Genomic DNA, 57,074 nt, shown 5'->3' on the forward strand with positions numbered 1-57,074 from the left:
CTCGAAGGCGGCGGATCTGGCGTCCTCGATCATGCCGCGCCACGGCGAGGTGGAGCGTGCCTCCAGCTTCCCGTCCGGTCCCGGCGGGAACATCCCGATCATGCGGATGTAGCCGCCGGCCGGGATGGCCTTGATCCCGTACTCCGTGTCGCCCTTCTTCCGCGACCAGATGGTCGGGCCGAAGCCGACCATGTACTGGGGTACGCGGATACCGAAGAGCTTCGCGGTCGACAGGTGGCCCAGCTCGTGCCAGGCGATGGAGAACAGCAGGCCGAAGGCGAAGACCGCGATGCCGAGAATAGTCAGCAGGATCGTCGTCATGCTCATGCGCGCGCCTCCGCGGTGGCCTTGGCCGAGAGTTCCCGGGCCCGGGTCCGTGCCCAGGCCTCCGCTTCAAGGACGTCCGCGACCGTGAGGGAAGTTCCCGTCGCGGGCGTTCCGTGTTCTTCCACCACTGCCGTGACCGTGTCCATGATGCCGTTGAACGCCAGACGCCCGTCCAGGAACGCGTCCACGCACTCCTCGTTCGCCGCGTTGAACACCGCCGGGGCGGTGCCGCCGAGCGTACCCACGTGCCGTGCGAGTCCGACGGACGGGAAGGCCTCCGTGTCGAGCGGGAAGAACTCCCACGTGGAGGCCTTCGTCCAGTCGAAGGCGGGGGCCGCGTCGGGAACGCGCTGCGGCCAGCCGAGGCCGATGGCGATCGGTCCACGCATGTCGGGCGGGGTTGCCTGAGCGAGGGTGGAGCCGTCGGTGAACTCCACCATGGAGTGGACGTACGACTGGGGGTGGACCACGACCTCGATCCGGTCGAAGGGGATGTCGTAGAGGAGGTGCGCCTCGATGACCTCAAGACCCTTGTTGACCAGGGTGGCCGAATTGACCGTGATGACCGGGCCCATGGCCCAGGTCGGGTGGTTGAGAGCCTGCTCCCGCGTGACGTCCGCGAGCTCGCTCCTGGTACGTCCCCGGAACGGGCCGCCGGACGCGGTGACGACCAGCTTGCGCACATCGGCGCGCTTGCCGGCCGCGAGTGCCTGGAAGAGCGCGGCGTGCTCGGAGTCGACCGGAATGATCTGGCCGGGGGTGGCGAGCGCCTTGACCAGCGGGCCGCCGACGATCAGCGATTCCTTGTTGGCGAGCGCCAGGGTGCGGCCCGCCTTCAGCGCGGCCAGGGTGGGGGCGAGACCGATCGAGCCGGTGATCCCGTTCAGCACGGTGTGGCATTCGCTGCCGGCCAGCTCCGTCGCGGCGTCGGGTCCGGCGAGGATCTCGGGGGGCTGCTCCCCTGCTCCGTACTCCTTGCGCAGCGCCTCGCGCAGGGCCGGCACCGCCTCGGGGGAGGCGACGGCCACCGTGCGCACCTTCAGCAGGCGCGCCTGCTCGGCAAGGAGGGCGACCCGGCCGCCCGCCGCGGAGAGCGCGGTGACACGGAAGCGGTCGGGGTTGCGCAGCACCAGGTCGATGGCCTGGGTGCCGATGGACCCGGTGGAGCCGAGGATGACGAGATCCCGGCGGCCTTCCACGGCATCGAAGACAAGGTGCGGGTCGGCGAGGGGGGCGGGGCTGTCGCTCATGCCCCCCATTGTTGCCGCATCGGCTGTGCTCATGGACAGCGCGCCCCTCGCGCCGCGTCGTGGCTGCTCGCTCATCGAGCCCTCAGACCTTCGCCGCACGGAACTTGGCCCACTGGGAGGCCATGACCTCGGGCGGCACTCCGCCGACGTCCTTGGTCGAGGTGATCTCCGCCCGGAAGGCGAGGGTCGTGGAGCCGGAACGGACGACGGTGAGGTACTCGTACAGCTTCTCCTTCCCCTTCACGTCGAGGATGGTGAAGCGGTACGCCTTCGACTCGTCGGCCTCGGCGGCGAAGGCGGGCGCCTTGACGGGTTCAGCCTTGAGGTACTTCGCCGCCGCGACGGCCCGCTCCTCGGTGAATCCGCCGGCGCAGTCCTGGCCGGCCTTGTCGAGGGCCTTCATGACGGTGGCCGCGCCGCCGTTCGCGTAGCTGCGCAGGGTGACGTCGACGGTGAGGCCGAGCATCTCGTCCGGGACGTCTACCTTGCGCTGGACCTGGGCGGCCGGGTCCGGGTCGCCGACCTCGCCGGCGAGGCTGACGAGCGGCTGACAGCCGGCCGGGGCGGCGGTGTACGCATCACCGAGCGGGCCGTCCAGGACGTACTCGGACGCGGTGTACTTGCCGACCTTCTCGCCGTCCGTGAAGGACGCGGCCGTCAGCTGAGCCTCATCGGGCGCGCCCGGCGCGGAGGGCTTGGCCGAGGCCTTGCCGTCCTTGTCCGCGCCGGCGGAGCTGCCGGAACCGCCCGCACTGTCCTCGTCACCGCCGCAGGCGGATACGCCCAGAGCCATCGTGGCCGCGATCCCGATGACCGCCAAGCGGCGCCACCGCCCGCGCAGGTTCGTCGCCCCGTACATGTCTGTCTCCATTCCTCGGTCCCCGGTCCACCGGCTCAGAAATGCGTGGCCACGCCGAACTTCCTGCGGAGCCGGGCCATGTCGTGCAGGTCCGCTGCGCCGAGGTCCTTGTGGCTGCGGGTCTCCTCGCCCAGCAGGGCATCGACACCCCGGCCACCGGCGATCACCGCATCCGCACCGGCCCCGCGCACCACGGACAGCACATCGGCGGCGGACATCATGGCGCGGAGCCTATCGGTCCCGCACCGCCCCGTGTCCGGAGATTCAGCGGCCGGCCCGCTGTCCGGCCAGGAGCTGTGCGAACTCGGCGAAGGCCTCGTGGAACCGGGGGAACGTCTTGCGTACGCAGCCGGGGTCGTCGTACGTGATGCCGGGTGTCCGCAGGCCGGTGACGGCGAACGACATGACGATGCGGTGGTCGCCGTGGGTGGCGATCTCCGTGGGCCGGGGTGTACCCGGCCGGATCTCGATCCAGTCCGGTCCGGTGGCGACCGTGATGCCCATCCGGCGGAGGTTCTCGGCGCACGCCTCCAGCCGGTCGCACTCCTTGACCCGGGTGTTGCCGACGTCCTCGATGCGGACCGGTCCCGAGGCGAAGGGGGCGAGGCCGGCCAGCGTCGGCATGGTGTCGGAGATGTCACGCATGTTGACCGTGATGCCGGTCAGGCGGCCGGTGGACCGGACCGTCGTGGCATCGGCCGTCGTGCGCACCTCCGCACCCATGCGGCGCAGGACGTCGACGAACCGCAGATCCCCCTGGAGGGCGCCCTGTCCGAGGCCGGGAACGGTGACCTCACCGCCCGTGAGGGCCGCGGCCGCGAAGAAGTAACTGGCGGTGGAGGCATCGGGCTCGATGGCGTAGGTGGTGGCCCGGTAGCCGCCGGGCGGCACCGTGAAGACCGTGTTGCCGGGGCCGCCGCGGGTGACCTCGACGCCGAAGCTGCGCATCATCGCCAGAGTGATCTCGATGTACGGCGCCGACACCAGATCGGTGACGGTGATCGTGAGCCCTTGCGAGGTCAGCGGCCCGAGCATCAGCAGCGCGGTGAGGTACTGACTGGACTGCCCGGCGTCCAGGGTCAGTTCGCCGCCCTTGATGCCGGCGGCCTCGATGCGCAGCGGGTGGTGGCCCTCGGCGGCCTCGTGGTGGAGGTCGACGCCGAGCGTGCGCAGCGCCTCGGTGAGCGGGGCGAGCGGGCGGCGGCGCATCTGGGCGGAGGCGTCGAAGCGGAAGCTGCCGCGGGCGCCGGCCGCCGCGAGGGTGGGCAGGAACCGGGCGGTGGTCGCGCCGTCCCGGCAGTAGACGTCGGCGTCGGTCGCCCCGGGCCCGGCCGGGCGGCCCGTGATCTGCCAGGCCTCCGCCTCCCGCTTCACCTCGTATCCGAGGGCGGTGAGCCCTTCGGCGAAGCCTTCGGTGTCGTCCGAGCTCAGTGGACGTACGAGGGTGCTGGTGCCGTTCGCGGCGGCGGCCAGGAAGAGGGCGCGCGCGGTGACGGACTTGGAACCGGGGACATGGATGACGGTCACGGGCGCCCATCCTGCCGTGCCGTGCGCACGGCGGCGGGGCGCGTCCATCGAGTGGACGCGCCCCGCCGGTCGGGCGTCGGAAACTCAGCGGATCGGCCGGTGGGCGTTCTCCCGGACCGAGGGGCCGGGGGTGGCGTCGGCGATCCACGGGCCGTCGCCGCTCGGGTCGATGATGCCCTCCTCCAGCCAGGTGTACGTGCCGGACAGGACGCCGTCGACCACCCGCCGGTCGAGGTCGTCGGTGTTGGACCAGAGCCGGGTGAAGAGCTCCTCGACCCGGATCCGGGACTGGCGGCAGAAGGTGTCGGCGAGCTGGTACGCCTCGCGGCCGTGGTCGCCCTCGGTGCGCAGCAGTTCGGCCCGGACGCAGGCGGCGCTCATGGCGAAGAGTTCCGCGCCGATGTCGACGATCCTGCCGAGGAAGCCCTGCTTGGTCTCCATCCGGCCCTGCCAGCGGGACATGGCGTAGAAGGTGGAGCGGGCCAGTTTGCGGGAGGCCCGCTCGACGTAGCGGAGGTGCCCGGACAGGTCGGCGTGGCCGGACGGGTGGAAGTCCCCGTAGGTGCCCGGGAGCTGTCCCGGTCCGGCGACGAGTTTCGGCAGCCACTTGGCGTAGAACCCGGCCGCGTTCGCACCCGCCCTGGCCTTGGCGGAGAGCGGCTTGTCGGGGTCGATGATGTCGCCCGCGACCTTGAGGTGTGCGTCGACCGCCTCGCGGGCGATGAGCAGGTGCATGATCTCCGTCGAGCCCTCGAAGATCCGGTTGATCCGCATGTCCCTGAGCATCTGCTCGGCGGGGACGGCCCGTTCGCCGCGGGCGGCGAGGGAGTCCGCGGTCTCGAAGCCCCGGCCGCCGCGGATCTGGACCAGTTCGTCGGCCATCAGGCAGCCCATCTCGGAGCCGTACAGCTTGGCGAGCGCGGCTTCGATCCGGATGTCGTTGCGGTCCTCGTCCGCCATCTGCGAGGAGAGGTCGACGACGGCTTCGAGGGCGAAGGTGGTCGCTGCGATGAAAGAGATCTTCGCGCCGACGGCCTCGTGCCGGGCGACCGGCCTGCCCCACTGCTCACGGACCGCCGACCATTCGCGGGCGATCTTCAGACACCATTTCCCGGAGCCGACACACATGGCGGGCAGTGAGAGCCGGCCGGTGTTGAGGGTGGTCAGCGCGATCTTGAGCCCGGCACCCTCCGGTCCGATACGGTTCGCGGCCGGCACGCGCACCTGGTGGAAGCGGGTGACGCCGTTCTCCAGACCGCGCAGGCCCATGAAGGCGTTGCGGTGCTCCACGGTGATGCCCGGGGCGTCGGCCTCGACCACGAAGGCCGTGATGCCGCCCTTGTGCCCTTCCGACTTCGGTACGCGCGCCATGACGACCAGGAGGTCCGCGACGACCCCGTTGGTCGTCCACAGCTTCACTCCGTCGAGGATGTAGTCGTCCCCGTCCCGAACGGCCGAGGTGGCGAGCCGGGCCGGGTCGGAGCCCACGTCCGGTTCGGTGAGGAGGAACGCCGAGATGTCGGTACGGGCCAGCCGGGGCAGGAAGGTGTCCTTCTGCTCCTGGCTGCCGAAGATCTTCAGGGGCTGCGGAACGCCGATGGACTGGTGGGCGGAGAGCAGGGCGCCGATCGCGGGGCTGGCGGAGCCGACCAGGGCGAGGGCCTTGTTGTAGTAGACCTGTGTCAGCCCGAGGCCGCCGTACTTCACGTCGATCTTCATGCCCAGCGCGCCGAGTTCCTTGAGGCCGTTGACGACCTCGTCGGGGATCCTCGCCTCGCGCTCGATGAGGGCGCCGTCGATCCGGGTCTCGCAGAAGTCGCGCAGCCGGGCGAGGAACTCCTCGCCCCGCCGGACGTCCTCGGCGGCGGGCAGCGGATGCGGGTGGATCAGGTCGAGCCGGAAGCGGCCCAGGAAGAGTTCCTTGGCGAAACTGGGTTTGCGCCAGTCCTGCTCGCGCGCGTCCTCGGCCACCTGTCGCGCTTCGCGTTCGGTGACCTTGGGCGGGTGCGGTTGTGCGGACGGACGTTGTGCGGATGGTGCGGACATGAGGAGCTCACCTCGCCGCTTCGTCGGGTGGGTGGTCCCGACAGGCCCGCGGGCGGCGGGGGCCGTCCGCTCTTGCGTACCTATCGGTTCTACTCGTCCGTATGTACCCGATTCCCGGCCCTGCCACCATCCTCAGGGCGCCGATCGGGTCGGTTGCCACTCCACTGCCCGCCGGGGCGTGCGGCATGCCGGAAACCCAGGCATCTCCGGAGCCCGAGCTGCGGTACGCCACAGCGCCCGGCGCCGCGTACCGGCCCCGTCAAGGGCAGGAGCCCTCGTCCACCTGCAGTTTCACGGTCGCGGGATTGTGGAACGGCTCGCCCGCACGGGGCTCCTGCGTACAGACCCAGCCGGCGATATCCCCGGATTCAGCGCTGCCGGTCGGGGCTGCGGTCCCGGTTGACAGCTTGATGTCAGCAGCCGGATAGCCCATGTCCAAGATCGCCTCTTCGGCGGTCCGGACATCTTTTCCTGCCAGGTCGGGCATCCTGGGCACGGCGTTGTGGCCTGTCCACGTCTTGAGGCAGCGCTCGGAATTGAGAACCACACCGAAATCTACGGACTGCGGAGGACCCCCCTTCCTTTGAAGGCACACCTTCCAGCGGCTCGGCGCGCTCTTGTTCACATTCCGACCCAGGCCGGTCACATCCCTGAGGCTGTAACCCTTTCCGGCGGCTATGGCCGCCGTTATCGCGGCCTCCAACCCTTTTCCGGACTGTTCACTCATGACCTGCTCGGCAGACACCTGGCCGGAGGTACCGCTCTGGCCACCGCATCCCGATACTGCAGAAGCACCGACCATTGCAGCTGCCACTACAAGCACATACCGAATAGATGACTTCACGCAAGACCTCCAACAACGATGGAGGGGAGGGCAACTCCCCTCCCCTCCATCGCCGAATCGCTTAGGCTATTCCAACCGTGTAAAGGCTGCAAAGGTTCGTGAGGATGAGATACCCGTCGTATTCGCCCACGCAGGCCCGGAAATCTACGCGCTCGCCCTCGGCGACATCAAGGTCCACATCCCGCGTCGTCCCCTTTCCATTGGGGTTCCAGTACGTGTAGAGACCATCACCCCAGTTGACCTGAGCAACGGCAGAATGTCCGTCCGCGTAGTCGTCCGTGATGAGAAGGTGTTCACCGTAATCTCTGAATGTCGCAGTGGCGCCGTCCCCGTACGCATAGACCTCACCGGACGTGGCGAACGCGTTCGAACCGCACAGGCCGATCGCGACAGCCGCAGGAACAACGAGCGAGCGAAGAAGCTTACGCACAGACATACACCTTTCAATCGCCTATAAATCTTGACGTTTATCGCAGCAAACCGCCAGAGCCCTCGACCCGCGTCACAAACCTCCGCTGAACTTCAGGCAGATCCGCACGTCATGACGATATTCCCAGAGTGATCAACCTGTAAAGGTGTCATCCACATCTTTACATCCGCCCAGACGCACCCGGCGCCCGGCACCCGGCCTTTGGAGTAGACCCCTGCACCGCGACATTCAATTGCTTTGAAGCTGGATTGCCCAACCCTCTGCACGGTCAGGCAATTCGTCCGCAGTCACCCCGTTCTGCGGTTGGGCAATTCAACGCACACGGGACGACCACATCCCGGAAGGTAAGTACATTTACTCAATTTCGGCGCCGCTTGGACTTTTGACCGTATTGGACATGCAACTCCCCTATATATAACGGTTGGACCGGGAGACCATCCACACCGTGGCTTCACACACCTGGGGGGACCTCCCGTAGGGGCACAGCCCCACCGTGCGCCGGGCGCACGCAGAAACGGCCCGAACCCCCGCACAGCGGGTTCGGGCCGTTCTCCTGCCACCCGACGCCTGCCCTCTCGCTGTCCGGGCGGAGTGCGGGCGGCGTGCGGGCGGCGTGCGGGCGGCAGGGCTTACAGAGCGAGGCCTGTGAGGACCAGGACGCGCTCGTAGGTGTAGTCGTCCATCGCGTAACGAACACCCTCACGCCCCACGCCGGACTGCTTGGCGCCGCCGTAGGGCATCTGGTCGGCGCGGTACGAGGGGACGTCGCCGATGATCACGCCGCCGACCTCCAGGGCGCGGTGGGCGCGGAAGGCGGTCTGCAGGTCGTGGGTGAACACGCCTGCCTGGAGGCCGTACTTGGAGGAGTTCACCGAGGCGAAGGCCGCGGCCTCGCCGTCCACCTTCTGCACCGAGAGGACCGGTCCGAAGACCTCCTCGTGGGAGAGGGTGACACCGTCGGGGAGCTCGGCGAGGACGGTCGGCGCGTACGTGGCCCCGTCGCGCTTGCCGCCGGCGAGCAGCTGGGCACCGGCCTGCACGGCCTCGTCGACCCAGGACTCGACGCGCTTGGCGGCGTTCTCGTCGACGAGCGGGCCGACGTCGGTGGCGGCGTCGGACGGGTCGCCGGTGACCTGGGCCTCCACGGCCGCGACGATCTTCGGCAGGAGCCGGTCGTAGACCGCGGCGTCCGCGATGACGCGCTGCACCGAGATGCAGGACTGGCCGCCCTGGTAGTTGGAGAAGGTCGCAATACGGGTCGCGGCCCAGTCCAGGTCCTTCTCGGAGGCGTAGTCGCCGAGGACGACCGCGGCGCCGTTGCCGCCGAGTTCCAGGGTGCAGTGCTTGCGCGGCACCGAGTCCATGATCGAGTAGCCGACCGGGGCGGACCCGGTGAACGAGATCACGGGCAGGCGCTCGTCCTGGACGAGGGCGGGCATGCGGTCGTTGGGGACCGTCAGCACCGACCAGGATCCGGCGGGCAGGTCGGTCTCGGCCAGCAGCTCGCCCAGGATCAGCGAGGAGATCGGGGTGGCCGGGGCGGGCTTCAGGATGATCGGGGCGCCCACGGCGATGGCCGGGGCGACCTTGTGGGCACTCAGGTTCAGCGGGAAGTTGAACGGGGCGATGCCGAGGACCGTGCCGCGCGGGAAGCGGCGGGTCAGACCGAGACGGCCGGTGCCGCCGGCGTCGGTGTCCAGGCGCTGGGCGTCACCGCTGTTGAAGCGGCGGGCCTCCTCGGAGGCGAACCGGAACACGGAGACGGCCCGGCCGACCTCGCCGCGCGCCCACTTGATCGGCTTGCCGTTCTCGGCGGAGATCACCTGGGCGATCTCCTCGGTGCGCTCCGTCAGGCGCCGTGCCACGTGATCGAGGGCGGCGGCGCGGACGTGGGCCGGGGTCGCGGCGAACTCGTCGCGTACGGCGTGTGCGGCGGCGACGGCCTCCTCGACCTGGGCCTCGGTGGGCACGCTGACGGTGCCGACGAGACGCCCGTCCCAGGAGTTGGTGACGTCGAAGCTTTCCTCGCCGGTGGCCTCTCGGCCGGCCAGCCAGAAGGCGTGGGTGGAGGTCATGGAGGTTCCGGCCCTTCGATGTCGTGGGGTGTTCCGTCCCCACCGTAGGGCCGCGGCGTCCGCCCGGCGTTTGTCCGGGGTGGAGCACAGGCGGGGCGTGGTACGCCGGTTTGTCGCAGCCGAGAGACGTCGCAGCCGAGAGAAACGGGTTACGACGCCGTCGGCGGGTTCGCGACCTTGAGAGCCAGCCACAGCTCCATCCGTACGTCCGGATCGTCCAGCGAACGGCCCAGGATCTCCTCCACGCGCCGCATGCGGTAGCGCAGGGTGTGCCGGTGAACGCCCAGGTCCGCGGCGGCAGCATCCCACTGGCCGTGGTGGGAGAGCCAGGCCCGCAGGGAGGCGACGAGGTCGCCGCGGCCCTTGGCGTCGTGCTCGTACAGGGCACGGAGCATGCCGTCGGCGAAGGCCCTGACCGCATCGTCCGCGAGCAGCGGCAGTACGGATCCGGCCGCCAGCTCCTCGTGCTCCACCAGGGCCCTGCCGCGCCGGCGGGCGACCGAGAGTGCCTGTTCGGCCTGCTTGTACGCGGCCGAGACGGCGATCGGTCCCGCCGGGGCGGAGAGGCCGATGACCACCTGACCGTCCTCCGTGGACGGTTCGCGCGGGGGCGCGGCCTCCTGGGCCTCGGCGTAGGCGGCGCAGGCGGCGACCGCGGCGCCGCCGTCGGCGGCGAGCACGACGAGGCGCTCTCCCTCGGGCACCACCAGCAGCGCCTCCCCGGACCGGGCGGCGGCCGTCTCCATGGCTTCGGTCAGCTGCGCCGTGGTCGACGGTTCGGCGGTCTCGGCGATGAGCAGCCGGAAGGGTGCGTCGAGCAGCCCGCCGTACAGATCCCCGGCGACGCCGCGCGCGTGGTCGGGCTGGCCGGCCAGGAGCATGCGCAGCACCGCGGCGCCGAGCCGTTGTTCGGCGCCCTGGAGCGAGCGGGAGCGGGCGGTGGTGAGGGTGAGCAGGGCGACCGCCGAGTGCACCGCGTAACGCTCCGCCGTACCGAGAGCCGCCCCGGTGCCCACGGCCAGTGCGCCGCGGACCCGCCGCCCTGTGCCCAGGGACTGGAGCTCGACGCGGTCGTCGGTGTCGCCGACGACGACGCTGGCCGGCGCCGGGCGCTCCCGCAGGCGCTCCACGTCGGGGGTGAGCCGGGCGGCGCGGCGGGCCGCCCAGTCGGGGGCGGCGGCCACGACGGCCCCGGAGGCGTCGTACAGCGCGGCCCAGCCGTCGACGTGCGCGGCGAGCCGGATGAGGAGTTCGGCGGGGCCGTCCCCGGCGAGGGCCGCCCTGGTCAGTTCCCGCTGCGCCTCGAAGCCCGCGGTGACGGCCCGGTACTGATCGGCGGCGATCTCCGAGGAGACGGCCTTGGCGATGGCGAGGAACGGGGTGCGGCGCGGCACTTCGAGCAGGGGCAGCCCGGCTTCCTCGGCGGCGTCGACCAGTGGCTGCGGTACGTCGTCGTAGGTGACCCCGACGGCGAAGCCCAGCCCGACGACTCCGGCCCCGGCCAGCCGTCGTACGTACCGCCGCATCGCTTCCGGATTCTCCGCGTCGAGGTTCGTCGCGGTGACCAGGAGCAGCTCACCGCCCTCCATGTAGGGGACGGGGTCGGCCAGCTCACTGGCATGCGCCCAGCGCACCGGCGTATCGAGCCGGTCCGCCCCCGCACGCACCGTGAGTTTGAGCGCCGAGTGCTGGACGAGCGAGGCGAGCGTGGGGGGCATGGGGATCGGGGGACCTTTGAGGAGGGGGCGATTTCGCCGTCCCGTATGAACGGCTCCCGGCGATTCTGCCAGGGTGGCAGAGTCCCCGTCACCGCCGTACAGGCCTCGGTGCCCTCCGTCAGCCGCCCAGCCGCACCAGGAGCGGGGAGGCGTGTTCGCCGTCGACCGTGGTGAGGGAGAGCACCGCGTGGCCGGCAGGCAGCTCGTACGCCAGTCCGGAGGCGGACCATCGCTCCCGCTCCACCTGGCGCACGGTCACCGCATCCGTGGTGACGGCCTTGCCGGTGGCCATCTTCCGCAGGGCGTGCAGCGCGCGGGTGAGCGGCTGGTCGGCGAAGACACCGTGCTGGGCGACCTCACGGACCTCCACCCACTCCTTGCCCCATGCCTCGGCGAAGCGTTTGCCGTCCCAGGTGGTGACGCCGGGGAAGACCATGGTGCAGCCGACCGCGCCGAGCAGTGCCGTGTGCAGCTCCTCGGGTACGTCGTCCAGGGTGCGCAGGGCGAGCACCGCCCCGGCGTTGACGGAGCGCAGCCTGCGGATACCCCGGACGCTTTCGGCGGTGACCGTGTGGGTCGCGTCGTCCAGGACCAGGCAGACGAAGAGCGAACGGTCGGCGCGGGCCGCGGTGATCGCGTTGAACTGCGCGAGGACGATCCGGGCCAGCACCCGGGACGCCTCGGCGTGGGCGCGTTCCGGCAGATCGATGCGCACCCGCAGCGGGTGCTGTTCCAGGGAGCGCAGCGAGAACGGGCGGGCGTCGCTTCCGGTGGCGAAGAACCCGGCGAAGGCCGGCCGGTCGAGCACGGCGATCCGGTCGGCGAGGACGGCGGCAGGATCACCGGCGCCGCTCGCCTGACGCTGCCGGGCATCCAGCTCCCGCAGCATCGTGCGGTGCCCGGCCGATTCCAGGGCTTCACGCAGGCTGCCCAGCGCGGCCGCGGAGCCTTCGAGGAGTTCGCGGAGCTCGGGTACGCCGGGAAAGGTGCCGTGAACGGCACGGTACGGGCCGAGCAGCTGGCCGAGCGCGGTCGCCGCGCGCCGGGTGTCCAGTGCGGGAAGGTCTCCGGCCAGGCCCTCCGCGAGGGCGGCGGCCGCCTCGTCGGGGTCGGTCGTTCCGCCGTACAGGTCGAAGTCGTGCATGGACGCGGGGTCGCCGATCTTGACGACGACGTCGTAGGCCCCGTCCGGGCCGAGCCGGTCACCGGCCCCGCCGACGGCGAGCACCGCCGCCTGACCGGTGAGCGCCCGCAGGGCGAGGGATTCGACGACGGGCCGCACCAGCCGTTCCGTCTTGCCCGTGCCGGGCGGTCCGACGACCAGCAGCGAGGTGCCGAGCGACGCGGGTTCCAACGCCATGCCCGAGCCGCGGCGGGCATAGGGATTGCGTGGGTCGTCGGTGCAGTCGCCGATGCGGACCTGGCCGGTGAGCGGGTCGTGCACGGCGGTGCGCCGTGGCAGGTCCCGGCGGCCGGAGGGGTGGAGGTAAGCGTCGGCGCCCTTGCGCAGCACCGTCTCGGTGAACGAGGCACGCAGGTCGGGGCGGGTCCGCGCGGTGCCCCACGCATGGCGCAGCCGTACGCAGTCGATGTCGTTCAGCCGGTCGCCGCGCACGGCGGCGGTGAGTGCCTCCGCGGCGTCCGTGCTCCCGGCGGCCCGCATCTCGGGCCAGTGGGCGAGGTCGGGACCGGACTGCGCGGGAGCGGTCCGGGGCTGCCGCGGACCGGGTTCACCGCGCCCCAGGAGGGGGCCGAGCTCTGCCGACCACTGGCCGATCCTCGCGAAGGGCCACACGATCGCGGTGCCGATCAGGGCGTAGAGCACGATCGAGACGAAAAGCGCCACGTACTGGTTGCCACCCCCTTGCAGCCAGCTGGTCGGAACCGCGGGCAGGATGACATCGGCGAGCGGTACCCACCGGGTCCAGACGAGCCAGATGGCGAGTGCCGCGCCGGACGCCGAGACCACCAGCCTGGCCCGGCCCAGCCGGGGGCCGGCGAAGTAGCGGAACACATGGGCCCAGCCGCCGATCCGGGCGGCCCAGCAGCCCAGGCCGAGGACCAGAACCTGGAGGTAGAGCGCGTTGGAGTTGCGTACCAGCGGCGGCGCGTCCGGCCTGAGGATGTGGTACGGCCACCACTCGGGACCTGTGATGATCTCGATCGGCCAGAACGCATAGGGCACCACGCGCTCCGAGAGCAGCAGCCACAGCAGGAGCCACAGCGCCATAGTGGCCAACGGACCCACCAGCGAGGGGCGCGGCGGGCGCTCGGCGGGCCGTGGCACGTACGCGTACCGCCAGATGCCCGGCCCGGCCGCGGGGCGGGGCGCGTTCAGCCACTCGGCCGTGTGCGACCGGGCATCCGGCGGCCGGTGCCCCCCGGGGGAGGCCACGGGCCGCTGCGGGACGGAGGGCGGCGCAGCGGGCGGCGGGATCGTGGGAGGGAACGCCGGCGGGGCGACGGGCGGAGGGCCGGGCGGCAGCGCGGGGGGCGGGCCTGCCGGGTGCGGCACGGAGCTCCCGGTCCGGCCGCCGGGCGGCTGCCCGCCCCGCGTGCCCCGGGTGCCGTGCGTGCCTTCGTTGTCCATGAACCGTTGCCCCCTGACCAGCCAGGTCCGACCGCTGCACCGGCCAATCTAGTGCGCGAACACGGTGAGTTCAGCCAGGCGCCCGGATAGTGACGGGCCAGGGGCCGCAACGTCTCCGCCGCACCTCGTGTCCGTCTTCTGTCCGTCTTCTGTCCGTCGCGGACAAGGACACGCCCGCCACCACTCCCGATCGGAGCATGCCGGACCCCTGCCCCCGCCCCTAGCCTGCAGAAAGAGAAGCGTCCTAAACACCCCCCAGGAGCCCCGCATGACCGCAATTCCGCAGGAGCGCCGCGTCGTCACTGCCATTCCCGGCCCGAAGTCCGTGGAGCTGCAGGCCCGCCGGCTTGCGACGGTCGCCGCAGGTGTGGGCTCCACCCTGCCGGTGTTCACCGCCCGCGCGGGCGGCGGGATCATCGAGGACGTGGACGGGAACCGTCTGATCGACTTCGGTTCCGGCATCGCCGTGACGTCCGTCGGCGCCTCCGCCGAGGCCGTCGTGCGCCGCGCCTCCGCCCAGCTGGCCGACTTCACCCACACCTGTTTCATGGTCACGCCGTACGAGGGGTACGTCGAGGTCTGCGAGCAGCTCGCCGAGCTCACGCCGGGCGACCACGCGAAGAAGTCCGCGCTGTTCAACTCGGGCGCCGAGGCCGTCGAGAACGCGGTGAAGATCGCCCGCGCCCACACCAAGCGCACCGCCGTCGTCGTCTTCGACCACGGCTACCACGGCCGGACCAACCTGACGATGGCGCTGACGGCGAAGAACATGCCGTACAAGCAGGGTTTCGGTCCGTTCGCGCCCGAGGTCTACCGGGTGCCGGTCGCGTACGGCTACCGCTGGCCGACCGGTGCCGAGAACGCCGGCGCCGAGGCCTCCGCCCAGGCCATCGACCAGATCACCAAGCAGATCGGCGCGGACAACGTCGCCGCGATCATCATCGAGCCTGTTCTCGGCGAGGGCGGCTTCATCGAGCCGGCGAAGGGCTTCCTGCCGGCGATCGCGCAGTTCGCCAAGGACAACGGCATCGTCTTCGTCGCCGACGAGATCCAGTCCGGTTTCTGCCGCACCGGTCAGTGGTTCGCCTGCGAGGACGAGGGCATCGTCCCGGACCTGATCACGACCGCCAAGGGCATCGCGGGCGGCCTTCCGCTCTCCGCCGTGACCGGCCGCGCCGAGATCATGGACGCGGCGCACGCCGGCGGCCTCGGCGGTACATACGGCGGGAACCCGGTCGCCTGCGCGGGTGCGCTCGGCGCCATCGAGACGATGCGCGAGCTGGACCTGAACGGGAAGGCGAAGCGCATCGAGGAGGTCATGAAGGGGCGGCTCGCCGAGATGCAGTCGAAGCTGCCCAACGGTGACCTCATCGGTGACATCCGCGGCCGCGGCGCGATGATCGCGATCGAGCTGGTGAAGGCGGGCACGAAGGACCCGAACCCGGAGGTCGCCGCGCAGCTCGCGAAGGCCTGCCACGCCGAGGGCGTTCTCGTCCTCACCTGCGGCACGTACGGAAACGTCCTGCGCTTCCTGCCGCCGCTGGTCATCGGCGAGGACCTGCTGAACGAGGGCCTCGACGTCATCGAGCAGGCGTTCGCCGGGGTCTGATCCGGTCCGCGTGGTTGCGGGGCAGGCACGCACGGCGTTTTCTCCGGGCTTGCCCGGTGCCCGCGTGAGGGCCTGTGAAGAAGGTGTGCGGGGGCGATGGCGGGATACCGTTCGACCTGTCGGTCCCCCCATCGCCTGACGTACGGTTTCCGCAGATGAGAGAAACACCCCGCCCGCAGGAAACTGCGGGCGATACCGGGTCGGAGCTTCCCCAGCGCCGTCCTGGTTGTGCCTTCGCGCACACCACTGGGGCCTCCGGCCCCGGAACTCCTCACCGATCGGATGGCCGCTCGCCCCACACCCCCCGGGGCGCGCGGCAAACCGATCCGACCGTCCGTCCCGGAACACCCCCCCCTGTTCCGGGACGGACGGCTCTTTTCGTTTCGGTGGTGTCGGGCCTGCTGGCCCTGTTCGCGCTCACCACCTGGCAGATCGCGGCCGACGGCCCGCTGCGCCGGCTGGACGAGCGCGTCGGCCGGGCCCTCGTCGGACACGGCCCGCAGCGGCTCACCGAATTCCTCGCCGATCTCGGCAACATGCAGGTCGCGCTCCCGGTCCTCGGCTGCGCGGTCGCCTGGACCCTGGTGCGCGGGGAGCGCCGGGCTCCCCTCGCGGCCGCCCTGGCCATGATCGCGGTGCCGCTGCTCGTCGTACCGCTCAAGGACTGGATCGCCCGTCCGGGGCCGCTGACCGATGCCACCGGCTACTACCCGTCGGGCCATGCGGCGACGGCCGCGGTGGCGTACGGCGCCACGGCTCTCCTGCTGAGCCCGTACGTGCGGCGCGCATGGATGATGCCCGTCGCCGCCGTCCTGATGGCGGTGGCGACGGGCATCGGTCTGGTGCTCCGCGGCTACCACTGGCCGCTGGATGTGATCGGCAGCTGGTGTCTGTGCGGAGTGATGCTGGTGGCGCTGCGGTTGCTCAGCCGCCGAAGTAGGCGTCGAAGTTCTTCGAGAACTCCCAGTTGTTGAAGCGGTCCCAGTTGACGGACCACGTCATCAGCCCGCGCAGACCCGACCACGTCCCGTGCGTGGCGTACGAGCCGCAGTCGGTCTTCTTCGTCAGGCAGTTCAGCGCCTTGGTGACCTCGGCCGGCGAGGTGTGTCCGTTGCCCGCCTGGGTGGAGGCCGGCAGGCCGATGGAGACCTGGTCGGGGCGGAGGCCGGGGAAGACCTTCGTCTGGTCGCCCGCGACGGGGAACCCGGTCAGCAGCATGTCGGTCATCGCGATGTGGAAGTCGGCGCCGCCCATCGAGTGGTACTGGTTGTCCAGACCCATGATGGAACCCGAGTTGTAGTCCTGGACGTGCAGCAGGGTGAGGTCGTCGCGCAGCGCGTGGATCACCGGCAGGTAGGCCCCGGCGCGCGGGTCCTGGCCGCCCCACGGCCCGGAGCCGTAGTACTGGTAGCCGAGCTGCACGAAGAAGGTCTCGGGGGCCATGGTGAGGACGAACTTCGCGCCGTACTTGGCCTTGAGGGTCTTCACCGCGGAGATCAGATTGACGATCACCGGCGTGGTGGGGCTGCGGAAGTCGGTGTCGCCGGTGTTCAGCGAGAGCGAGTGGCCCTCGAAGTCGATGTCCAGGCCGTCGAGACCGTACTCGTCGATGATCTTGCTGACCGAGGAGACGAAGGTGTCACGGGCTGCGGTGGTGGCGAGCTGCACCTGGCCGTTCTGGCCGCCGATGGAGATCAGCACCTTCTTGCCGGCGGCCTGCTTGGCCTTGATGGCCGCCTTGAACTCGGCCACGGACTCGACGTTCGGGCACTCGGTGACCGGGCAGAGCGAGAAGCGGATGTCGCCGGAGGTAACGGAGGTCGGCTCGCCGAAGGCGAGGTCGATGACGTCCCAGGAATCGGGCACGTCCGCCATCCGCGTGTAGCCGGAGCCGTTGGCGAAGCTGGAGTGCAGATAGCCGACGAGCGCGTGGGCCGGCAGGTCCGCGCCACCTCCTCCCCCGCTGCTGCCGGTGGTCGTGGTGGCGGAGACGGCGGCGGACTTCGCGGACTCGCCCGCGGAGTTGGTGGCGCTGACCTGGAAGCTGTACGCGGTCGAGGCGGACAGGCCCGTCACGGTCGCCGAGGTGCCGGTGGCGGAGAGGACCTTCGTACCGCCCCGGTAGACGTTGTAGCCGGTGGCGCCCGTGGCGGCGGTCCAGGACAGCGGGACCGAGGAGGCGGTCGGCGTGCCGGCCTTGAGGCCGGCGGGGACCGCGGGGAGCGCGACCGGGTCGCCGCCGGGGCCGACGAGGGTGAGGTCGTCGGCGTAGTACGCGGGAGTGCCGTACCAGCCGTGCGTGTACACGGTGACCGAGGTGGTGGACGCACCCGTCTTGAACGTGGTGGTGAGCTGCTTCCAGTCCCCGGCGGACTGCGTCCACGTGGACACGTCCGTCGTGCCGGTGCCGTCCGCACCCAGGTAGACGTAACTGCCCTGCACCCAGGCGCTCAGCGTGTAGGTGGAATCGGGCTTGACCGTCACGGCCTGGGAGCACTTGGCGTTGTCGCTGCCTGCCGGGGTCGCCTTCAGCGCCGAGGTGCCGCCGTGTACGGGCGTGCTGACGGCGGCTCCGCTGCCGCCCGTACAGTTCCAGCCGGTCAGACCGGCCTCGAAGGTGCCGTTGCGCGCCAGATCGGCGTCGGCCGCGGCGGCGCCCGGTGCCGTGGCGGCCAGCCCGCCGACAGCCAGAAGGGCCACCGAGAAGGCGGCCAGAAGTCCGGTCATGCGGGCGGGGGGTCCCGTGCGTTCCACAACGGCCTCCGTGCAGGGGGGAATTGGGTGTGGCGCACAACATGGTCCAGACCAATCATGTTGTCAAGACCTCTGGCACCCCACCCCTCCCCTGTTCGCCTATTCCCTGCTTCCCGCCGCGGCTTCGTGCATCGCGAGTTCCAGCAGCGTGGCGTCGGTGAGTGTGCCGGATCCGTCCGGCGGGATCAGCCAGCGCACCCCGCCGACGGCGGCCCGCCCCGGGTGGGGAACCACGATCCAGGTGCCCGGGCCCGCACCCCGTACCCCTGTGCCCACCCAGCGGGCGACCGTGCCCGGCGGCACGAAGAAGCCCATGCGGGCGTCGCCGAAGTCGGAGAGGACCGGCCCCGGCCGGTCGATGAGGCGGGTGAGCACGTCGAGCGTCGGATAGCCCAGCTCCCCCGGGAGAATCAGCACGTCCCAGCGCCGGCCGGCGGGAAGGAGCGCGATCCCTCGCGGATTGCGCTCCCATTCCCGCCGGCAGGCGCCGGGATCCGGTGCCACCGATGCGAGCCACTCGACTGCTGCCTTGACCCCCGCGCCCGTCATGGCCGGCCTCCATTCCGTGTCTCACCGGCAGGAGTTGCCGGTGTGTACACCCGGGAGAGAGGGGTCGGGCCGATCCATTACGCGGGTTCGGCTACCAATCGGTAGTGAGCTGGGTCACGAGGCGACGCCCCCTGGCTCAGCTGTCGAAGCCGAGGCCCACGCGGTCCATCGTCCGCAGCCACAGATTGCGGTGGCCGCCGTTGTCGTCCGCCCTGGCCAGCGACCGCTTCGTCAGCTCGATCCCGGCCCAGGCGAGGGGCTCCGGCGGGAACGGCATCGGCTTCGTCCGCACCATCTCCAGGGCGGTCCGCTCGGTGGGACGGCCCGCGAGAAGGTCGAGCATGACGTCGGCTCCGAACCGGGTGGCCCCGACGCCGAGTCCGGTGAATCCGGCGGCGTAGGCGACCCGGCCCTGATGGGCCGTTCCGAAGAATGCGGAGAAACGGGAACAGGTGTCGATCGCACCGCCCCAGGCATGACTGAATCGCACGCCCGCCAATTGCGGAAAGCACTCGAAGAACTGCCCGGCGAGCTTCAGAAAGGTTTCCGGCCGCTGGTCGAGATCGGCGCTGAGCCGGCCTCCGTACGGATAGATCGCGTCGTATCCGCCCCAGAGGATCCGATTGTCCGCGGAAAGCCGGAAGTAGTGGAACTGATTGGCGCTGTCACCCAGCCCCTGCCGGTTCTTCCAGCCGATGGCGGCGAGCTGGTCCTCGGTCAGCGGCTCGGTCATCAGCGCGTAGTCGTAGACCGGGACGGTGTACGGGCGGACCCGCTTCACGAGCGACGGGAAGATGTTCGTCCCCAGCGCGACACGGCGGGCAAGGACCTTGCCGTACGGCGTCCGGACCGCCATTCCGGTTCCGGTTCTGGCCAGTTCCAGCCCGCGGGTGTGCTCGTAGATCCGCACCCCGAGGTCGAGACAGGCCTGCTTCAGCCCCCAGACCAGCTTGGCCGGATGCAGCATCGCGACGCCGCGTCGGTCCCAGAGACCGCCCAGGAACGTCGGTGAGTCGACTTGGGCACGCAGCTCGTCCCGGTCGAGGAACTCGACCCCGCCGAAGCCGTGCTGTTCGCTCTCCTGGTGCCATTCCCGCAGCTCTTCGAGCTGGTGGGGCTGGGTGGCGACATCGATCTCGCCGGTGCGCTCGAACTCGCAGTCGATGGAGTAGCGGGCCACGGCCGCCTCGATGGCGTCGAGGTTGCGCGCGCCCAGCTCCTCCAGCTTCTTGATCTCGTCCGGCCAGCGCTCCAGTCCGTTGGGCAGGCCGTGGGTGAGGGAGGCGGCACAGAATCCGCCGTTGCGGCCCGAGGCGGCCCAGCCCGTCTCGTGCCCCTCGATCAGGACGACATCGCGTTCCGGTTCGCGCTCCTTGGCGAGCAGCGCGGTCCACAGTCCGCTGTAGCCGCCGCCGATGACGAGGAGATCGCAGTGCTCGTCGCCGGTGAGCGCGGGAAGCGCGTCCGGCCTACCGGGGTCGTCCAGCCAGAACGACACCGGCTTCGCGTCGGCGAGCGATTGGGCAGCAGTACGCATGGCAGCTGGGGCCATGGTTTCCAACTCCTTCGGGACTTTCAGGGTCGTGCGTTCTTCCGCCGGTTCGCGATCAGCTGGCCGACGAGGACCACCAGTACCGCAATGATGAACATCGCTGTACCGATGACGTTGATCTGCACGGGCGTGCCGCGCTGTGCCGAGCCCCAGACGAACATGGGGAAGGTCACGGTGGAGCCCGCGTTGAAATTGGTGATGATGAAATCGTCGAAGGAGAGCGCGAAGGCGAGCAGCGCTCCCGCGGCGATTCCGGGGGCGGCGATCGGCAGGGTCACCCGCACGAAGGTCTGCACCGGTCCGGCGTACAGATCGCGGGCCGCCTCCTCCAGCCTCGGATCCATCGACATGACACGCGCCTTGACGGCCGTCACGACGAAGCTGAGGCAGAACATGATGTGCGCGATGAGGATCGTCCAGAAGCCGAGCTGCGCGCCCATGTTGAGGAACAGCGTGAGCAGCGACGCGGCCATGACGACCTCGGGCATCGCCATCGGCAGGAAGATCAGCGAGTTGATCGCACCGCGCGCCCGGAAGCGGTAGCGGACCAGGGCGAACGCGATCATCGTGCCGAGCACGGTCGCACCGACCGTGGCCCAGACGGCGATCTGGAGGGAGAGCGAGAGCGAGCCGCACATGTCGGCGACGCCGCAGGGGTCCTTCCAGGCGTCCAGTGAGAAGCGCTGCCAGGAGTAGTTGAAGCGCCCGTTGGGCTTGTTGAAGGAGAACACCATCACGACGATGTTCGGCAGGATCATGTAGGCGAGGGTCAGCAGACCCGCGATGACGATCAGATGGCGTCGCAGCCAGCGCAGTACGGGCATCAGACCAGGTCCTCCGTCCCGGAGCGGCGGATGTAGACGGTGACCATGACCAGGACGACCGCCATGAGGATGAAGGAGAGCGCGGCCGCCGTCGGGTAGTCGAGGACGCGCAGGAACTGGCTCTGGATGACGCTGCCGACCATCTTGGTGTCGGTGGAGCCCAGGAGTTCCGCGTTGACGTAGTCACCGCTGGCCGGGATGAAGGTCAGCAGCGTCCCGGAGACGACACCCGGCATGGAGAGCGGGAACGTCACCTTGCGGAAGGTGGTGGCGGGCGTGGCGTACAGGTCCCCGGCCGCCTCGTGCAGCCGGCCGTCGATCCGCTCCAGGGAGGTGTAGAGCGGAAGGATCATGAACGGCAGGAAGTTGTACGTGAGACCGCAGACCACCGCCATCGGGGTGGCCAGCACGCGGTTGTTCTCGGTCCAGCCGAGCCAGCTGGTGACGTCCAGGACGTGCAGCGTGTTCAGTGCGTCGACGACCGCGCCGCCGTCCGCGAGGATCGTCTTCCAGGCGAGCGTACGGATCAGGAAGCTGGTGAAGAACGGGGCGATGACCAGCACCAGCACCAGGTTGCGCCAGCGGCCGGCCTTGAACGCGATGAGGTAGGCGAGCGGGTAGCCCAGCAGCAGGCACAGGATCGTCGCGGTGCCCGCGTACAGCAGGGACCGGATGAACTGCGGGTAGTAGTCGGTCAGCGCGTCCCAGTACGTCTGGAAGTGCCAGGTGACCTCGAACCCCTTCTCCAGGGATCCCGTCTGTACGGAGGTCGAGGCCTGGTAGACCAGCGGCAGCGCGAAGAAGACGACGAGCCACAGGATGCCGGGGAGCAGCAGCCAGTACGGCACGAGGCGCCTGCGGGTGGAGGGCTTGCGCACTTCCGGCTCGGTGGCGGGGGCCGGTGGCGCCTCCTTGGTGAGGCTCACGCCGCGTCCTCCACCGTCTCCACGCCGGCGTCGATGTCCTGGGCGGCGTCCAGGCCGAAGGTGTGCGCCGGGTTCCAGTGCAGGACGACCTCGGCACCGGCGGTGAGCCGGGTGTCCCGCTCGATGTTCTGCTCATAGACCTGGAGAGATTTACCGGCCGGGCTCTCCACCACGTACTGGGTGGAGACCCCGATGAAGCTGGAGTCGACGATCCGGCCGGTGACCCGGTTGCGGCCCTCCGCTATCGCGTCCGCGTCGTCGGCGTGGGCGAGCGATATCTTCTCCGGGCGGATACCGAGCAGCAGCCTGCCGCCGTTCGCGGTCGGTGCCGGACAGCGGTCGGTGGGCAGCCGCAGCTTCCCGCCGCCTGCCGATACGACGATGTCAGTGCCGGTGGAGACGACCTCGCCCTCGATGAGGTTCGAGGTGCCGAGGAAGTTCGCGACGAAGGTCGTCCGCGGGTTCTCGTACAGATCGGCCGGGGCGCCGAGCTGCTCGACCCGGCCCCCGTTCATCACCGCGACGGTGTCGGCCATGGTCATGGCCTCCTCCTGGTCGTGGGTGACGTGGATGAACGTGATGCCGACCTCGGTCTGGATGCGCTTGAGTTCGAGCTGCATCTGGCGGCGCAGCTTGAGGTCGAGGGCGCCGAGCGGCTCGTCGAGCAGCAGGACCTGCGGGTGGTTGATCAGGGCGCGGGCGACGGCGACGCGCTGCTGCTGGCCGCCGGAGAGCTGATGGGGCTTGCGTTTGGCGAAGTCGCCGAGCTGGACGAGCTCCAGCATGTCGTCGACCTGCTTCTTCACCGATTTGATGCCGCGCCGGCGCAGACCGAAGGCGACGTTCTCGGTGATGTCGAGGTGCGGGAAGAGCGCATAGCTCTGGAAGACCGTGTTGACGGGCCGCTTGTACGGGGGCAGGCCGGTGATGTCGCGGCCGCCGAGGGTGACGGTGCCGGTGGTGGCCTCCTCCAGGCCCGCGATCATCCGCAGGGTGGTGGTCTTGCCGCAGCCGGACGCGCCGAGCAGCGCGAAGAAGGAGCCCTGCGGGACGGTCAGATCGAGCGGCCGGACGGCGGCGAAGGAGCCGTACGTCTTGCTGATCCCGGTGAGGCGGACGTCGCCGCCTGTCTGCTGCTGTGTCATGGATCGCAGTCCCAGTGGTGTCAGAGGGAGATCAGGGGGAGATCAGAGGGGAGGTGCGTGGGGTCAGGCGCCGATGAGTTTGGCGAACTTCTCCTCGTACGCCGTCTCTTCCTCGGAGGTGAGGGAGCGGAAGGCGTGCGACCTTGCGGCCATCGCCTTGTCCGGGAGGATCAGCGTGTTCGCGGCCATCGCCTTGTCGATCCTGGCGAGCTCCTCGCGGACCCCGTCGACCGGGCAGACGTAGTTGATGTACGCGGCGAGCTGGGCGGCGACCGGGGGCTCGTAGTAGTAGTCCATGAGCTTCTCGGCGTTGGTCTTGTGCCGCGCCTTGGCCGGGACCAGCATGTTGTCGCTGGAGGTGATGTATCCGGCGGCCGGGATGGCGAACTTGATGTCCGGGTTTCCGGCCTGGAGCTGGATGATGTCGCCGGCCCAGGCGACGCAGGCGGCGATGTCGCCCTTGTCGAGGTCGGCGGTGTAGTCGTTGCCGGTGAAGCGGCGTATCTGGTTCTTGTCGACGCCCTTCTGCATCCGGCCTATCGCCGCGTCGTAGTCGGCGTCCGTGAACTTGCCCGGGTCCTTGCCCATGTCGAGCAGGGTCATGCCGACGGAGTCGCGCATCTCGGAGAGGAAGCCCACCCGGCCCTTGAGCGTGGGGTCGTCGAGCAGCTGCGTGACGGAGTCGACCTTGCGGCCGTCGGTCGCCTTGGAGTTGTAGGCGATGACGGTCGGGATGCCGGTCCAGGGGTACGAGTAGGCGCGGCCGGGGTCCCAGTCGGGGGTGCGGAACTGGGCCGAGAGATTGGCGAACGCGTGCGGCAGGTTGGCCGGGTCGAGCTTCTGGGCCCAGCCGAGCCGGATGATGCGGGCGGCCAGCCAGTCGGTGACGATGATCAGGTCGCGGCCGGTGTCCTGGCCGGCCGCGAGCTGCGGTTTGATCTTCCCGAAGAACTCGACGTTGTCGTTGATGTCCTCGGTGTACTTGACCTTGATCCCGGTGCGCTCGGTGAACGCGTCCAGGGTGGGCCGGTGCTTCTCGTCCTCGCTGACGTCCATGTACTCGGTCCAGTTGGAGAAGTTGACCTGCTTCTCCTTGGCCGAGTGGTCGTCCGAGGCGGCTGCCGCGTCGCCCTCACGTTTGGCGGGCGGGATACCGCACGCGCTGAGCGTGCCCAGCCCGCCGATCGCGAGCGCGCCGAGGCCTGAGGCGCGCAGCATCGATCGGCGGGTGAGGGCTCCCCTGCCGTTGGTCAGACTCCGGCGCATCGCGGCCAGCTGGGCCGCGGAGAGGCGCTCGGGCTCGTACTGCTCCATACGCGTTGCCCTTTCGGGTGGGTATGCGGCCGGACCGGCCGGGTTATCGGTCCCCGAAGATCGTGCGGTGCCAGTCCTTCCGGGCGACCGCGGTGTTGTCGTACATGACGTGCTTGACCTGCGTGTACTCCTCGAAGGAGTACGCCGACATGTCCTTGCCGAAGCCGCTGGCCTTGTACCCGCCGTGCGGCATCTCGCTGATGATCGGAATGTGGTCGTTGATCCACACGCAGCCCGCCTTGATCTCGCGGGTGGCGCGATTGGCCCGGTACAGGTGGCGCGTCCAGGCGGAGGCGGCGAGTCCATAGGGGGTGTCGTTGGCGAGGGCGATGCCCTCGTCGTCGGTGTCGAAGGGCAGCACGACCAGGACGGGGCCGAAGATCTCGGCCTGGACGATCTCGCTGTCCTGGGCGGCCCCGGCGACCAGGGTCGGCCGGTAGTAGGCGCCGTCCGCCAGTTCGCCGCCCGGGGCCTCACCGCCGGTGACGACGGTGGCGTAGGCGCGGGCGCGCTCGACGAAGGCGGCGACCCGGTCGCGCTGGGCGTGGCTGATCAGCGGGCCCAGGTCGGTCTTCGGGTCGAACGGGTCGCCGAGCCGGACGGTCTCCATCAGCGCGGCGACGCCCTGGACGAAGGCGTCGTAGAGCGGGCGCTGGACGTAGGCGCGGGTGGCGGCGGTGCAGTCCTGGCCGGTGTTGATGAGGGAGCCGGCGACGGCTCCGTTGACCGCGGCCTCCAGGTCGGCGTCGTCGAAGACGACGAACGGGGCCTTGCCACCGAGTTCGAGGTGGAGGCGCTTGACGGTGGAGGTGGCGATCTCCGCGACCCGCTTGCCGACGGCGGTGGACCCGGTGAAGGAGGTCATCACGACGTCCGGGTGGCCGACGAGGTGCTCGCCCGCATCCCTGCCCGCGCCGGTGACGATGTTGATCACGCCGTCCGGGATGCCCGCCTCGGTGGCCGCCTGCGCGAACATCAGCGAGGTCAGCGGGGTGATCTCGGCGGGCTTGAGCACGATGGTGTTACCGGCCGCGATGGCCGGCAGGACCTTCCATGCGGCCATCTGGAGCGGGTAGTTCCAGGGGGCGATGGAGCCGACGACACCGATCGCCTCACGCCGTACGTACGAGGTGTGGTCGCCGTCGTACTCGCCTGCGGACTTTCCCTCCAGGTGGCGGGCGGCGCCGGCGAAGAAGGAGGTGTTGTCGACCGTGCCGGGGACGTCGAACTCGGTGGAGAGCTTGACCGGCTTGCCGCACTGGAGGGACTCCGCGTACGCGAAGTCGTCCGCCTGCTCGGCAAGGACGGCGGCGAAGCGGTGCATGGCCTCGGAACGCTCGGCCGGGGTCGCCCCCGACCAGCCGGGGAACGCCTCGCGCGCCGCGGCTACCGCCGCGTCGACATCGGCGGTGCCGGCGAGCTCGTATGTGTAGACCGTTTCGCCGGTGGCCGGATTCACCACGTCGTGCCTGCGTCCTGATGTGCCGGACCGCAGCCTTCCGCCGATGTACTGCGCGCCGTCCGCAAAGCGGTCCTGCACCTGGAAGCTGTTGCCCATCACGCTCTCCTCCGCCGCTGCCCCGCAGACCGGGGGCGGCGTAGCTTCTGCTCGATTTGACTGCCGATCCTGACAGAGGAGATCGAGCCCAACAAGTGATTCCGTTGTTGCCTTTTGGTTACGCGACGGAATCTGTCGACCATGTGTCGCGTCGGTACGGAATTCCCCGTACGTAGTGTCAGTGGCGGATGCCAGACTCGCGTGTCATGGAACACATCGGGGATGTCCGGGATGTCGGCGGACTCGTGTCACGAGCCGGTCAGGGCAAGAGGGTGAAGTACCTGCTGTTCTGGGGGCACCGGCCGCGCCCGGACGGTCGGATCGGTGCGAGCTGCCTCAGTCAGTGGTGGCCGTCGCCGTTCACGGTGGACGGCATGACGTACGCGTCGGCCGAGCACTGGATGATGGCCGGCAAGGCGAGGCTGTTCGGTGACGCGGAGGCCGCGGAACGGGCCGTGGCGGCGAAGAGCCCGGCCGAGGCGAAGAAGGTGGGCCGGCTGGTCCGCGACTTCGACGGGACCGTCTGGGAGCGCGAGCGGTACGGGCTGGTGGTGGCGGGCAGCGTGCACAAGTTCGGCCAGAACCCGGAGCTGGGCGGGTTCCTGCTGGGCACGGGCGACCGGGTGCTGGTCGAGGCGAGCCCGATGGACCGGATCTGGGGCATCGGGCTCGCGGCGGACGATCCGCGCGCCGAGGACCCGGCGACGTGGCGGGGCCTGAATCTGCTGGGGTTCGCGCTGATGGAGGCGCGGGCCACGCTGCGGGACGGCGCGGATGGCATATGAAAGGGGCCCGCGGGGCGGTGGGGGCTTCTCCCCACCGCCCCGCGGGCCCGGCTTCCCGGCTGCCGGCCGGGAAGCGCCCGGGACCGGGGACGTCACCGCGCGTCGATGACCGACGCCCTCATCACGCCTCGTCGGCGATCGGGGACCTCATCGCGCGTCGTCGACGATCGGGGACCTCATCGTGCGTCGTCGACGACCAGAGACGTCCCGTAGGTGTCGTCGTAGGAGGTGTCGTCGTCGAACTCGTCCGCGTGCGTGGCGAAGAGCCAGATGAGGCCTCCGATGATGATGACGCCGATGGCTATCCCGACCGACCCCAGGATGACCCCGGCCAGCGCCTGGCCGGCGTTGTCCGCCTCCCCGCGCGCGGCCCGCTTGCGGCCGATGATGCCGAAGATCAGCGCGAGCACGCCCAGGATGAGACTGGGGATGCCGTAGACGCAGAAGAGGCAGACGGCCAGGATCCCCAGCACCATCGCCGCCGTGCCCATGCCGTTGGCGGGCCCGGCCCCCCACGCGGGCTGGCCGCCGTAACCGGGGTAGCCCGGGTACTGCTGGACCGGCGGTGCCGGGTAGCCGTACTGCGACTGCTGCGGGCCCGGGTAGCCGTACTGCCCCGCGGGCGGCGGCGCCGGCTGACCGGGGCCGTTCGGTCCGACCGGCGGTGGCGGCGCCGAACCCGGGCCCTGCCAGGGGCCGGTCGGCTGTGCCTGGTCGGGTGGGCCGAATCCGGCCGTGGGTATCGGGCCCGTCCCGGGGCCCGGCATCGACGTGACCGTCTGCTGGTCGTGCACGGGCGGCGGACCGGGATTTCCGGTGCCACCGTCCTGCTGCGGGCGGGAATCCCCGGCGTTCTTCTCCAGCGGCACCTTGTTGCCCGGCGGAGCCCAGGGATCGCGCGGCACGGACCCGTCAGCGGGCCGTTCTGAGCTGTCTGACATGGGCCTCCCCCATCGTGATGCCCGTCATGCTACGGGCCGCGTCGTCCTACGATGACTCCCGTCCCCTGCCCGGTCCCCCGACGCCCGGGCCCTGCGCCACCTCATGCCCCCGGAGGATCCGATGACCGATCTGCACCCCTTCATCGCGGGGCTGCCCAAGGCCGAGCTCCATGTCCACCATGTCGGCTCGGCCTCGCCCCGCATCGTCGCCGAACTGGCCGCGCACCACCCCGACTCCAAGGTCCCCACCGCCCCCGAGGCGCTGGCCGACTACTTCTCCTTCACCGACTTCGGCCACTTCATCGACGTGTACCTCTCGGTCGTGGACCTGATCCGCACCCCGGAGGACGTCCGGCTGCTGACGTTCGAGGTCGCCCGCGACATGGCACGCCAGAACATCCGGTACGCGGAACTGACCGTCACCCCCTTCTCCTCCACCCGCCGCGGCATCCCCGAGCAGGCGTTCATGGAGGCCATCGAGGATGCCCGCAAGGCCGCCGAGTCCGAGCTCGGGGTCGTCCTGCGCTGGTGCTTCGACATTCCGGGCGAGGCCGGCCTGGAGGCCGCCGAGGAGACCACCCGGCTCGCCGTGGACCTGAGGCCGGAGGGACTCGTCTCCTTCGGTCTCGGCGGCCCCGAGATCGGAGTGGAGCGGCCGCAGTTCAAGCCCTACTTCGACCGGGCGATCGCCGAGGGCCTGCACTCCGTGCCGCACGCCGGAGAGACCACGGGACCGCAGACGATCTGGGACGCGCTGACCTCGCTGCGGGCCGAGCGCATCGGCCACGGCACCAGTTCGGTGCGCGACCCCAGGCTGCTGGACCATCTCGCCGAGCACCGCATCGCGCTGGAGGTGTGCCCCACCTCCAACATCGCGACCCGAGCGGTCGCGGACATCGAGCAGCACCCGGTCAGGGAGATGGTGGAGGCCGGTGTCCTGGTCACCATCAACAGCGATGACCCGCCCATGTTCGGTACGGACCTCAACAGCGAGTACGGGGTGGCTGCCCGTCTCCTCGGCCTCGACGAGCGGGGTCTTGCCGCGCTCGCGAAGAACGCCGTCGAGGCGTCCTTCCTCGACGCGGCCGGCAAGCGAACCCTGTCCGCCGAGATCGACACGTACACGACGGACTGGCTGGAGCACACGGGTCGGTGACCACTCGGTGGTGACAATGGCCCCATGGCCACTGTCACCCCTGTCACCGCCGTCGCGCACCGCGGCGATCCGTACCGTGTACGGGAGAACACCCTCCCCTCGATCCGCTCCGCCCTCGAACGGGGGGCGGACGCGGTCGAGATCGATGTCCGGGTCACCCGTGACGGCGTGCCGGTCCTGCTGCACGACGCCACGCTGGAGCGGCTGTGGGGTCATGACCTGCGGCTGGACCGGCTCACCCATCAGGAGCTGACCGAGCTGACCGCGGGTGCGGTGCCGACCCTGCGCGAGGCCCTTCTCGCCGCCGGGGCGCACCGCCTCATGATCGACCTGCCCGGCTCCACCGACGCGTCCGTACGAAAGACCGTCGGCGTGGTCCGGGAGTGCGGGGCCGGTGAGCGCGCCTACTACTGCGCGGGGCCCGAGGCGATGCTGCGGGTGCGGGCCGCCGACCCGTCCGCCGAGATCGCGATGACCTGGACGACGCTCGCACCGCCCCGGGCAGCACTGCTGGAAGCCGTACGGCCCCGCTGGCTGAACTACCGGTTCGGGCTGGTGAGCCGGGAGCTGACGGACCGCAACCACCGGGACGGGCTGCTGGTGTCGGCGTGGACCGCGGACACCGGCCGGACGATGCGCCGGCTGATCCGGCAGGGCGTGGACTCCATCACCACCAACCGGATCGACGTTCTGCACAAAGTGATCGTCAACTCTGCCACCGGCGACGGATCTTGACCGGTCCGGCATCATGGACGGGACCTCATCGCCCCGATGCCGGGCCTGCGCCAAGGAGCCAGACGTGACCGCCCCCCGCAGCAATTCCCTTTCTGCCCGCGTCCGTTCCGACGTCGCCCACAACGCCCGGGTCTGGAACTACTGGCTCGGCGGCACGGACTGCTTCCCGGTGGACCGGGCCGTCGGCGACCAGGTCACCGGCATGTATCCGAGCATCGGTGAAGTGGCGCGGGCCGACCGGGCGTTCCTGGGGCGGGCGGTGCGGTATCTGGCCGGTGACGCGGGCATCGGCCAGTTCCTGGACATAGGCACCGGTCTGCCGACTGCCGACAACACCCATGAGGTGGCCCAGCACACCGCGCCCGACGCCCGCGTGGTCTACGTCGACAACGACCCGATCGTCCTGGCCCACGCCCGTTCGCTGCTGACCAGTTCGCCGGAAGGAGCGACCGAGTACATCGAAGCGGACGCCCGGCACCCGGAACAGATCCTGCGGGCCGCGCAGCCGACCCTCGACCTGGAGCGCCCGGTCGCGGTCATGCTGCTGGGCATCCTGAACTTCGTCCTCGACACGGACGAGGCACTGCGCATCGTCCGCACACTGATGGACGCGGTCCCCTCCGGCAGCTATCTGGTCCTCACCCACCCCACGCTGGAACTGGGCGGCGAGGGCAACGAGGCGGCGATGCGGTTCTGGAACGAGAACGCCACGCCCCCGATCACCGCCCGTGGCCGCTTCGAGTTCGCCGCGTTCCTGGCGGGGCTCGACGTCGTGGAGCCCGGCATCGTCTCGTGCGCGCACTGGCGTGCCGCGCCCGGCCGGGCCGGGGCCGCGGTCGCCCAGTTCGGCGCCGTGGCACGCAAGCGCTGACCGCGCCGCCCCATGCGCATACGAGGGCCGGCCGCTCCCGTACACCGGCCGGCCGCCTTCGGTGCCCCGTCGGCCGACTGGCTCAGACCGCCGGAGCGGCTTCCTGGGCGGGCACCGGCTGCGGCGTCCGGTCCATGGCCTCCAGCCGCTTGATCATGCGGTGCACGATCAGGAGCGGAATCACCCCGAAGACGCCGAACGACATGTCGATGACCGACCACCAGAAGGGGATGCCGCGGATCGGTCCGCAGATCAGCGCGAGCGGGATGATCCCGGCGCAGGCGATCATCCCGAACTCGATGACCCAGATGTTGCGGACCGGATCGCGGTAGGGACCGTAGAAGGCGACCGCGATCACGAGGTGGGCGAAGGCCAGCCAGTCGGTGCCGTAGAGCACGAACGGGTAATCGGTGTCGGCCGTGTCGAGCCCGGTGCGGACGCGGGTGATCCACTCCATCAGAGCCGGGAGGTGTTCGGGGACGGGCGAGGCCGAGGAGCTCAGCAGATCCTCGGCCCAGCGCAGTTCATGGACGAGCGGGAAGGCGGTCAGCCCGCTCAGTGCCAGACAGACGATGAAGACGATCAACCACACGCGTATACGCCTCTGCAGGCCGCGTCGCTCGCTCATGTCCGCAGCGTACGCCCGGGTTTACCGTCCCTTTACGCCGCCCCTGGCAGGGCTTCACAGACCGACGATGGAGTTCCACTTCTTGGCGAACTCCGTGCGCTCCTCGGACGTGATGTCCCGGGCGATCGCGAGCCGCTTGCGCATGGCGTCGTCGGGGAAGATCAGCGGGTCCTCGGCGAGCGCGGCGGTCTCCTCGTCCTTGGAGGAGGCGAGCACCTCGCGTGCGGCCGGCACCGGGCAGACGTAGTTGACCCAGGTGGCGAGTTCGGCGGCGACCTCGGGCTCGTAGTAGTAGTCGACGAGCTTCTCCGCATTGCGCTTGTGGCGGGCGAGGTTGGGGATCATGAGCGATTCCGCCCAGAGCTCGGCCCCCTCCTCCGGCACCAGGAACTCGATCTCGGGATTGTCCGCCTGGAGCTGGATGACGTCGCCCGAGTAGGCCTGGCAGGCGAGCACGTCACCGGTGGAGAGGTCCTTGATGTAGTCGTTGCCCGTGAAGCGGCGGATGTGCTTCGACTTCACCAGTTTCTCCACCTGGTCGCAGATCTCGTAGAAGTCGTCGCGCTTCCAGCGGGTGATGTCGACTCCGTTGCCCTGCATCAGCAGCGCGAACGACTCGTCGAGCCCCGACAGCAGCGTCACCTTGCCGCGCAGATCGTCCGCCCACAGATCGCTCGTGTGCTTGATCTCCCGGCCCAGCTTCTTGCGGTTGTACGCGATACCCGTGATCCCGGACTGCCAGGGCACGCTGTGCGTCCGGCCCTTGTCGAAGGCGGGTGAGCGCAGTTGCGGGTCGAGGTACTTCGCCACGTTGGGCTGTTTCGCCCGGTCCATCTCCTGGACCCAGCCGAGCCGGACGAACCGCGCGGCCATCCAGTCACTCATGACGATCAGGTCCCGGCCGGTCTGCTGGTGGTTCATCAGTGCGGGGCTGATCTTGCCGAAGAACTCGTCGTTGTCGTTGATCTCCTCGGTGTACGTGACGGAGATCCCGGTCCGCTTGCCGAACGCGTCGAGGGTGGGCCGCTTCGACTCGTCCTCGTCGTCGGTGTCGATGTAGAGCGGCCAGTTGGCGAAGTGCAGGGAGTGATCGCCTGCGGAGTAGTCGCGTCCGGCACGGTCACCCGGCTCCACATAGGCGGCGGGGACTCCGCAGCCGGCCAGCGTGACGCCGGCCGCTCCCGCCCCGAAGGCGCGCAGCAGGGACCGGCGGGACATGGGGTGGTTCGGGATCGCTCGCACCTGCGCAGGATGCCCGTCGCCGGGTGCGCCGGGCAATGGACCATCCGTCCAGCGGGGCCCGCCCGGTGCGCACACCCTGTCGAGGGCGGGCGGGGGCCGGGAGGTACGGAAACGGCCCCCGGAACCACGGATTCGGCCCCCGGGCACTCGCACAGTGCGCCCGGGGGCCGAGTCCGTACCGCTGAGGTGAAAGCTCAGCCGTCGAGCGAGGTCATGACGTGCTTGATGCGGGTGTAGTCCTCGAAGCCGTAGGCGGAGAGGTCCTTGCCGTAGCCGGACTTCTTGAATCCGCCGTGCGGCATCTCGGCGACGAGCGGGATGTGGGTGTTGATCCACACACAGCCGAAGTCGAGGTTCTTGGACATCCGCATGGCGCGGGCGTGGTCCTTGGTCCACACCGAGGAGGCCAGCGCGTACTCGACGCCGTTCGCCCACTCAAGGGCCTGGGCCTCGTCCGTGAAGGACTGGACGGTGATGACCGGGCCGAAGACCTCGTTCTGGATGATCTCGTCGTCCTGCTTGAGCCCGGAGACGACGGTCGGGGCGTAGAAGTAACCCTTGTCGCCGACCCGGTGGCCGCCGGACTCGACCTTGGCGTGGGCGGGGAGCCGCTCGATGAAGCCGCTGACCTGGGCGAGCTGGTTGGCGTTGTTGAGCGGGCCGTAGAGCACGTCCTCGTCGTCCGGCTGCCCGGTCTTCGTGTCGGCGGCGGCCTTGGCCAGCGCGGTGACGAACTCGTCGTGGATCGACTCGTGGACGAGCACGCGGGTCGCGGCCGTGCAGTCCTGTCCGGCGTTGAAGTAGCCGGCGACCGAGATGTCCTCGACGGCCTTGGCGATGTCGGTGTCCTCGAAGACGACGACGGGCGCCTTGCCGCCGAGCTCCAGATGGACCCGCTTGACGTCCTTGGCGGCGGACTCGGCGACCTGCATGCCGGCCCGGACCGAACCGGTGATGGAGGCCATCGCCGGGGTCCGGTGCTCGACCATCGCACGGCCGGTGTCCCGGTCGCCGCAGATGACGTTGAAGACGCCCTTGGGCAGGATCTGCCCGATGATCTCGGCGATCAGCACGGTGGACGCCGGGGTGGTGTCGGACGGCTTGATGACGACGGTGTTGCCCGCGGCGAGGGCAGGGGCGAACTTCCATACGGCCATCATCATCGGGTAGTTCCACGGCGCGACCTGCGCACAGACACCGACCGGCTCGCGGCGGACGATGGAGGTCAGGCCCTCCATGTACTCGCCGGCCGAGCGGCCCTCCAGCAGCCGGGCGGCACCCGCGAAGAAGCGGATCTGGTCCACCATCGGCGGGATCTCTTCGGTACGGGTGAGCCCGAGCGGCTTGCCGGTGTTCTCGGACTCGGCCGCGATGAGGTCCTCGGCGCGCTCCTCGAAGGCGTCCGCGATCTTCAGCAGGGCGCGCTGGCGCTCGGCGGGCGTGGCGTCGCGCCACGCGGGGAAGGCGGCTGCGGCGGCGTCCATGGCGGCATCGACATCGGCCTCGCCGGACAGCGGAGAGGTCGCGTAGACCTCCTCCGTCACCGGGTTGACCACGTCGATGGTCCGCCCGTCGGCGGCGTCCCGGAACTCTCCGTTGATGTAGTTGCGCAGACGGCGCACCTCGGTGGTCACAACCACCCCTCCTGTCGACACGTCCAATGGGTGAGACGCCCAGCCTAGTCGCATGGGTAACGGTTTCGACATACCCACCCGCCGCCAACTTCGGATTCAGTGAGATACGAGCCCCTCGACAACGAATTTCATCGATTGAGGGTTGCGAGACAGACGAGTCCCGGTGCAGAGTGGCTCCGTGGCCAGTCGCAGCGCAGACTCCAGGACAGGGAACGGATCGTCCCCAGCGGTCGATGCCGTGTCCCTCGCAATCATCGAGCAGCTCCAGGAGGACGGGCGCCGCCCGTACGCCGCGATCGGCAAGGCCGTGGGCCTCTCCGAGGCGGCCGTGCGACAGCGCGTACAGAAGCTGCTCGACCAGGGCGTGATGCAGATCGTCGCCGTCACCGACCCGCTCACCGTGGGATTCCGGAGACAGGCCATGGTCGGGATCAATGTCGAGGGCGACCTCGACCCCGTCGCGGAGGCCCTGTCGGCCATGACCGAATGCGAGTACGTGGTGATGACCGCGGGCTCCTTCGACCTGATGGTGGAGATCGTCTGCGAGGACGACGACCACCTGCTGGAGACGATCAACAAACGCATCCGGGCCATACCCGGTGTGCGCTCCACCGAGAGCTTCGTCTACCTCAAGCTCAAGAAGCAGACCTATATGTGGGGAACCCGATAGCCGTGAGCAAGGACCTCAGCCGGACCGCGTACGACCACCTGTGGATGCACTTCACCCGCATGTCGGACTACGAGAACGCGCCCGTTCCCACCATCGTGCGTGGCGAGGGCACCTACATCTACGACGACCAGGGCAAGCGCTATCTCGACGGGCTGTCCGGCCTGTTCGTGGTCAACGCCGGCCACGGCCGTCACGAGCTCGCCGAGGCCGCGTACAAGCAGGCACAGGAGCTCGCCTTCTTCCCGGTGTGGTCCTACGCCCACCCGAAGGCCGTCGAGCTGGCCGAGCGCCTCGCCGACTACGCCCCGGGCGACCTCAACAAGGTCTTCTTCACCACCGGTGGCGGCGAGGCCGTCGAGACCGCCTGGAAGCTGGCCAAGCAGTACTTCAAGCTCAAGGGCAAGCCGACCAAGTACAAGGTCATCTCGCGTGCGGTCGCCTACCACGGCACCCCGCAGGGCGCCCTTTCCATCACCGGTCTGCCGGCCCTCAAGGCCCCCTTCGAGCCGCTGGTCCCGGGCGCCCACAAGGTGCCCAACACCAACATCTACCGCGCCCCGCTCTTCGGTGACGACCCGGAGGCCTTCGGCCGCTGGGCCGCCGACCAGATCGAGCAGGAGATCCTCTTCGAGGGCGCGGACACCGTCGCGGCCGTCTTCCTGGAGCCCGTACAGAACGCGGGCGGCTGCTTCCCGCCCCCGCCCGGCTACTTCCAGCGCGTCCGCGAGATCTGCGACAAGTACGACGTGCTGCTCGTCTCCGACGAGGTCATCTGCGCCTTCGGCCGCCTCGGCACGATGTTCGCCTGTGACAAGTTCGGCTACGTGCCGGACATGATCACCTGCGCCAAGGGCATGACCTCGGGCTACTCGCCGATCGGTGCCTGCATCATCTCGGACAGGCTCGCCGAGCCGTTCTACGAGGGTGACAACACCTTCCTGCACGGCTACACCTTCGGCGGCCACCCGGTCTCCGCCGCGGTCGGCCTCGCCAACCTCGACATCTTCGAGCGCGAGGGCCTCAACCAGCACGTCCTCGACAACGAGAACGCCTTCTTCACCACGCTCCAGAAGCTGCACGACCTGCCGATCGTCGGCGACGTCCGCGGCAACGGCTTCTTCTACGGCATCGAGCTGGTGAAGGACAAGGTCACCAAGGAGACGTTCACCGACGAGGAGACCGAGCGCGTCCTGTACGGCTTCCTCTCCAAGGCGCTGTACGACAACGGCCTGTACTGCCGGGCCGACGACCGCGGCGACCCGGTCGTCCAGCTCGCCCCGCCGCTGATCTCCGACCAGTCCACGTTCGACGAGATCGAGGGCATCCTCCGTTCCGTCCTGACGGAGGCCTGGACGAAGCTCTGACCGCTAGCCCGGACGGCCCCCTCGGCCGGCACCGGCTTGACCACCGCTTGACCGTCCCGCGACGGCCCGCCGGCGGTCATTTCATACGGTCCACGCGGCCCGGATGCGCCCATTCGAGTGGGAAGAAGCGCACCCGGGCCGCGTGCTGTGCGCACACCGCGATCCGAATCCTTACGGTGCCGAGTGACCGATCGGCCCCGCCTTCGTTCCCCCGTACGGGGGAACGGGATATCTGATCTGAACCGAGGTGTACGCCATGGTGGCCCCGCCGGACAACGACGTGATCTGGGCGCGTTCCCTGCAGCACTCCCACAACGGCTCACCCGCGCTCGGCGGTATCTCCCTGGGGATCCGCGACGGCGAGATCCTCGCGGTGACCGGCCCGCGCGGCAGCGGCAAGACGACCCTGCTGCACTGCCTCTCCGGCCAGCTGGTGCCCCAGCAGGGGGAGGTGTGGTTCAACAGCGTCCCCGTCCACACCATGGGCCCGCGACTGCGCGAGCGGCTGCGCCGCGACAAGTTCGGCTGGATCGCCCCGGAACCCCAGCTCGTCCCGGAACTGAACACCTGGGAGAACACCGCCCTGCCGCTGCTGCTGCGCGGCGCCTCGCACCGGGAGGCCAAGAAGGCCGCCATGGAGTGGCTGGAGCGCCTCGACATCGGCATGTGCGCACGAAAGCGGCCGCACACCCTCCAGCAGGCCCAACGGCAGCGGATCTCGGTGGCCCGCGCACTGGCCGCCGCACCCTCGGTGATCTTCGCCGACGAGCCGACCGCCACGCTGCACCGCACCGACCGCGCCCACGTCCTGCGCACCCTCACCAGCGCGGCCCGTTCGCACGGCATCACCGTGGTGCTCGCCACGCACGACGCGGAGATCGCCGCACTCGCCGACCGCGTGGTGCCGCTGCTGGACGGACGCCGGGTCGCCACGGTCGCCCTGCCCGCCGTGACCGACACGGAGGGCCGCGCGGCGTGCTCGCTCTCCGTCTAGCCCGCGGTTCCCATCCGCTGGTCCTGATGCGGCGGCTGCTCGTCGCGGCCGCCTCCGCCGGGGTCGGCTTCCTCCTGCTGTGCACGCTCGGCTACGCATCGGGGCACCCGGCGCACTCCGCCGGCTCCGTACTGCGGCTGCTGTGGTGCTTCGTACCGCTGGCCGCCACGGTGCAGTTCGCGGTCGCGGTCGCGCGTACGGACCCGAGCACCCGGCCACGCGCCGGACTGTCCGCCGTCGGCCTCGGCCCGGTGCGGCTCAGCGTGCTCGCCGCGGTCTCCACCGCCATCTCCTGCACCCTCGGCTCGATGGTGGCGCTGCTCTTCTTCCTCCACCTGCGCGGCGACCTGTCCGGGCTGCCCTTCGACGGTGCGGCTGCCGGGCTGCTCGACGCGGACGCCCCGCTGCCCCTGGCCGCCGTCCTCGTCCTGCTGACCCTGGTGCCCGCGGCCGCGGCGACAGCGAGCGCGCTGGCGCTGCGCAACGGTCCGGCGCGGGCCGCGAGCACGCCGGAGGACGCCGAGGGCCTGCTGCCCGAGGAGCAGATCCCGGCCCCGGCGGCGCCGCCCGCCGGGCTCCCCTGGGGCGTCGCCCTGACCGCCGCCGGACTCGCCGTCGAGGCGTACGCGAACCGCGGTTCGACCGGCAGCCCCTTCCCGCTCCCCGGCAAGCTCGACGCCACACCCGCCTGGGTACTGGTGGGATGGACCCTGACAGCGATCGGCCTCGCCACGGCCGGTCCGGGGCTGACCTTCCTGTGCGGGCGGCTGCTGCAGGCGGTGCGCCCCGGAGCCGTACGGCTGCTGGCGGGCCGGGTCCTGATGGACGAGGCGCAGCGGATCGGCCGGCCGCTGGGGGTCGTCTGCGCGGTCCTCTCGGCGGTCATCGCCGCGTTCGCGCTGTACGGGACGGGCCCGCGCCCCTTCGGCCCGCTCACCGCACTCGGCGCGGTGCTCGTCATCGGCTGCACCACCGCGACGCTTCTGACGTCGGCGCTGGAGGCGAAGCAGGCCCGTGCCGACACTGCGCGCGCACTGCTGCGGCTCGGCGCCCCGGCCTCGGCGCTGCGCGCGGCGACCGCCCTGCGCGCGGCCGCGCTGCTGATCGTGTTCGCCCCGCTGACCTGGGCGATCGCCGAGCTGGCCGCACTGCCGCTGACCGCCTGAACGGATTCCGGCCGGGGCGTGGCCCCGGCCGGTCCGTAGCATGAGGGCGTGGAGAACCCCGAGGACACCTCCCCCGCGCCCGGAACCGAGATCGAGTCGCTCGCCGAGTTCGACGCGGCGGCCGCCGCCGGTTCGCTTGCGGGCCACCGCGTCCAGTCCGTCGACCTGACGGACCGCAGCGCGGCGCTGCTGACCGCCGACACCTCCGGCGCCGTGTTCCTCGGCTGCCGGATGGAACCCGGCGCGGCCGAGAAGGTACGGGCGGACGGCGCGGTCGTCTTCCCCCCGGTGCCGGGGCTCCCCTTCGACCCGTACCGCGGTGTGCTCTACTCCCCCGACGCGCTCTACGACGGGCTGAGGAAGAGCGGTTACGAGGCGACACCCGACGCCCGCGCCTACCGCTGGTTCCAGCGGACACGGTCGAACGGTGACGCGTTCGCGTCGATGCTGCGCGCGCTCCACGACGACGCGGTCTCCGACGCGCTGGCCGAACTCCTCGCCGGCGCCCGGGTCGTCGGCGTGATGGGCGGCCACGCGACGCCTCGCGGCAGCGCCCCGTACGCGTCCGCCGCCCGCCTCGGCAGGACCCTGGCCCGCAGCGGCCTGACGGTGGCCACCGGCGGTGGGCCGGGCGCCATGGAGGCGGCGAACCTCGGCGCCTACGCGGCCCCGCACCCCGACCCGATGCTGGACAAGGCCTGCGAACTCCTGGGCACGGCACCCTCGTTCACCCCGTCGGTCACCGACTGGGCGCTGGCGGCGTTCGCCGTACGGGAGCGCTGGCCGGACGGCGGTGGCTCCGTGTCGATCCCCACCTGGTTCTACGGCCACGAACCGCCGAACCCGTTCGCCGGCCACATCGCCAAGTACTTCGCCAACGCCCTGCGCGAGGACGGCCTGCTGGCCCGCTCGACCGCCGGCGTGATCTTCCTCCCGGGCGCGGCCGGCACCGTCCAGGAGATCTTCGACAGCACCACCCCGAACTACTACCAGTCGCGCGGCGAACCATCGCCGATGGTGCTGGTGGGGCGCGACCACTGGACGCGGGAACTCCCCGCGTGGCCACTGCTCCGGGCCCTCGCGGCGGGCCGGCCGATGGAGTCCCGTATCGCGCTCGTCGACACGGTGGAGGAAGCCCCCGAGGCGCTCGCGCGGCTGTCGGAGCGGTAGCGACGCGTCGGTCAGAAAACGGCGGGCAGCACGACGCTCTCCGCCGCGGCGAAGGTCACACCGACCCGCGCGCCCTCGTCCGGAGTCCTGTTCAGCGGGCACTCCGCGTCCAGGACCGGCCCGTGCTCGGGCTGCAGCTTCACCGCGACGTGGTTGCCGCGGAAGGTGCGCGCACCCACGGTGCAGGGCAGTCCGTCCTGCGGGGCGCCGATCATCACCCCGGCCGGCCGCACCAGCAGATCGCAGGCCCCCTGCGGTGATCCGGCGGGCACCGGCACCTTGCCCCAGTCCGTATCGGCGGCCTCACCCGTGACCGTGGCCTCCACCACGTTGTCGAAGCCGAGGAAGCGGGCCACGAAGGCGGAGGCGGGGCGCTGCCAGACCTCCAAAGGGGTGCCCACCTGAGCGATGCGTCCGTCGCGCATCACGACGACCCGGTCGGCCAGCGCGAAGGCCTCGCCCTGGTCGTGGGTGACAGCGAGCACCGTCGTACCCAACCGGGCGAAGAGCGTGCGCAGTTCGACGACGAGGCGTTCGCGCAGACTGCGGTCCAGCTGGCCGAGGGGTTCGTCCAGCATCAGCAGCTTGGGCCGGGGGGCGAGGGCCCGTGCGAGGGCGACGCGCTGCTGCTCGCCTCCCGAGAGCGCGGCCACGGCGCGTCGTTCGGCGCCGGGGAGCCCCACCAGGTCCAGGAGTTCGGCGACCTTGCGGTCCTGTTCGCGCCGGCTCACGCCGTGCATCCGCAGCCCGAAGGCGACGTTGGCGCCGACGTCGCGGTGCGGGAACAGCTGGTGGTCCTGGAACATCAGGCCGAGTCCGCGCCGATGAACGGGCACGCCGTCCTGGTCCGCGTCGTCGAGCAGCACCCGCCCGCCGTCCAGGTGCTGGAGTCCGGCGACCACCCGCAGCAGTGTCGACTTCCCGCTGCCGCTCGGCCCCAGCACACAGACGATCTCGTGCTCGGCGACCTCCAGATCCACCGCATCCAGCGCCGCCCGCTCGCCGAAGCGCACCGTGGCCGAATCGAGTGTCAGCATCTCTAGAACTCCCCGGATCGGTCGGTGCGGATACGTTCGAGCAGCAGCAGCGAGACCGCGCACACGAGCATCAGGATGGTGCTGAGAGCCATCGCCTGGCCGTAGTTGAGCTCCCCGGACCGGCCCAGCAGCCGGGAGACAGCCACCGGGAGCGTCGGGTTGTCGGGCCGTGCGATGAAGACCGTGGCGCCGAACTCACCGAGCGACACCGCGAACGCGAAGCCCGCCGCGACCAGCAGCGCCCGGCGCACCAGCGGCAGGTCCACCTCGCGCCAGGCCCGCAACGGCGAGGCGCCGAGCACCGCGGCCGCCTCACGCAGCCGGCCGTCGACCGCTCTGAGGACCGGGAGCATGGTGCGTACGACGAAGGGCACCCCGACCAGGGCCTGGGCGAGCGGCACCAGGATCCAGGAGGTCCGCAGATCCAGCGGCGGTTTGTCGAGGGTGATCAGGAAGCCGAAGCCGACGGTGACGGCGGAGACCCCGAGCGGCAGCATCAGCAGCGCGTCGAAGCCCCGGACGAGCCGGCCCGCCTTCCTGGTCAGGGCCGCCGCGGCCAGTCCGCCGACCACCAGCGCGATGAGGGTCGCGACCACGGCGTAGCGCAGCGAGTTCACGATCGCTTCCAGCGGCGCGACCAGGAACGTACCGCTGTTCATCTCCGCCGACGCCAGCGCCCGGTAGTACGCGAAGCCATGGCCTCCCGACACGTCGAGCGACCGCTCCACGAGGACGGCGAGCGGCAGCAGGATCAGTACCAGCACCGTCAGAAGCACGCCGCCGAGCAGCGCCCACTGGCCCGCGCCGCGCGGCCTGCGGGCGGTCTGCGCCGGATCGACCAGCTTCAGTGCGGTCTCCCTGCGCCGTACGGTCCAGGCGTGCACGGCGAGGATGGCGCCGACCGCGGCGAACTGCACCAGGGTCAGGACCGCGGCCGTGGGCAGGGCCAGCAGCTGCGCGGTCTGCCGGTAGATCTCCACCTCCAACGTGGAGAATCCGGGGCCGCCCAGGATCTGGACGACGCCGAAGGAGGTGAAGGTGAAGAGGAAGACCATCAGCGCGGCGGCGGCCACGGCAGGGCCGAGCGCGGGGAGGGTGACCCGGCGCCAGGCGGCGAACCGTCCGGCGCCCAGGACCCGCGCGGCCTCCTCCTGCCGGGGGTCGAGCTGCGACCAGAGCCCGCCGACGGTGCGTACGACGACGGCGTAGTTGAAGAAGACGTGTGCCAGCAGGATCGCCCACACCGTGGTGTCGAGCCGTACGCCCCACACCTCGTCGAGCAGCCCGCCGCGCCCCAGCAACGCAAGGAACGCGGTACCCACGACGACGGTCGGCAGAACGAACGGCACCGTCACGATCGCCCGCAGCAGCTGTTTGCCCGGGAAGTCGAACCGGGCGAACACATAGGCGCCCGGCAGGGCAATCAACAGGGTCAGCGCGGTCGAGGCGAGGGCCTGCCAGAGCGTGAACCAGAGGACATGCTGGATGTCCGGCCGGCTCAGCACCTCGCCGAACCGCCCGAACTGCCACACGCCGTCGGCCTTGAGCCCGCGCCCGACGATCGCGACGACGGGGTAGGCGAAGAACAGCGCGAAGAACGCGACGGGCACGGCCATCAGGCCGAGCCGAGCCGCTCCCCCGCGCAGCGACCGGGCGCGCGCGGACTTCCCGCGCGCGCCCGGTCCGCGTACGGGAGTCTTCGCTACTTCACTACGAGCGAGGACCATGACTGGACCCACTGCTCACGGTTCTTGGCGATCTCGTCCGGGGCGACGGTCGTCGGCTTGTCGACCGTGGCACCGAACTTCGTGAAGAGGTCCGGCACCTTCGCGCCCTTGGTGACCGGGCTGACGAACATGTTGAGCGGCATGTCCTCCTGGAACTTCTTGCCGATCAGGAAGTCCAGCAGGGCCTTGCCGCCCGCCTCGTTCTTCGCCCCGTCGAGCAGACCGGCGAACTCGATCTGGCGGAAGCACGTTCCGGTGGCGACGCCGGTCGGGGCGGTCTTCGGCTGCGGGTCCGCGTACAGCACCTCGACGGGCGGGCTGGAGGCGTAGCTGACGACGAGCGGCCGGTCCGCCTTGGCCTTCTTGCCGCCGGCGGAGCCGGAGAACTCCTCGTTGTACGCCTGCTCCCAGCCGTCGACGACCTTGACGCCGTTGTCCTTCAGCTTCTTCCAGTAGTCCTGGTAGCCGTCCTCGCCGTAGGTGGCGACGGTGCCGAGGAGGAAGCCGAGGCCGGGCGAGGAGGTCGCCGCGTTCTCGGTGACGAGGAGGTCCTTGTACGCGGGCTTCGCCAGGTCGTCGAAGGTCTTCGGCGGCGCGAGCTTCTTGTCGGCGAAGTACTTCTTGTCGTAGTTGATGCAGATGTCGCCGGTGTCGACCGGGGTGACCCGGTGCTTCCCGGCGTCCAGCTGGACGTCGGCCGCGACCTGGTCGATGCCCTTGGCCTTGTACGAGGTGAACAGGCCGTTGTCGAGGGCGCGGGAGAGCAGGGTGTTGTCCACGCCGAAGAACACGTCGCCGCGCGGGGAGCCCTTGGTCAGGATCTCCTGGTTGAGGGCGGCGCCGGCGTCACCGCTCTTCAGTACCTTGACGGTGTAGCCGGTCTCCGCGGTGAACTCCTTCAGTACGTCCTTGGAGGCGTTGAAGGAATCGTGGCTGACGAGGGTGACGGTCTTGGAGCCGGAGCTCCCGGTGGGTCCGGAGCCGGACGCCGAGTCGTCGGAGCTTCCGCAACCGGCGAGCGCGGTCGCGCCGAGCGCGACGGCGACGGCCGATACCGCGATCTTCTTGGTGGTGCTCATGTGATTCCTCCTGGGGGTGACCAGGAAGAGACGCGGCCCTGCCCGCGCCGGTGGAGAACCGGAAGCGGGCAGGGCGCAACAGCTTGAGTAAGGTCCGAACTTCCTACCCGGAATGACCCGGGCGAGGTTCAGAGGGTCTGCGGCCAACCTGTCCTTGGTGCCGCACTCTCAGCGCTGTGGCGCTCCCCTGTCGGAATATGAAGTTGATTTCGAGCTGTGAAGTTGTTTTCGAGCCCAGGCTACACGCCCGGTTTCGGCCTCAGCGCTCGGATGCCGCCAGCTGTCCGCAGGCCCCGTCGATCTCCTGGCCACGCGTGTCCCGGACGGTCACCGGCACCCCGTGGGCGGCGATCGCCTCTACGAACGCCTTCTCGTCCTCGGGCCGCGAGGCGGTCCACTTCGAGCCGGGCGTCGGGTTCAGCGGGATCAGGTTGACGTGGACCCGCTTGCCCTTGAGGAGCCGGCCGAGCCGGTCGCCCCGCCAGGCCTGGTCGTTGATGTCGCGGATCAGCGCGTACTCGATGGAGATGCGACGGCCGGACTTCTCCGCGTACTCCCACGCGGCGTCCAGCACCTCGCGCACCTTCCACCGGGTGTTCACCGGCACGAGGGTGTCGCGCAGCTCGTCGTCCGGGGCGTGCAGCGAGACGGCGAGACGGCACTTGAAGCCCTCGTCGGCGAAGCGGAGCATCGCGGGGACGAGGCCGACGGTGGAGACCGTGATCCCGCGCTGCGAGAGCCCCAGCCCGTCGGGCTCGGGGTCGGTCAGCCGGCGGATCGCGCCGACCACGCGGTTGTAGTTGGCGAGCGGCTCGCCCATGCCCATGAAGACGATGTTGGAAAGCCGGGCCGGGCCGCCCGGGACCTCGCCGTCACGCAGCGCGCGCATGCCGTCGACGATCTGGTGGACGATCTCGGCGGTCGAGAGGTTGCGGTCGAGACCGGCCTGTCCGGTGGCACAGAACGGGCAGTTCATGCCACAGCCGGCCTGCGAGGAGATGCACATCGTGACGCGCTCGGGGTAGCGCATCAGGACGGACTCGACCAGCGTCCCGTCGTGCAGCTTCCACAGCGTCTTGCGCGTGGTGTCGTCGTCGCAGCTGATGTGCCGGACCACGGACATCAGGTCGGGGAACAACGCCTCGGCGAGCTTGTCCCGCGATCCGGCCGGAATGTTGGTCCACTCCGACGGGTCGTGCGCGTACCGCGCGAAGTAGTGCTGCGAGAGCTGCTGCGCGCGGAAGGGCTTCTCGCCGGTCGCGGCGACGGCTTCCTTGCGCTCGGCGGGCGTGAGGTCGGCGAGGTGCCGCGGGGGCTTCTTGGCTCCGCGGGGCGCGACAAACTGGAGTTCTCCGGGCTTAGGCATGGTTCTTCCAGTGTCGCAGACAGAACAGTGAGGGCCCGCCGCCCTGTGGACAACGGACCCTCACTCGTAAAAAACGCAGGTCAGACGGGGTGATCCAAGAGCTTCTCAGCCGGATCCGACGAAAATCACCAGCAACAGCCAGACCACCGGTGCGGTCGGCAGGAGCGAGTCCAGCCGGTCCATGATCCCGCCGTGCCCGGGGAGGAGCGTGCCCATGTCCTTGATCCCGAGGTCACGCTTGATCATGGACTCGCCCAGGTCGCCGAGGGTGGCGCTGGCGGCGACCGCGAGGCCGAGCAGCAGGCCCTGCCACCAGGAACCGTCGTCGATCAGGAACTGCATGCACAGCGCACCGCCCACCATCGCGAAGGCCACGGCTCCGAACAGGCCCTCGCGGGTCTTTCCGGGGCTGATGCGCGGTGCGAGCTTGTGCTTGCCGAACCGCCAGCCGACGGCGTACGCCCCCGTGTCGCTGACCACGGTCAGCAGCAGGAAGGTCAGGACCCGCTGAGGTCCGTCGTCGGCGGTCAGGAGCATGGCAACGAAGGTCGCCAGGAACGGCACGTAGAACGCGGCGAAGACTCCGGCCGTGACGTCCCGGAGGTAGCCCTCGGGCGGCTCGGTCATCCGCCAGACGAGCACCGCCAGGGCGGTCAGGGCCATGGCGATCCACGCGCCCTCGGCACCTCGCGCGTAACCGGCCACGACCATGGCCGCGCCACCGATCGCGAGCGGAACGAGGGGCGCCTTGATGCCCTTGCGCTCCTCCAGCCGGGAGGTGAGCTCCCACAGACCCACGACGACGGCGACCACGATCACACCGACGAAGACGGCCTGGACGATGAAGAGCGAGGCGACGACGACGGCACCGAGCCCGACGCCGACTCCTATGGCAGCTCCCAGATCACGGCCCGCACGTTTCTTCTGCGGGGGTGGCGGCGCGGTCGACATGGGCTCCTGCGGCTTCTCGTCACGGAACAGGGGGCCGCCGCTCAGGCGTCCGGCCCCCTGGTCCCGGTCATCACTGCTCTCAGCGTCTCTACCTGCGTCGGGAACGTCCGGCACGATGGGCATGGGCCGAGTCTGCTGGGCTTCATGCACATCGTATGCAGGACCCGCCGGAGCGGCCCGCATCTCGGGCGCAGCCCGGTGGCCGGCGCCCTGCGGGACGCCCCAGGAAGAGTCGTTCATCAGACTTCGAGCAGCTCGGCTTCCTTGTGCTTCAGCAGCTCGTCCACCTGCGCGACGTACTTCGCGGTGGTGTCGTCGAGCTCCTTCTCGGCGCGGCGGACCTCGTCCTCGCCGGACTCCTTGTCCTTGACCAGCTTGTCCAGGGTCTCCTTGGCCTTGCGGCGGACGGCCCGGATCGAGATCTTGGAGTCCTCGGCCTTGGTCTTCGCGACCTTGATGTAGTCGCGACGACGCTCTTCGGTGAGGTCGGGGAAGTTCACCCGGATGATATTGCCGTCGTTGCTCGGGTTGACGCCGAGGTCCGAGTCGCGGATGGCCTGCTCGATGTTGCGCAGCGCGGTCTTGTCGAACGGCGTCACGACGGCCATACGGGGCTCGGGCACCGAGAACGAGGCGAGCTGGTTGATCGGGGTCAGCGCGCCGTAGTAGTCGGCGACGATCTTGTTGAACATCGCCGGGTGCGCACGGCCGGTACGGATCGCGGCGAAGTCCTCTTTCGCGACGACGACGGCCTTCTCCATCTTCTCCTCGGCCTCGAGGAGGGTTTCTTCGATCACCACGTGCTCCTGCGTGTCTTGAGTGGGCCCGGCATGCTCGGGCCCGGCGGATCCTGCGTCGCGTCCTCACCTGCACGGTGTCCGACCGGCAGGCCGTTGTCCATCGTCCGGGGCCGTCCCGCGGCCCCGGGATTCCACCGGGACCGCCCGGTGGAATCCCCGGTTGTCAGGCCCGGGTGCCCTGGTCACTCACGAGCGTGCCGATCTTCTCACTCTTGACGGCGCGGGCGATATTGCCCGCGGTCGTCAGCTCGAAGACGAGGATCGGCAGCTGGTTGTCACGGCAGAGCGTGATGGCGGTGGCGTCGGCGACCTTGAGATCGCGGGCGAGCACCTCGCTGTACTCCAGCGCGTCGAACTTCACCGCGCCGGGGTTGGTCTTCGGGTCGGAGTCGTAGACCCCGTCCACGCCGTTCTTCCCCATCAGCAGTGCCTCGGCGTCGATCTCCAGGGCGCGCTGTGCCGCGGTGGTGTCGGTGGAGAAGTACGGCATACCCATGCCGGCGCCGAAGATGACGACGCGGCCCTTCTCCAGATGCCGTACGGCGCGCAGCGGGATGTACGGCTCCGCGACCTGGCCCATGGTGATGGCCGTCTGGACACGGGAGTCGATGCCCTCCTTCTCCAGGAAGTCCTGGAGCGCGAGGCAGTTCATGACGGTGCCGAGCATGCCCATGTAGTCGGACCGGGCCCGGTCCATGCCGCGCTGCTGGAGCTCGGCACCGCGGAAGAAGTTGCCGCCACCGATGACGATCGCGATTTCCGCGCCGTCGCGGACGACTGCCGCGATCTCGCGGGCGATGGCGTGCACGACGTCGGGGTCGACACCGAGACCCCCGCCACCGGCGAACGCCTCTCCGGACAGCTTCAGCATGAAGCGTCCGCGCACCTTGCCGTCGTCGCGCTTGTGGTCACCTGTTGCGGCGTCCGCGCCCTTGTTCATGGAGATTCTCCTCGTACACATACGAAGAAGGCCATTGCCGGTGGGTCTGGTGTCCCTCAGCGGCAATGGCCTCCTCGTCAGATCTGCGGTCGTACGGCGGTGTGCGGCCGTCGACTGCACCAGACCCTATCGGGGTCCACCGTTTTTCGCGGACGGACTCAGATGCCGACCTTGATGCGCGCGAAGCGCTTCAGGGTGACACCGGCCTCGTCCAGGACCTTCTGGACGGACTTCTTGTTGTCCAGCGCGTACGGCTGGCCAAGAAGGGTGGCCTCCTTGAAGAAGCCGTTGACGCGACCCTCGACGATCTTCGGGAGCGCGGCCTCGGGCTTGCCCTCGGCGCGCGTGGTCTCCTCGGCGACGCGGCGCTCGGCCTCGACGACCTCGGCCGGGACGTCCTCGCGGGACAGGTACTTCGGCGCGAAGGCGGCGATGTGCTGGGCGATGCCCTTGGCCAGCTCGGCGTCGGCCTTGTCCAGCTCGACCATGACACCGATCTGCGGCGGCAGGTCGGGCATGGTGCGGTGCATGTACACGGACACGAAGGCACCCTGGAACTGCGCGAAGCGGTCCAGGACGATCTTCTCGCCGAGGTTGGCGTTGGCCTCGTCCACGTACGCCTGGACGGTCTTGCCGGGCTCGATCTCGGACGCGAGCAGCGCCTCGATGTCGGCCGGGGAGGTCGCGGCGACGTGGGCGGCGAGCGCGTTGGCGACGGCCTGGAACTTGTCACCCTTGGCGACGAAGTCGGTCTCGCACTTCAGCTCGACCAGCACGCCGGACGTCTTGTCCTCGGAGACGAGGGAGACGACCGCGCCGTTCTCGGCAGAACGGCCTTCGCGCTTGGCGACGCCCTTCTGACCCTTGATACGGAGGGCCTCGACGGCTCCGTCGACGTTGCCGTCGGCCTCGTCGAGCGCCTTCTTGCAGTCCATCATGCCGGCGCCGGTGAGCTCACGGAGCTTCTTGACGTCAGCGGCGGTGTAGTTCGCCATGAGTCTGTATTTCTCTCTCGAAGTCTGAAAGATCTACGGGTGAACGGCGGGGGCGGTGCTTGTGGCACCTGCCCCCGCCGTCTTCAGCCGTGACGGGTGTCAGGCCTGCTCGGCGTCCGCGTCCGCGGCCGGAGCCTCGGCGACGGGGGCCTCAGCCGCGGGGGCCTCGGCAGCAGCCTCGGCGGCGGGGGCCTCGGCGGCCTCCGCGTCCGCGACCTTCTCGGTCTCGGCGGAGGTCTGGACCTCGGCGTCGGCCTTCTTGTCGCCCTCGAGCAGGTCGCGCTCCCACTCGGCGAGCGGCTCGCCGGCAGCCTTCTCGCCCGGCTTCGAGTCGCCGGTCGCAGCGCCGGAGCGGGCGATGAGGCCCTCGGCGACGGCGTCGGCGATCACGCGGGTGAGCAGGGTGACGGAGCGGATCGCGTCGTCGTTGCCCGGAATCTTGTAGTCGACCTCGTCGGGGTCGCAGTTGGTGTCGAGGATCGCGACGACCGGGATGTGGAGCTTGCGCGCCTCACCGACGGCGATGTGCTCCTTCTTGGTGTCGACGATCCAGACGGCGCTCGGCACCTTCTGCATCTCGCGGATACCACCGAGGGTCTTCTCCAGCTTGGCCTTCTCGCGGGAGAGAACCAGGAGCTCCTTCTTGGTGAGGCCGGAGGCGGCCACGTCCTCGAAGTCGATGAGCTCAAGCTCCTTCAGACGCTGAAGGCGCTTGTAGACGGTGGAGAAGTTGGTGAGCATGCCACCGAGCCAACGCTGGTTGACGTACGGCATGCCGACGCGCGTCGCCTGCTCGGCGATGGCCTCCTGGGCCTGCTTCTTCGTACCCACGAACATGATGGAGCCGCCGTGGGCGACGGTCTCCTTGACGAACTCGTAGGCGCGGTCGATGTACGACAGCGACTGGAGCAGGTCGATGATGTAGATGCCGTTGCGCTCGGTGAAGATGAAGCGCTTCATCTTCGGGTTCCAGCGACGGGTCTGGTGACCGAAGTGGACGCCGCTTTCCAGCAGCTCCCGCATCGTGACGACGGCCATGGCCGTACTCCTTGAGGTGCTCGGTTATCGCGACCGCAGGATTGCTGTCGCGCCTGACGCCCCGACGCGCCGTGCCACGAAGGACCGAGGAGCGCGGCCACCTTCCGGAGGGAGGTGGCGGGGCGTGCGAAGTCGACCCGGTGACCCGGATCGCCAGAAGAAGTGTACGGGACCCGCCGGGTGCCGGGTGACGGCGCTGTCCACAACCGGCCGGTAGTCCACAGATCCGGTCCATGATCCCCACGGGTCCGCGGGGCGGGGGACGGTGGCGGCATGCGATTCACATCTGAACGGGCCCGTTCCCGGAACCGGGTCGCCCGCTCTGCCGCGCGCCGCGGTACGCCGGCCGGCGGGACCCGGTGGCGGGCCGGCAGGGCGGTGGTGGCCGTGGTGGCCGCCTCGGGGTTCCTGCTCATGGGGCTGCTCGCGATGGGATGCGGCGGGCTGTACGCCCTGGCGGCGGAACGGCCGCCTCCGAGCGGGGCGGGGGCTGCGGGTGGAGCGGGTGGGGCTGAAACTTCGGGGGAGCCGGGGGGCTCGGGAGCTCCGGCCGGCGGCGCGTCGCCCGGTGCGGCGGATGGCCGTACGCCCGTGCCGGTGGATCCGGCCGGTGGACGGGTCTGGCCGCTGGAGGGGCGCCCCCCGGTTCTACGGGGGTGGGAGCCGCCCGCCACGGAGTACGGGCGGGGGCATCGCGGGGTGGACCTCGGTGCCGGACCGGGTGCGCAGGTACTCGCAGCCGCTGCGGGCCGGGTGTCCTTCGCGGGCGGCGTCGCGGGGCGCGCCGTGGTCGTGATCGAGCTGGCGGGGACGGGCGATCCGCCGCTGCGGACCACCTACGAGCCGGTGCGCCCGCTGGTCGCGAAGGGCGACGAGGTCACGGCGGGCCAGGTGGTGGCGGTCATGTCGGCCGGGCCGTTCCACTGCGCGTCCGGCTGTCTGCACTGGGGCCTGCGGCACGCGGACGCGTATCTGGACCCGCTGTCTCTGCTGCCGCCGTCACTGCTGCGGCGCGGACCGTCCCGGCTGCTGCCGGTGTCGGGGGTGCCCGTACCCCGCACCGTCGTCCGTGGGTTCCGGTCACGGCAGTGAGCATCTGAGACGGGGAGGCCGACGAGGGCATCAGCCCTGGTCGAGCATCTGAGCCGGGGAGGCCGGCGAGGTCGTCAGCCCTGGTTGCCGCGGATGCCTCGCACGCCGTTCAGCACCATGGCGACGGCGGTGTCCGCGATCACGCCGGGCTCCTCCGCCACACTCAGCTCGATACGGCGGACCGCCGCGTCCACGGAGCCTTGGAGCAGCATGGCCGCAAGCCGGGGCTGGTCGTGCCCGAGGTCGCTGAGCGCGTCCACGATCATGGCGATCAGACCGCCGTGCGCCGCCCGGATCTTCTCGCGGGCGCCCGCATCCAGCTCGCTCGCCGAGATCGCGACGACGGCCCGGTGGCGACGGTCGCCGACGAGATCGAGCTGCCGCCGGACATACGCCTCGATCTTCTCCCCGGGCGTCCCTGCCCGCTCCATCGCACTCTCGACCTCGGCCGCCCACACGGGGAAGTCGACGGCACAAAGCTCTTCGACCACGGCGGCGCGGGAGCGGAAGTACTCGTAGACGGAGGACCGGGCGAGGCCCGTGCGTTCGGCGAGGGCGGGGAAGGTCAACGCCTCCGTGCCTCCCTCGGACAGCAGGGAGCGCGCTGCGTCCAGGAGGGCGCCGCGCTGCATGGTCCGGTGCTCGGCCACGGAGGCCGCTCGAATCCTGGGCACACCACCACTCTACGGCGGGCGGTGTTCACGAGGGGGGCGGGCGGCCCCGATCGTTGGCCGAAGCACTCCCACCGCGAGGCTGCGCGGGACCGGCATGGGGCCCGCCCATGGCCTGCACGGCCGTCTCAGCGTCCGGCGTCGGCCAGCTTCGCGCGCAGTTGCAGCACCGACTTGGTGTGAATCTGACTGACCCGGCTCTCGGTGACCCCGAGGACGTTGCCGATCTCGGCGAGGGTGAGGCCCTCGTAGTAGTAGAGCGTGACGACCGTCTTCTCGCGGTCCGGGAGGGTGTTGATCGCGCGGGCGAGGAGCCTTCTGAGCTCATGGTCCTCGGCCACTTCCACCGGGTTGTCGGCGGCGGTGTCCTCCAGCGTGTCCATCAGGCTCAGACGGTCGCCTCCCTCACCGCCGACGTGAAGCAGCTCCTCCAGCGCGACGACGTTGGCGAGCGACAACTGACTGAAAACCGCGTGCAGTTCCTCCAGTGCGATGCCCATCTCGGCGGCGACCTCCGTCTCCGAGGGGGTGCGTCGCAGTTGAGCCTCCAGGGTGGCGTAGGCGCGCTCCACCGCCCGCGCCTTCTGGCGCACGGAGCGCGGGATCCAGTCCAACGCCCGCAGTTCGTCGATCATCGCGCCCCGGATGCGGGTGATCGCATAGGTCTCGAACTTGATCGCGCGCTCGATGTCGAACTTCTCGATCGCGTCGATCAGCCCGAAGACCCCGGAGGAGACGAAGTCCGCCTGCTCGACGTTGGACGGCAGGCCCACGCTCACCCGGCCGGCGACGTACTTCACCAGGGGCGAGTAGTGCAGGATCAGCTGTTCCCGCAGCCGCCCGTCGCCCGTGGTCTTGTACGAACGCCACAACTCGTCGAGCGAGGAGGGGGCGGGCGGGCGCACAGTGCCACGCGCAGCCGGTGGCGCTGCCGCGCGGTCAGACCCGGAGGTGTGCTGGGGCATGTGGTGCCTTGAGCCGTTCTGCCGTGAAGTGCTGGGGGACTTGTTTCTGGGCCGGAATCCTTGTGAGCGTAGCGTGACTGAGGTGTCGCGGTCCGCGCAGGACAGGAGATCGGTGCTGCGCGCTTCCCGGCGAACGGACATGGAGCGTGACGCGGCGGCGGACACGATTGCGCACCTGGGCGAGAACATGACCGACCTCCGGGGCCGCCGCCTCACGCGCCGGCCCCGGAGGTGTCACTGAAGGATCCACCGAGGTCATCGGCATCACCTTTTCACCCGAATGCCCCAGGTCAAGAATCGCCTCGCCGCGCGTCGCCATTGCATGTCGGCCGCTTCGTCAACCTCCATCCATCGCCTTCGCGTTCGACGAACCCCAGTGAGTGCAGTTCGTACAGCTTGCCGAGCGCCTCGTCCGCACTCGTGGCCGCGGCGCGCGCGACCTCCCGTCCGTTGACGAATCCATGGGCCGGCAGGGCGTCAAGCACCCTGCCGCAAACGGGATCCAGGTAGTCGCGGGGCAGCATCGGACCGTGCCTCGGCGGAGCCAGATCCCCGATGTCCCCGACCAGCTCGGCAACTTCCGCAGCGTCCGTCACCAGCACGCCCTCGCCCCGCAGGAGTTCGTGGACGCCTGCCGACAGACCGCTGGTGGCGGGGCCCGGTACGCCCATGGTGTAGCGGCCGAGCCGTTGCGCGCTGCGCGCCGTGACGAGTGAACCGCTGCGGTACTCGGCCTCGACGACGACGGTTCCCCGCGTCAACGCGGCGATCACCCTGTTCCTGAGAATGAATCTGCTGCGGGTGGGATGCTCCGCCGGCGGCAGTTCACCGAGGACGAGCCCCTGTTCGACCACGCGTCCGATCAGCTCGGCATGACCGCGCGGGTAGGCGACATCCACCCCGCAGGCCAGTACCGCCATCGTCGCGCCACCGGCAGCCAGGGCGCCGCGGTGAGCCGCCCCGTCGACCCCGAAGGCCGCGCCCGAGACGACCACCCACCCCCGCTCCGCGAGACCCGCGCCGAGCGCCGTCGCCATATGAGCCCCGTACGGCGTGCAGGCGCGGGCTCCGACCACGGCGACCGAGCGCAGCGCCCAGAGCCGCAGATCGGGCCTCCCCCGCACCCAGAGCCCTGTCGGCCTGGCGTCGCCCAGGTCGTCGAGCTGACTCGGCCATTCCCGGTCACCGGGGCAGATGAAGCGCCCGCCCACCGAGGCCACCGCCGCCAGGTCCCGCTCGGGCTCGGCGGTCCGGGCCCGCAGCCGGTAGCCGGCCAACCGCCTCGCGGTCATCCCGCTCAACTGCTCGGCCGATCCGTCCCGGGTGGCGATCCGCCGCATCAGCTCCGTGCCACCGCACTCACGCAGCCAGCGTCCGCCTCGTACGTCCCCCGGCTCCATGACCCGGGTCAGTGCCGCCCGCGCCAGCCGCTCCCGGTCGCTCACCCCGCCGCGGGATCCTGTCCCGTCGGACATCCGCCGCTCACCGGCCGCCCGCCCGTGCGACGCGCCGGTCCGCTTCGCTCCCCCGGCAGCGTCCGCGCAGCCCTCCGCCCGTTGCCCGGTCATGACGCCCCCGATGTCATCGGGACCCCGCGCGGAATCCCGGTCCGAAGTTCCAGGGCCACCCCGATGTCCGAGGCGTCCGGGCGGTCGGCTCCGCGCAGATCGGCGACCGTCCACGCCACCCGCAGCACCCGGTCCAGGCCGCGCGCCGTGAGCATGCCCCGCTCCATGTCCCGCTCGGCGGCCATCAGCGCACCCGGCGCCGCGACCAGCCGGGTCCGCAGCTCATGCCCGGGCACCTCGCTGTTCGTGGTCCACGGGGTGCCCGCCAGCCGCTCCGCGGCCCGCTCCCTGGCCCGGAGCACCCGGGCGGCGACCGTCTCGGTCGACTCGCCCCGGCCGCCCCGGCCCATCAGGTCCTCACGTCTGACGGGGTCCACGGTCACCCGCAGGTCCACCCGGTCGAGCAGCGGTCCGGAGAGCCTGGCCTGGTACCGGCGGACCGCCGAGGGCGGGCAGTCGCATCCAGCCCCGCTCAGGGTGTGCCGCCCGCAGGGGCAGGGGTTGGCGGCGAGCACCATCAGGAAGCGGGCCGGCAGCCGTACCACCCCGGCGCTGCGTGCTACCACCACATGCCCCGACTCCAGCGGCTGACGCAGCGCGTCCAGTGCCCGTACGGAGAATTCCGGAGCCTCGTCCAGAAAGAGAATCCCGCGATGCGCCAGCGAGACCGCGCCGGGCCGTGGCAGCCCGTTTCCCCCGCCGACCAGCGACTGCATGGTCGCGGAGTGGTGCGGTGCGCAGTAGGGCGGGCGGGAGACCAGGGGTTCGCCCGGCGGCAGGATGCCCGCAACCGAGTGCACCGCGGTCACCTCAAGGGATTCCTGCCTGCTCAGCGGCGGCAGGATGGCGGGCAGCCGTTCGGCCAGCATGGTCTTGCCCGCGCCCGGCGGTCCTGACAGCAGAAGGTGGTGTCCGCCCGCCGCCGCGACCTCCAGGGCCTTGCGCGGCCGCTCCTGACCCGCGACGTCGGCCAGATCCGGCCAGGTGCCCTCGCCGTGCGCCGACCCCCTGGCGAGCCCGGTGCCCATCCCCGCGCCGGGCACCATCAGCCCGGCCAGCATGGTGTCGGGACGCCCCTGGTCGTGGGCCGCCGCCTCGTCGGGCACCGGTTCGTCGCAGAGCACGGCGATCAACTGCCGCAGGCTCCGGACTCCGAGCACGGAGACCCCGGGCACCAGAGCCGCCTCACCCGCGGTCTGCTCGGGTACGACCACCTGCCGGTACCCGGCCTCCGCCGCGGCCAGGACGGCGGGCAGAACCCCGCGCACCGGCCGCACCCGGCCGTCCAACCCCAGCTCCCCGATCATCACCACATCGGCGATGGAGGCGGGGGCGATCCGCTCCGCCGCGCCGAGCACCGCACAGGCGACGGCGAGATCGAATCCCGAACCGCTTTTGGGCACCGAGGCCGGGGACAGTCCCACCGTGAGCTTCTTCTGCGGCCACTCCGAACCGGAATTGACCACGGCGGCCCTGACCCGGTCCCGGCTCTCCACCAGGCTCTTGTCCGGCAGACCCACCAGGGTGAACGCCGCGACCCCGGCCTCCAGGTCCGCCTGGACCTCCACCACCACGCCCTCGACACCGACCAGTGCCACCGAGCAGGCCCGCGCGAACCCCATCAGGCCACCCCCCGCGCATGCTCGGCCAGGGGCGCACCGCGCCTGGGCAGCACCACACCGACCAGGTCGATCCGCACCCCGCCGGGCGGCGGACCGCCGTGGCGGGCCAGCCAGAGCTCGGCCAGCCGCCGCAGACGGTCCGCCTTGGCCGGAGTGACCCCGGCCATCGGGTGCTCGAAAGCCCCCTCCCTGCGGGTCTTCACCTCACAGATGACGAGAGCGTCACCGTCCTTCGCGACGATGTCGATCTCGCCGGCGCGACAGCGCCAGTTCCGTTCGAGTACGGACATGCCGGCATCGGTCAGCAGCCGTGCCGCCAGATCCTCGCCGTACCGCCCGAGTGCCCCCCGTGCGTTCATATCGGCACCACCTCCGGCACCGACTGTGACGCGTCTGCCCCCAACTAGTGGATCTTGGTGGACAACTCAGCCGTTGTGGACAACTCAGCCACCCGGAAGCTCGAGATCGCTCTTGTTGAGCTCCTCGATGTTGACGTCCTTGAACGTCAGAACCCGTACCTGTTTGACGAACCGTGCGGGCCGGTACATGTCCCAGACCCAGGCATCCGCCATGGACACCTCGAAGAACACCTCACCCTGGACCGAGTGCACCTGCATCTCGTAGTCGTTGGTGAGGTAGAAGCGCCGTTCGGTCTCGATCACATATTTGAACAGACCGACGACATCGCGGTACTCCCGGTAGAGCTTCAGCTCCATCTCGGTCTCGTACTTCTCGAGGTCCTCGGCGCTCATTGGCATGTTCCCCTTCAGCCGTGCGTTCCCCCATTGTGCGCCAGGGCCCGGCTCCCCGGTCGCTCAGGCGATTTCGGGGGCGAGAACCAGTGGCGTACGCGGAGGACCGTCGTCGAGCAGCGTGCGCAGCAGCTCGGCGAGTCTGGTCGGGTACACCGTCTCACGCGCCGCCGACAGTTCGGCGGAGGTCCACCACCTCAGACCCGCGACACTGCGGCGTTCCAGCCCTGTCTGCCCGCTGGTGTCCGTCGCGGTCTGCGTCGTGCGGGCCAGGAAGTACCACTCGTCCTGGTCCCAGCGCCGCCCGTCGAACGGAAAGGAGCACATCCGCTTCCAGAGCAGCGGGCCCAGCTCGACGTCCGTGATCCCGGTTTCCTCGGCCAGCTCCCGCAGGGCTGCCTGCTCCCGGGTCTCGTCGCCCTCAAGACCGCCGCCGGGGGTGAACCACCAGGTGCTCGCCGGGTCCTCCGGTTCGAACCCGTGCATCAGCAGAATGCGGTCGTCCGGATCGAGGAGCACCAGGCGGGCGACCTTGCGCGCCTCAGCGGGCACCGACGGTCGCCTTCCCCTGCTTGTTCCGCTTCGACCGGGCGGACCGCGCCGCGACCGGCCCGTACACGGCACCGCCCAGGATGAGCACCACGCCCGCGGCCATGGCACCGAGCTGAAGCTTCAGCGGCCCCTCGGACGACACCCCGCCGGGCAGCGCCGCGAAGGTCTGGGGCCGTCCGATCATGCCGCCCAGCGGCCAGGCGACGGCGTCCACCCGGGCCCGTACGGCGCTGCGCGGCACCGAACCCTGCCCGCTCTCCTCCAGGTGAACCCGGGAGTCCTGCGAGACCGTGCGGTCATCTCCCAGGAGGAAGAGCTTCCCCTCCGGCACCTCGGCCGTGAAATCGATCGCCGAGGCCGGGTCCCCCGCCTCAAGATACGTTTCCGCCACGGGTATGCCGTTGACCGTGAGGCGGCCGTCCTTCTCGCAGCAGGCGACCTTGTCGCCACCGATCCCGACGACCCGCTTCACCATCGGCATGTCACCCCACGCCTGATCGGTGAACACCACCACATCACCCCGGCGGACCTCACTGCCGTCCACCCGCTGCGCGAGGACCCGGTCGCCCGCCTTCACCGTCGGGCTCATCGACTCGGTCGGCACCGTGTACGGCCGGTACACCACGGCCGCCCAGGCGAAGCCGCCGAGAAAGAGCACACAGCCGA

General features: G+C 70.2%; 52 protein-coding genes (2 of these 52 cut by a window edge). 12 read left to right on the forward strand and 40 right to left on the reverse strand.

The window, feature by feature from the left end; translation table 11 throughout:
- The 11 genes from OG912_RS06590 to OG912_RS06640 all read right to left on the reverse strand — a co-directional run.
- Positions 1-327, reverse strand: partial view of a M50 family metallopeptidase gene (locus OG912_RS06590; RefSeq protein ID WP_326739181.1) — the start only. 984 nt of this gene lie to the left of the window's left edge; the window shows 327 of its 1,311 coding nt (coding positions 1-327); its start codon is at positions 325-327; the stop codon falls past the left edge of the window.
- Positions 324-1,577, reverse strand: a complete 1,254-nt coding sequence (gene dxr, locus OG912_RS06595; RefSeq protein ID WP_327708578.1) for a 1-deoxy-D-xylulose-5-phosphate reductoisomerase — start codon at positions 1,575-1,577, stop codon at positions 324-326. The genes OG912_RS06590 and dxr overlap by 4 nt, the downstream gene beginning before the upstream one ends.
- Before the next feature lie 82 nt (positions 1,578-1,659).
- The gene (locus OG912_RS06600; RefSeq protein ID WP_327708579.1) at positions 1,660-2,448 is read right to left on the reverse strand and encodes a hypothetical protein; all 789 of its coding nucleotides are present in this window, start codon (positions 2,446-2,448) and stop codon (positions 1,660-1,662) included.
- 23 nt (positions 2,449-2,471) lie between these two features.
- Positions 2,472-2,657 (reverse strand): nucleotidyltransferase domain-containing protein, encoded by a 186-nt coding sequence (locus tag OG912_RS06605; RefSeq protein WP_327708580.1) that lies wholly within the window; start codon positions 2,655-2,657, stop codon positions 2,472-2,474.
- A 43-nt stretch (positions 2,658-2,700) separates the two neighbouring features.
- A complete protein-coding gene (aroA, locus tag OG912_RS06610) occupies positions 2,701-3,963 on the reverse strand; it encodes a 3-phosphoshikimate 1-carboxyvinyltransferase (RefSeq protein ID WP_327708581.1) in 1,263 nt (420 codons plus the stop codon).
- A gap of 84 nt (positions 3,964-4,047) precedes the next feature.
- Positions 4,048-6,009, reverse strand: a complete 1,962-nt coding sequence (locus OG912_RS06615; RefSeq protein ID WP_327708582.1) for an acyl-CoA dehydrogenase family protein — start codon at positions 6,007-6,009, stop codon at positions 4,048-4,050.
- A gap of 259 nt (positions 6,010-6,268) precedes the next feature.
- On the reverse strand, positions 6,269-6,754 hold the full coding sequence (locus OG912_RS06620; RefSeq protein ID WP_327708583.1) for a hypothetical protein: 486 nt from the start codon (positions 6,752-6,754) through the stop codon (positions 6,269-6,271).
- A 160-nt stretch (positions 6,755-6,914) separates the two neighbouring features.
- A complete protein-coding gene (locus OG912_RS06625) occupies positions 6,915-7,283 on the reverse strand; it encodes a hypothetical protein (RefSeq protein WP_327708584.1) in 369 nt (122 codons plus the stop codon).
- Positions 7,284-7,912: 629 nt separating this feature from the next.
- Positions 7,913-9,358: an aldehyde dehydrogenase family protein gene (locus tag OG912_RS06630; protein ID WP_327708585.1), complete on the reverse strand. Its 1,446-nt coding sequence runs from the start codon at positions 9,356-9,358 to the stop codon at positions 7,913-7,915.
- Between the two features lie 149 nt (positions 9,359-9,507).
- Complete coding sequence (locus tag OG912_RS06635; RefSeq protein ID WP_327708586.1) at positions 9,508-11,076, reverse strand: PucR family transcriptional regulator; 1,569 nt, start codon at positions 11,074-11,076, stop codon at positions 9,508-9,510.
- A gap of 118 nt (positions 11,077-11,194) precedes the next feature.
- On the reverse strand, positions 11,195-13,666 hold the full coding sequence (locus OG912_RS06640; protein WP_327708587.1) for an ATP/GTP-binding protein: 2,472 nt from the start codon (positions 13,664-13,666) through the stop codon (positions 11,195-11,197).
- Between the two features lie 268 nt (positions 13,667-13,934).
- On the opposite strand from OG912_RS06640, the gene gabT reads away from it, so the two are divergent.
- Complete coding sequence (gabT, locus tag OG912_RS06645; protein ID WP_327708588.1) at positions 13,935-15,275, forward strand: 4-aminobutyrate--2-oxoglutarate transaminase; 1,341 nt, start codon at positions 13,935-13,937, stop codon at positions 15,273-15,275.
- Between the two features lie 155 nt (positions 15,276-15,430).
- A complete protein-coding gene (locus OG912_RS06650) occupies positions 15,431-16,249 on the forward strand; it encodes a phosphatase PAP2 family protein (protein ID WP_327708589.1) in 819 nt (272 codons plus the stop codon).
- Here OG912_RS06650 and OG912_RS06655 read toward each other — a convergent pair.
- The 8 genes from OG912_RS06655 to OG912_RS06690 all read right to left on the reverse strand — a co-directional run bounded on the left by OG912_RS06655 (position 16,200) and on the right by OG912_RS06690 (position 25,897).
- Positions 16,200-18,029, reverse strand: a complete 1,830-nt coding sequence (locus OG912_RS06655; RefSeq protein ID WP_327708590.1) for a chitinase — start codon at positions 18,027-18,029, stop codon at positions 16,200-16,202. The genes OG912_RS06650 and OG912_RS06655 overlap by 50 nt on opposite strands.
- 99 nt (positions 18,030-18,128) lie before the next feature.
- Positions 18,129-18,578: a hypothetical protein gene (locus OG912_RS06660; RefSeq protein ID WP_327708591.1), complete on the reverse strand. Its 450-nt coding sequence runs from the start codon at positions 18,576-18,578 to the stop codon at positions 18,129-18,131.
- A 136-nt stretch (positions 18,579-18,714) separates the two neighbouring features.
- Positions 18,715-20,130: an NAD(P)/FAD-dependent oxidoreductase gene (locus tag OG912_RS06665; RefSeq protein ID WP_327708592.1), complete on the reverse strand. Its 1,416-nt coding sequence runs from the start codon at positions 20,128-20,130 to the stop codon at positions 18,715-18,717.
- 23 nt (positions 20,131-20,153) lie between these two features.
- Positions 20,154-20,954 (reverse strand): ABC transporter permease, encoded by an 801-nt coding sequence (locus OG912_RS06670; RefSeq protein WP_326739081.1) that lies wholly within the window; start codon positions 20,952-20,954, stop codon positions 20,154-20,156.
- On the reverse strand, positions 20,954-21,880 hold the full coding sequence (locus OG912_RS06675) for an ABC transporter permease (protein WP_327708593.1): 927 nt from the start codon (positions 21,878-21,880) through the stop codon (positions 20,954-20,956). The genes OG912_RS06670 and OG912_RS06675 overlap by 1 nt, the downstream gene beginning before the upstream one ends.
- Complete coding sequence (locus OG912_RS06680; RefSeq protein WP_326739079.1) at positions 21,877-23,025, reverse strand: ABC transporter ATP-binding protein; 1,149 nt, start codon at positions 23,023-23,025, stop codon at positions 21,877-21,879. Before OG912_RS06680 ends, OG912_RS06675 begins: the two co-directional genes overlap by 4 nt.
- A gap of 63 nt (positions 23,026-23,088) precedes the next feature.
- Positions 23,089-24,339 carry a polyamine ABC transporter substrate-binding protein gene (locus OG912_RS06685; RefSeq protein ID WP_327708594.1) on the reverse strand — a complete coding sequence of 417 codons (1,251 nt, stop codon included), beginning with the start codon at positions 24,337-24,339 and terminating at the stop codon, positions 23,089-23,091.
- Between the two features lie 43 nt (positions 24,340-24,382).
- Entirely contained in the window at positions 24,383-25,897 is a 1,515-nt protein-coding gene (locus OG912_RS06690) for a gamma-aminobutyraldehyde dehydrogenase (protein ID WP_327708595.1), read from the reverse strand.
- A 206-nt stretch (positions 25,898-26,103) separates the two neighbouring features.
- On the opposite strand from OG912_RS06690, the gene OG912_RS06695 reads away from it, so the two are divergent.
- On the forward strand, positions 26,104-26,682 hold the full coding sequence (locus OG912_RS06695; RefSeq protein ID WP_327708596.1) for an NADAR family protein: 579 nt from the start codon (positions 26,104-26,106) through the stop codon (positions 26,680-26,682).
- Between the two features lie 176 nt (positions 26,683-26,858).
- Here OG912_RS06695 and OG912_RS06700 read toward each other — a convergent pair whose 3' ends face one another.
- Positions 26,859-27,623 carry a DUF4190 domain-containing protein gene (locus tag OG912_RS06700; RefSeq protein WP_327708597.1) on the reverse strand — a complete coding sequence of 255 codons (765 nt, stop codon included), beginning with the start codon at positions 27,621-27,623 and terminating at the stop codon, positions 26,859-26,861.
- A gap of 121 nt (positions 27,624-27,744) precedes the next feature.
- On the opposite strand from OG912_RS06700, the gene OG912_RS06705 reads away from it, so the two are divergent.
- The 3 genes from OG912_RS06705 (at position 27,745) to OG912_RS06715 (ending at position 30,385) form a co-directional block, all read left to right on the forward strand.
- Complete coding sequence (locus OG912_RS06705; protein WP_326739074.1) at positions 27,745-28,779, forward strand: adenosine deaminase; 1,035 nt, start codon at positions 27,745-27,747, stop codon at positions 28,777-28,779.
- 24 nt (positions 28,780-28,803) lie between these two features.
- Positions 28,804-29,514 carry a glycerophosphodiester phosphodiesterase gene (locus OG912_RS06710; RefSeq protein ID WP_327708598.1) on the forward strand — a complete coding sequence of 237 codons (711 nt, stop codon included), beginning with the start codon at positions 28,804-28,806 and terminating at the stop codon, positions 29,512-29,514.
- Between the two features lie 64 nt (positions 29,515-29,578).
- Positions 29,579-30,385 (forward strand): SAM-dependent methyltransferase, encoded by an 807-nt coding sequence (locus tag OG912_RS06715; protein WP_327708599.1) that lies wholly within the window; start codon positions 29,579-29,581, stop codon positions 30,383-30,385.
- 82 nt (positions 30,386-30,467) lie between these two features.
- Here OG912_RS06715 and OG912_RS06720 read toward each other — a convergent pair whose 3' ends face one another.
- The 3 genes from OG912_RS06720 to OG912_RS06730 form a co-directional block, all read right to left on the reverse strand.
- Positions 30,468-31,013, reverse strand: coding sequence for a hypothetical protein (locus OG912_RS06720; RefSeq protein WP_327708600.1), 546 nt, complete (start codon positions 31,011-31,013; stop codon positions 30,468-30,470).
- A gap of 54 nt (positions 31,014-31,067) precedes the next feature.
- Positions 31,068-32,231: an ABC transporter substrate-binding protein gene (locus OG912_RS06725; RefSeq protein WP_326740796.1), complete on the reverse strand. Its 1,164-nt coding sequence runs from the start codon at positions 32,229-32,231 to the stop codon at positions 31,068-31,070.
- Between the two features lie 218 nt (positions 32,232-32,449).
- Entirely contained in the window at positions 32,450-33,889 is a 1,440-nt protein-coding gene (locus tag OG912_RS06730; RefSeq protein ID WP_327708601.1) for a gamma-aminobutyraldehyde dehydrogenase, read from the reverse strand.
- A gap of 178 nt (positions 33,890-34,067) precedes the next feature.
- Here OG912_RS06730 and OG912_RS06735 point away from each other — a divergent pair, with 178 nt between their 5' ends.
- From OG912_RS06735 to OG912_RS06755, 5 genes are all read left to right on the forward strand, one after another.
- Positions 34,068-34,559, forward strand: a complete 492-nt coding sequence (locus OG912_RS06735; RefSeq protein WP_326739069.1) for an Lrp/AsnC family transcriptional regulator — start codon at positions 34,068-34,070, stop codon at positions 34,557-34,559.
- On the forward strand, positions 34,544-35,923 hold the full coding sequence (locus OG912_RS06740; RefSeq protein ID WP_326657597.1) for an aspartate aminotransferase family protein: 1,380 nt from the start codon (positions 34,544-34,546) through the stop codon (positions 35,921-35,923). Before OG912_RS06735 ends, OG912_RS06740 begins: the two co-directional genes overlap by 16 nt.
- A gap of 256 nt (positions 35,924-36,179) precedes the next feature.
- Positions 36,180-36,917, forward strand: a complete 738-nt coding sequence (locus OG912_RS06745; RefSeq protein ID WP_327708602.1) for an ABC transporter ATP-binding protein — start codon at positions 36,180-36,182, stop codon at positions 36,915-36,917.
- On the forward strand, positions 36,899-38,083 hold the full coding sequence (locus tag OG912_RS06750; RefSeq protein WP_327708603.1) for a hypothetical protein: 1,185 nt from the start codon (positions 36,899-36,901) through the stop codon (positions 38,081-38,083). The genes OG912_RS06745 and OG912_RS06750 overlap by 19 nt, the downstream gene beginning before the upstream one ends.
- A gap of 48 nt (positions 38,084-38,131) precedes the next feature.
- The gene (locus OG912_RS06755) at positions 38,132-39,253 is read left to right on the forward strand and encodes an LOG family protein (RefSeq protein ID WP_327708604.1); all 1,122 of its coding nucleotides are present in this window, start codon (positions 38,132-38,134) and stop codon (positions 39,251-39,253) included.
- An 11-nt stretch (positions 39,254-39,264) separates the two neighbouring features.
- On the opposite strand, the gene OG912_RS06760 is transcribed toward OG912_RS06755, so the two are convergent.
- From OG912_RS06760 to rpsB, 9 genes are all read right to left on the reverse strand, one after another.
- The gene (locus tag OG912_RS06760) at positions 39,265-40,290 is read right to left on the reverse strand and encodes an ABC transporter ATP-binding protein (protein ID WP_327708605.1); all 1,026 of its coding nucleotides are present in this window, start codon (positions 40,288-40,290) and stop codon (positions 39,265-39,267) included.
- A 2-nt stretch (positions 40,291-40,292) separates the two neighbouring features.
- Complete coding sequence (locus OG912_RS06765) at positions 40,293-41,906, reverse strand: ABC transporter permease (protein ID WP_327708606.1); 1,614 nt, start codon at positions 41,904-41,906, stop codon at positions 40,293-40,295.
- Between the two features lie 86 nt (positions 41,907-41,992).
- A complete protein-coding gene (locus tag OG912_RS06770) occupies positions 41,993-43,096 on the reverse strand; it encodes a thiamine ABC transporter substrate-binding protein (RefSeq protein ID WP_327708607.1) in 1,104 nt (367 codons plus the stop codon).
- Positions 43,097-43,355: 259 nt separating this feature from the next.
- Complete coding sequence (gene rlmN / locus OG912_RS06775; RefSeq protein ID WP_326739062.1) at positions 43,356-44,462, reverse strand: 23S rRNA (adenine(2503)-C(2))-methyltransferase RlmN; 1,107 nt, start codon at positions 44,460-44,462, stop codon at positions 43,356-43,358.
- Between the two features lie 105 nt (positions 44,463-44,567).
- Complete coding sequence (locus OG912_RS06780; protein WP_327708608.1) at positions 44,568-45,653, reverse strand: phosphatidate cytidylyltransferase; 1,086 nt, start codon at positions 45,651-45,653, stop codon at positions 44,568-44,570.
- Positions 45,653-46,210, reverse strand: coding sequence for a ribosome recycling factor (gene frr / locus OG912_RS06785; protein ID WP_024488459.1), 558 nt, complete (start codon positions 46,208-46,210; stop codon positions 45,653-45,655). Before frr ends, OG912_RS06780 begins: the two co-directional genes overlap by 1 nt.
- A gap of 166 nt (positions 46,211-46,376) precedes the next feature.
- A complete protein-coding gene (gene pyrH, locus OG912_RS06790) occupies positions 46,377-47,153 on the reverse strand; it encodes a UMP kinase (protein ID WP_148021169.1) in 777 nt (258 codons plus the stop codon).
- A 158-nt stretch (positions 47,154-47,311) separates the two neighbouring features.
- The gene (tsf, locus tag OG912_RS06795) at positions 47,312-48,148 is read right to left on the reverse strand and encodes a translation elongation factor Ts (protein WP_327708609.1); all 837 of its coding nucleotides are present in this window, start codon (positions 48,146-48,148) and stop codon (positions 47,312-47,314) included.
- A 99-nt stretch (positions 48,149-48,247) separates the two neighbouring features.
- The gene (gene rpsB, locus OG912_RS06800; protein WP_326657609.1) at positions 48,248-49,186 is read right to left on the reverse strand and encodes a 30S ribosomal protein S2; all 939 of its coding nucleotides are present in this window, start codon (positions 49,184-49,186) and stop codon (positions 48,248-48,250) included.
- A gap of 429 nt (positions 49,187-49,615) precedes the next feature.
- Between rpsB and OG912_RS06805 the strand changes: the two genes are divergently transcribed.
- Positions 49,616-50,278 (forward strand): murein hydrolase activator EnvC family protein, encoded by a 663-nt coding sequence (locus OG912_RS06805; RefSeq protein ID WP_443061076.1) that lies wholly within the window; start codon positions 49,616-49,618, stop codon positions 50,276-50,278.
- A gap of 74 nt (positions 50,279-50,352) precedes the next feature.
- Here OG912_RS06805 and OG912_RS06810 read toward each other — a convergent pair whose 3' ends face one another.
- From OG912_RS06810 to lepB, 8 genes are all read right to left on the reverse strand, one after another.
- Complete coding sequence (locus OG912_RS06810; RefSeq protein ID WP_327713357.1) at positions 50,353-50,928, reverse strand: TetR/AcrR family transcriptional regulator; 576 nt, start codon at positions 50,926-50,928, stop codon at positions 50,353-50,355.
- 149 nt (positions 50,929-51,077) lie between these two features.
- Positions 51,078-51,914, reverse strand: a complete 837-nt coding sequence (gene whiG / locus OG912_RS06815; protein WP_326739059.1) for an RNA polymerase sigma factor WhiG — start codon at positions 51,912-51,914, stop codon at positions 51,078-51,080.
- A gap of 290 nt (positions 51,915-52,204) precedes the next feature.
- Positions 52,205-53,482, reverse strand: a complete 1,278-nt coding sequence (gene dprA / locus OG912_RS06820; protein WP_443060954.1) for a DNA-processing protein DprA — start codon at positions 53,480-53,482, stop codon at positions 52,205-52,207.
- Positions 53,479-55,104, reverse strand: a complete 1,626-nt coding sequence (locus OG912_RS06825) for a YifB family Mg chelatase-like AAA ATPase (protein ID WP_327708611.1) — start codon at positions 55,102-55,104, stop codon at positions 53,479-53,481. Before OG912_RS06825 ends, dprA begins: the two co-directional genes overlap by 4 nt.
- Positions 55,104-55,463, reverse strand: coding sequence for a YraN family protein (locus tag OG912_RS06830; RefSeq protein ID WP_326739041.1), 360 nt, complete (start codon positions 55,461-55,463; stop codon positions 55,104-55,106). Before OG912_RS06830 ends, OG912_RS06825 begins: the two co-directional genes overlap by 1 nt.
- Positions 55,464-55,547: 84 nt before the next feature.
- A complete protein-coding gene (locus tag OG912_RS06835; RefSeq protein WP_003965949.1) occupies positions 55,548-55,856 on the reverse strand; it encodes a DUF2469 domain-containing protein in 309 nt (102 codons plus the stop codon).
- 63 nt (positions 55,857-55,919) lie between these two features.
- Positions 55,920-56,408 (reverse strand): NUDIX hydrolase, encoded by a 489-nt coding sequence (locus tag OG912_RS06840; protein WP_326739040.1) that lies wholly within the window; start codon positions 56,406-56,408, stop codon positions 55,920-55,922.
- Positions 56,398-57,074, reverse strand: the 3' portion of a protein-coding gene (lepB, locus tag OG912_RS06845; RefSeq protein ID WP_327708612.1) for a signal peptidase I. Its footprint extends 73 nt past the window's final position; 677 of the gene's 750 nt are visible here — the last part of the coding sequence; its start codon lies off the right edge, out of view — the gene reads right to left on this strand; the stop codon is at positions 56,398-56,400. Before lepB ends, OG912_RS06840 begins: the two co-directional genes overlap by 11 nt.

This window comes from Streptomyces sp. NBC_00464 (assembly GCF_036013915.1).
Taxonomy (GTDB): Bacteria; Actinomycetota; Actinomycetes; order Streptomycetales; family Streptomycetaceae; genus Streptomyces.

Coding starts and splice junctions, on each gene's coding strand:
- OG912_RS06765 (WP_327708606.1), bottom strand. CDS start 41,906: ATGGCCGTGCCCGTCGCGTTCTTCGCGCTGTTCTTCGCCTACCCCGTC.
- OG912_RS06615 (WP_327708582.1), bottom strand. CDS start 6,009: ATGTCCGCACCATCCGCACAACGTCCGTCCGCACAACCGCACCCGCCC.
- OG912_RS06690 (WP_327708595.1), bottom strand. CDS start 25,897: ATGGGCAACAGCTTCCAGGTGCAGGACCGCTTTGCGGACGGCGCGCAG.
- OG912_RS06695 (WP_327708596.1), top strand. CDS start 26,104: ATGGAACACATCGGGGATGTCCGGGATGTCGGCGGACTCGTGTCACGA.
- OG912_RS06830 (WP_326739041.1), bottom strand. CDS start 55,463: ATGAACGCACGGGGGGCACTCGGGCGGTACGGCGAGGATCTGGCGGCA.
- tsf (WP_327708609.1), bottom strand. CDS start 48,148: ATGGCGAACTACACCGCCGCTGACGTCAAGAAGCTCCGTGAGCTCACC.
- OG912_RS06630 (WP_327708585.1), bottom strand. CDS start 9,358: ATGACCTCCACCCACGCCTTCTGGCTGGCCGGCCGAGAGGCCACCGGC.
- gabT (WP_327708588.1), top strand. CDS start 13,935: ATGACCGCAATTCCGCAGGAGCGCCGCGTCGTCACTGCCATTCCCGGC.
- rpsB (WP_326657609.1), bottom strand. CDS start 49,186: ATGGCCGTCGTCACGATGCGGGAGCTGCTGGAAAGCGGCGTCCACTTC.
- OG912_RS06720 (WP_327708600.1), bottom strand. CDS start 31,013: ATGAGCGAGCGACGCGGCCTGCAGAGGCGTATACGCGTGTGGTTGATC.
- OG912_RS06760 (WP_327708605.1), bottom strand. CDS start 40,290: ATGCTGACACTCGATTCGGCCACGGTGCGCTTCGGCGAGCGGGCGGCG.
- OG912_RS06600 (WP_327708579.1), bottom strand. CDS start 2,448: ATGGAGACAGACATGTACGGGGCGACGAACCTGCGCGGGCGGTGGCGC.
- OG912_RS06640 (WP_327708587.1), bottom strand. CDS start 13,666: ATGGACAACGAAGGCACGCACGGCACCCGGGGCACGCGGGGCGGGCAG.
- OG912_RS06725 (WP_326740796.1), bottom strand. CDS start 32,231: ATGTCCCGCCGGTCCCTGCTGCGCGCCTTCGGGGCGGGAGCGGCCGGC.
- rlmN (WP_326739062.1), bottom strand. CDS start 44,462: ATGCCTAAGCCCGGAGAACTCCAGTTTGTCGCGCCCCGCGGAGCCAAG.
- pyrH (WP_148021169.1), bottom strand. CDS start 47,153: ATGAACAAGGGCGCGGACGCCGCAACAGGTGACCACAAGCGCGACGAC.
- dxr (WP_327708578.1), bottom strand. CDS start 1,577: ATGAGCGACAGCCCCGCCCCCCTCGCCGACCCGCACCTTGTCTTCGAT.
- OG912_RS06805 (WP_443061076.1), top strand. CDS start 49,616: ATGGGATGCGGCGGGCTGTACGCCCTGGCGGCGGAACGGCCGCCTCCG.
- OG912_RS06825 (WP_327708611.1), bottom strand. CDS start 55,104: ATGGGGTTCGCGCGGGCCTGCTCGGTGGCACTGGTCGGTGTCGAGGGC.
- OG912_RS06705 (WP_326739074.1), top strand. CDS start 27,745: ATGACCGATCTGCACCCCTTCATCGCGGGGCTGCCCAAGGCCGAGCTC.
- OG912_RS06710 (WP_327708598.1), top strand. CDS start 28,804: ATGGCCACTGTCACCCCTGTCACCGCCGTCGCGCACCGCGGCGATCCG.
- OG912_RS06660 (WP_327708591.1), bottom strand. CDS start 18,578: ATGACGGGCGCGGGGGTCAAGGCAGCAGTCGAGTGGCTCGCATCGGTG.
- OG912_RS06780 (WP_327708608.1), bottom strand. CDS start 45,653: ATGAACGACTCTTCCTGGGGCGTCCCGCAGGGCGCCGGCCACCGGGCT.
- OG912_RS06665 (WP_327708592.1), bottom strand. CDS start 20,130: ATGGCCCCAGCTGCCATGCGTACTGCTGCCCAATCGCTCGCCGACGCG.
- OG912_RS06700 (WP_327708597.1), bottom strand. CDS start 27,623: ATGTCAGACAGCTCAGAACGGCCCGCTGACGGGTCCGTGCCGCGCGAT.
- OG912_RS06835 (WP_003965949.1), bottom strand. CDS start 55,856: ATGAGCGCCGAGGACCTCGAGAAGTACGAGACCGAGATGGAGCTGAAG.
- OG912_RS06680 (WP_326739079.1), bottom strand. CDS start 23,025: ATGACACAGCAGCAGACAGGCGGCGACGTCCGCCTCACCGGGATCAGC.
- dprA (WP_443060954.1), bottom strand. CDS start 53,482: ATGACCGGGCAACGGGCGGAGGGCTGCGCGGACGCTGCCGGGGGAGCG.
- OG912_RS06635 (WP_327708586.1), bottom strand. CDS start 11,076: ATGCCCCCCACGCTCGCCTCGCTCGTCCAGCACTCGGCGCTCAAACTC.
- OG912_RS06685 (WP_327708594.1), bottom strand. CDS start 24,339: ATGGAGCAGTACGAGCCCGAGCGCCTCTCCGCGGCCCAGCTGGCCGCG.
- OG912_RS06770 (WP_327708607.1), bottom strand. CDS start 43,096: ATGAGCACCACCAAGAAGATCGCGGTATCGGCCGTCGCCGTCGCGCTC.
- OG912_RS06745 (WP_327708602.1), top strand. CDS start 36,180: ATGGTGGCCCCGCCGGACAACGACGTGATCTGGGCGCGTTCCCTGCAG.
- OG912_RS06670 (WP_326739081.1), bottom strand. CDS start 20,954: ATGCCCGTACTGCGCTGGCTGCGACGCCATCTGATCGTCATCGCGGGT.
- whiG (WP_326739059.1), bottom strand. CDS start 51,914: ATGCCCCAGCACACCTCCGGGTCTGACCGCGCGGCAGCGCCACCGGCT.
- OG912_RS06605 (WP_327708580.1), bottom strand. CDS start 2,657: ATGATGTCCGCCGCCGATGTGCTGTCCGTGGTGCGCGGGGCCGGTGCG.
- OG912_RS06650 (WP_327708589.1), top strand. CDS start 15,431: ATGAGAGAAACACCCCGCCCGCAGGAAACTGCGGGCGATACCGGGTCG.